56 protein-coding genes, 1 tRNA gene and 1 pseudogene (1 of these 58 running past the window's edge) are annotated in these 55,283 nt (G+C 70.9%); 33 read left to right on the plus strand and 25 right to left on the minus strand.

The annotated features are described in order from the left end of the window. Both VFV67_RS09060 and VFV67_RS09065 read right to left on the minus strand, forming a co-directional pair. Positions 1-566, minus strand: a 566-nt coding sequence (locus tag VFV67_RS09060; protein WP_326468744.1) for a type I glyceraldehyde-3-phosphate dehydrogenase, incomplete at its 3' end; no start/stop codon positions are given. A gap of 5 nt (positions 567-571) precedes the next feature. Beyond that, positions 572-1,591: an Acg family FMN-binding oxidoreductase gene (locus tag VFV67_RS09065; protein WP_326468745.1), complete on the minus strand. Its 1,020-nt coding sequence runs from the start codon at positions 1,589-1,591 to the stop codon at positions 572-574. Between the two features lie 173 nt (positions 1,592-1,764). Here VFV67_RS09065 and VFV67_RS09070 point away from each other — a divergent pair, with 173 nt between their 5' ends. From VFV67_RS09070 to VFV67_RS09080, 3 genes are all read left to right on the plus strand, one after another. Beyond that, positions 1,765-2,031: a DUF1918 domain-containing protein gene (locus VFV67_RS09070; protein ID WP_326468746.1), complete on the plus strand. Its 267-nt coding sequence runs from the start codon at positions 1,765-1,767 to the stop codon at positions 2,029-2,031. A 171-nt stretch (positions 2,032-2,202) separates the two neighbouring features. Then, the gene (locus VFV67_RS09075) at positions 2,203-3,096 is read left to right on the plus strand and encodes a universal stress protein (RefSeq protein WP_326468747.1); all 894 of its coding nucleotides are present in this window, start codon (positions 2,203-2,205) and stop codon (positions 3,094-3,096) included. Further along, positions 3,096-3,278, plus strand: a complete 183-nt coding sequence (locus tag VFV67_RS09080) for a hypothetical protein (protein ID WP_326468749.1) — start codon at positions 3,096-3,098, stop codon at positions 3,276-3,278. The genes VFV67_RS09075 and VFV67_RS09080 overlap by 1 nt, the downstream gene beginning before the upstream one ends. Positions 3,279-3,329: 51 nt before the next feature. Here the strand turns inward: VFV67_RS09080 and VFV67_RS09085 are convergent, their stop codons facing one another. Beyond that, positions 3,330-3,977, minus strand: a complete 648-nt coding sequence (locus VFV67_RS09085) for a response regulator transcription factor (protein ID WP_326468750.1) — start codon at positions 3,975-3,977, stop codon at positions 3,330-3,332. Positions 3,978-4,290: 313 nt separating this feature from the next. On the opposite strand from VFV67_RS09085, the gene VFV67_RS09090 reads away from it, so the two are divergent. The 3 genes from VFV67_RS09090 to VFV67_RS09100 are packed head-to-tail and all read left to right on the plus strand — an operon-like array spanning position 4,291 to position 6,484. Then, positions 4,291-4,695: a universal stress protein gene (locus VFV67_RS09090; protein WP_326468752.1), complete on the plus strand. Its 405-nt coding sequence runs from the start codon at positions 4,291-4,293 to the stop codon at positions 4,693-4,695. Continuing rightward, positions 4,692-5,606: a universal stress protein gene (locus tag VFV67_RS09095; RefSeq protein ID WP_326468753.1), complete on the plus strand. Its 915-nt coding sequence runs from the start codon at positions 4,692-4,694 to the stop codon at positions 5,604-5,606. The genes VFV67_RS09090 and VFV67_RS09095 overlap by 4 nt, the downstream gene beginning before the upstream one ends. After that, positions 5,603-6,484, plus strand: coding sequence for a universal stress protein (locus VFV67_RS09100; protein WP_326468754.1), 882 nt, complete (start codon positions 5,603-5,605; stop codon positions 6,482-6,484). Before VFV67_RS09095 ends, VFV67_RS09100 begins: the two co-directional genes overlap by 4 nt. A 130-nt stretch (positions 6,485-6,614) precedes the next feature. Here the strand turns inward: VFV67_RS09100 and VFV67_RS09105 are convergent, their stop codons facing one another. The 3 genes from VFV67_RS09105 to VFV67_RS36745 all read right to left on the minus strand — a co-directional run bounded on the left by VFV67_RS09105 (position 6,615) and on the right by VFV67_RS36745 (position 7,898). After that, a complete protein-coding gene (locus VFV67_RS09105) occupies positions 6,615-7,175 on the minus strand; it encodes a hypothetical protein (RefSeq protein ID WP_326468756.1) in 561 nt (186 codons plus the stop codon). Between the two features lie 136 nt (positions 7,176-7,311). Continuing rightward, the gene (locus VFV67_RS09110) at positions 7,312-7,704 is read right to left on the minus strand and encodes a hypothetical protein (protein WP_326468757.1); all 393 of its coding nucleotides are present in this window, start codon (positions 7,702-7,704) and stop codon (positions 7,312-7,314) included. After that, on the minus strand, positions 7,674-7,898 hold the full coding sequence (locus VFV67_RS36745) for an ATP-binding cassette domain-containing protein (protein ID WP_414636212.1): 225 nt from the start codon (positions 7,896-7,898) through the stop codon (positions 7,674-7,676). The genes VFV67_RS09110 and VFV67_RS36745 overlap by 31 nt, the downstream gene beginning before the upstream one ends. Before the next feature lie 207 nt (positions 7,899-8,105). Here VFV67_RS36745 and VFV67_RS09120 point away from each other — a divergent pair, with 207 nt between their 5' ends. Together VFV67_RS09120 and VFV67_RS09125 are read left to right on the plus strand one after the other, a co-directional pair. Then, a complete protein-coding gene (locus VFV67_RS09120; RefSeq protein ID WP_326468758.1) occupies positions 8,106-8,276 on the plus strand; it encodes a PLD nuclease N-terminal domain-containing protein in 171 nt (56 codons plus the stop codon). A 99-nt stretch (positions 8,277-8,375) separates the two neighbouring features. After that, positions 8,376-10,085, plus strand: coding sequence for a GAF domain-containing sensor histidine kinase (locus VFV67_RS09125; RefSeq protein ID WP_326468759.1), 1,710 nt, complete (start codon positions 8,376-8,378; stop codon positions 10,083-10,085). A gap of 66 nt (positions 10,086-10,151) precedes the next feature. Here the strand turns inward: VFV67_RS09125 and VFV67_RS09130 are convergent, their stop codons facing one another. Beyond that, positions 10,152-11,261, minus strand: a complete 1,110-nt coding sequence (locus VFV67_RS09130) for a Vms1/Ankzf1 family peptidyl-tRNA hydrolase (protein WP_326468760.1) — start codon at positions 11,259-11,261, stop codon at positions 10,152-10,154. A 187-nt stretch (positions 11,262-11,448) separates the two neighbouring features. Between VFV67_RS09130 and VFV67_RS09135 the strand changes: the two genes are divergently transcribed. The 4 genes from VFV67_RS09135 (at position 11,449) to VFV67_RS09150 (ending at position 14,793) form a co-directional block, all read left to right on the plus strand. Continuing rightward, positions 11,449-11,925: a CoA-binding protein gene (locus VFV67_RS09135; protein ID WP_326468762.1), complete on the plus strand. Its 477-nt coding sequence runs from the start codon at positions 11,449-11,451 to the stop codon at positions 11,923-11,925. 159 nt (positions 11,926-12,084) lie between these two features. After that, entirely contained in the window at positions 12,085-12,723 is a 639-nt protein-coding gene (locus VFV67_RS09140) for a CBS domain-containing protein (protein ID WP_326468763.1), read from the plus strand. A gap of 15 nt (positions 12,724-12,738) precedes the next feature. Continuing rightward, a complete protein-coding gene (locus VFV67_RS09145; protein ID WP_326468764.1) occupies positions 12,739-13,629 on the plus strand; it encodes a universal stress protein in 891 nt (296 codons plus the stop codon). A 123-nt stretch (positions 13,630-13,752) separates the two neighbouring features. Further along, on the plus strand, positions 13,753-14,793 hold the full coding sequence (locus VFV67_RS09150; protein ID WP_326468765.1) for a zinc-dependent alcohol dehydrogenase family protein: 1,041 nt from the start codon (positions 13,753-13,755) through the stop codon (positions 14,791-14,793). 97 nt (positions 14,794-14,890) lie between these two features. On the opposite strand, the gene VFV67_RS09155 is transcribed toward VFV67_RS09150, so the two are convergent. Together VFV67_RS09155 and VFV67_RS09160 are read right to left on the minus strand one after the other, a co-directional pair. After that, positions 14,891-15,658, minus strand: coding sequence for an ABC transporter permease (locus tag VFV67_RS09155; protein WP_326468766.1), 768 nt, complete (start codon positions 15,656-15,658; stop codon positions 14,891-14,893). After that, entirely contained in the window at positions 15,655-16,314 is a 660-nt protein-coding gene (locus VFV67_RS09160; RefSeq protein WP_326468767.1) for a phosphate ABC transporter ATP-binding protein, read from the minus strand. The genes VFV67_RS09155 and VFV67_RS09160 overlap by 4 nt, the downstream gene beginning before the upstream one ends. Before the next feature lie 143 nt (positions 16,315-16,457). Here VFV67_RS09160 and VFV67_RS09165 point away from each other — a divergent pair, with 143 nt between their 5' ends. The 3 genes from VFV67_RS09165 (at position 16,458) to VFV67_RS09175 (ending at position 21,222) form a co-directional block, all read left to right on the plus strand. After that, complete coding sequence (locus tag VFV67_RS09165) at positions 16,458-17,084, plus strand: glyoxalase (RefSeq protein ID WP_326468768.1); 627 nt, start codon at positions 16,458-16,460, stop codon at positions 17,082-17,084. A gap of 365 nt (positions 17,085-17,449) precedes the next feature. Further along, on the plus strand, positions 17,450-19,834 hold the full coding sequence (locus tag VFV67_RS09170; protein WP_326468770.1) for a ricin-type beta-trefoil lectin domain protein: 2,385 nt from the start codon (positions 17,450-17,452) through the stop codon (positions 19,832-19,834). Continuing rightward, positions 19,831-21,222: a glycoside hydrolase family 43 protein gene (locus VFV67_RS09175; RefSeq protein WP_326468772.1), complete on the plus strand. Its 1,392-nt coding sequence runs from the start codon at positions 19,831-19,833 to the stop codon at positions 21,220-21,222. The genes VFV67_RS09170 and VFV67_RS09175 overlap by 4 nt, the downstream gene beginning before the upstream one ends. 5 nt (positions 21,223-21,227) lie before the next feature. Here VFV67_RS09175 and VFV67_RS09180 read toward each other — a convergent pair whose 3' ends face one another. Continuing rightward, on the minus strand, positions 21,228-22,154 hold the full coding sequence (locus VFV67_RS09180) for a methyl-accepting chemotaxis protein (protein ID WP_326468773.1): 927 nt from the start codon (positions 22,152-22,154) through the stop codon (positions 21,228-21,230). A gap of 116 nt (positions 22,155-22,270) precedes the next feature. Here VFV67_RS09180 and VFV67_RS09185 point away from each other — a divergent pair, with 116 nt between their 5' ends. The 4 genes from VFV67_RS09185 (at position 22,271) to VFV67_RS09200 (ending at position 25,976) form a co-directional block, all read left to right on the plus strand. Next, positions 22,271-23,341 (plus strand): hypothetical protein, encoded by a 1,071-nt coding sequence (locus VFV67_RS09185; RefSeq protein ID WP_326468774.1) that lies wholly within the window; start codon positions 22,271-22,273, stop codon positions 23,339-23,341. 472 nt (positions 23,342-23,813) lie between these two features. Next, positions 23,814-24,173 (plus strand): hypothetical protein, encoded by a 360-nt coding sequence (locus tag VFV67_RS09190; protein WP_326468775.1) that lies wholly within the window; start codon positions 23,814-23,816, stop codon positions 24,171-24,173. A 20-nt stretch (positions 24,174-24,193) separates the two neighbouring features. Continuing rightward, a complete protein-coding gene (locus tag VFV67_RS09195; protein ID WP_326468777.1) occupies positions 24,194-25,468 on the plus strand; it encodes an RNA polymerase sigma factor in 1,275 nt (424 codons plus the stop codon). Positions 25,469-25,478: 10 nt separating this feature from the next. Next, entirely contained in the window at positions 25,479-25,976 is a 498-nt protein-coding gene (locus tag VFV67_RS09200; RefSeq protein ID WP_326468778.1) for a GNAT family N-acetyltransferase, read from the plus strand. A 1,113-nt stretch (positions 25,977-27,089) separates the two neighbouring features. Here the strand turns inward: VFV67_RS09200 and VFV67_RS09205 are convergent. Continuing rightward, a complete protein-coding gene (locus VFV67_RS09205; protein ID WP_326468780.1) occupies positions 27,090-28,184 on the minus strand; it encodes a helix-turn-helix transcriptional regulator in 1,095 nt (364 codons plus the stop codon). A 621-nt stretch (positions 28,185-28,805) separates the two neighbouring features. Between VFV67_RS09205 and VFV67_RS09210 the strand changes: the two genes are divergently transcribed. Continuing rightward, the gene (locus VFV67_RS09210; RefSeq protein WP_326468782.1) at positions 28,806-29,306 is read left to right on the plus strand and encodes a hypothetical protein; all 501 of its coding nucleotides are present in this window, start codon (positions 28,806-28,808) and stop codon (positions 29,304-29,306) included. Between the two features lie 10 nt (positions 29,307-29,316). Here the strand turns inward: VFV67_RS09210 and VFV67_RS09215 are convergent, their stop codons facing one another. Further along, positions 29,317-30,426: a hypothetical protein gene (locus tag VFV67_RS09215; RefSeq protein ID WP_326468783.1), complete on the minus strand. Its 1,110-nt coding sequence runs from the start codon at positions 30,424-30,426 to the stop codon at positions 29,317-29,319. 129 nt (positions 30,427-30,555) lie between these two features. On the opposite strand from VFV67_RS09215, the gene VFV67_RS09220 reads away from it, so the two are divergent. Beyond that, complete coding sequence (locus VFV67_RS09220; RefSeq protein ID WP_326468785.1) at positions 30,556-30,729, plus strand: hypothetical protein; 174 nt, start codon at positions 30,556-30,558, stop codon at positions 30,727-30,729. Between the two features lie 82 nt (positions 30,730-30,811). Here the strand turns inward: VFV67_RS09220 and VFV67_RS09225 are convergent, their stop codons facing one another. The 7 genes and pseudogenes from VFV67_RS09225 to VFV67_RS09255 form a co-directional block, all read right to left on the minus strand. Continuing rightward, positions 30,812-31,498 (minus strand): Crp/Fnr family transcriptional regulator, encoded by a 687-nt coding sequence (locus tag VFV67_RS09225; protein ID WP_326468786.1) that lies wholly within the window; start codon positions 31,496-31,498, stop codon positions 30,812-30,814. Positions 31,499-31,694: 196 nt separating this feature from the next. Continuing rightward, positions 31,695-31,980 (minus strand): annotated as a pseudogene (locus VFV67_RS09230) (2OG-Fe(II) oxygenase); the annotation flags it as partial. 27 nt (positions 31,981-32,007) lie between these two features. Continuing rightward, the gene (locus VFV67_RS09235; protein ID WP_326468788.1) at positions 32,008-33,216 is read right to left on the minus strand and encodes an SMP-30/gluconolactonase/LRE family protein; all 1,209 of its coding nucleotides are present in this window, start codon (positions 33,214-33,216) and stop codon (positions 32,008-32,010) included. Between the two features lie 76 nt (positions 33,217-33,292). Then, positions 33,293-33,445, minus strand: a complete 153-nt coding sequence (locus VFV67_RS09240) for a hypothetical protein (RefSeq protein WP_326468789.1) — start codon at positions 33,443-33,445, stop codon at positions 33,293-33,295. A 91-nt stretch (positions 33,446-33,536) separates the two neighbouring features. Beyond that, entirely contained in the window at positions 33,537-34,763 is a 1,227-nt protein-coding gene (locus VFV67_RS09245; protein WP_326468790.1) for an MFS transporter, read from the minus strand. A 64-nt stretch (positions 34,764-34,827) separates the two neighbouring features. Continuing rightward, positions 34,828-36,420 carry an ABC transporter permease gene (locus VFV67_RS09250; protein ID WP_326468791.1) on the minus strand — a complete coding sequence of 531 codons (1,593 nt, stop codon included), beginning with the start codon at positions 36,418-36,420 and terminating at the stop codon, positions 34,828-34,830. Next, on the minus strand, positions 36,417-37,340 hold the full coding sequence (locus VFV67_RS09255) for an ABC transporter ATP-binding protein (RefSeq protein WP_326468792.1): 924 nt from the start codon (positions 37,338-37,340) through the stop codon (positions 36,417-36,419). Before VFV67_RS09255 ends, VFV67_RS09250 begins: the two co-directional genes overlap by 4 nt. A 93-nt stretch (positions 37,341-37,433) precedes the next feature. Here VFV67_RS09255 and VFV67_RS09260 point away from each other — a divergent pair, with 93 nt between their 5' ends. Further along, positions 37,434-37,928, plus strand: coding sequence for a GbsR/MarR family transcriptional regulator (locus VFV67_RS09260; protein ID WP_326468793.1), 495 nt, complete (start codon positions 37,434-37,436; stop codon positions 37,926-37,928). On the opposite strand, the gene VFV67_RS09265 is transcribed toward VFV67_RS09260, so the two are convergent. Further along, positions 37,917-38,372: an SRPBCC family protein gene (locus VFV67_RS09265; protein ID WP_326468795.1), complete on the minus strand. Its 456-nt coding sequence runs from the start codon at positions 38,370-38,372 to the stop codon at positions 37,917-37,919. The genes VFV67_RS09260 and VFV67_RS09265 overlap by 12 nt on opposite strands. 81 nt (positions 38,373-38,453) lie before the next feature. Between VFV67_RS09265 and VFV67_RS09270 the strand changes: the two genes are divergently transcribed. After that, positions 38,454-40,124 (plus strand): DUF885 domain-containing protein, encoded by a 1,671-nt coding sequence (locus VFV67_RS09270; protein ID WP_326468796.1) that lies wholly within the window; start codon positions 38,454-38,456, stop codon positions 40,122-40,124. Here the strand turns inward: VFV67_RS09270 and VFV67_RS09275 are convergent. After that, positions 40,111-41,145 (minus strand): hypothetical protein, encoded by a 1,035-nt coding sequence (locus VFV67_RS09275; protein ID WP_326468797.1) that lies wholly within the window; start codon positions 41,143-41,145, stop codon positions 40,111-40,113. The two genes, VFV67_RS09270 and VFV67_RS09275, sit on opposite strands and share 14 nt — an antisense overlap. A gap of 83 nt (positions 41,146-41,228) precedes the next feature. Between VFV67_RS09275 and VFV67_RS09280 the strand changes: the two genes are divergently transcribed. Next, complete coding sequence (locus VFV67_RS09280) at positions 41,229-41,828, plus strand: putative glycolipid-binding domain-containing protein (protein ID WP_326468798.1); 600 nt, start codon at positions 41,229-41,231, stop codon at positions 41,826-41,828. Between the two features lie 169 nt (positions 41,829-41,997). Here VFV67_RS09280 and VFV67_RS09285 read toward each other — a convergent pair whose 3' ends face one another. Genes VFV67_RS09285 through VFV67_RS09295 form a run of 3 tightly spaced genes read right to left on the minus strand, consistent with a single transcriptional unit; the run spans position 41,998 to position 46,216 of the window. Next, positions 41,998-43,944 (minus strand): hypothetical protein, encoded by a 1,947-nt coding sequence (locus tag VFV67_RS09285; RefSeq protein ID WP_326468800.1) that lies wholly within the window; start codon positions 43,942-43,944, stop codon positions 41,998-42,000. A gap of 8 nt (positions 43,945-43,952) precedes the next feature. Then, on the minus strand, positions 43,953-44,954 hold the full coding sequence (locus VFV67_RS09290) for a prephenate dehydrogenase (protein ID WP_326468803.1): 1,002 nt from the start codon (positions 44,952-44,954) through the stop codon (positions 43,953-43,955). After that, positions 44,951-46,216, minus strand: a complete 1,266-nt coding sequence (locus VFV67_RS09295; RefSeq protein WP_326468805.1) for a M20 family metallopeptidase — start codon at positions 46,214-46,216, stop codon at positions 44,951-44,953. Before VFV67_RS09295 ends, VFV67_RS09290 begins: the two co-directional genes overlap by 4 nt. A 77-nt stretch (positions 46,217-46,293) precedes the next feature. Here VFV67_RS09295 and VFV67_RS09300 point away from each other — a divergent pair, with 77 nt between their 5' ends. From VFV67_RS09300 to VFV67_RS09310, 3 genes are all read left to right on the plus strand, one after another. Continuing rightward, entirely contained in the window at positions 46,294-46,773 is a 480-nt protein-coding gene (locus VFV67_RS09300; protein WP_326468806.1) for a tRNA adenosine deaminase-associated protein, read from the plus strand. Positions 46,774-46,791: 18 nt separating this feature from the next. Beyond that, the gene (locus tag VFV67_RS09305; protein ID WP_326468808.1) at positions 46,792-47,253 is read left to right on the plus strand and encodes a nucleoside deaminase; all 462 of its coding nucleotides are present in this window, start codon (positions 46,792-46,794) and stop codon (positions 47,251-47,253) included. Positions 47,254-47,286: 33 nt separating this feature from the next. Further along, positions 47,287-47,373: transfer RNA gene (locus tag VFV67_RS09310), tRNA-Ser, on the plus strand. A 91-nt stretch (positions 47,374-47,464) separates the two neighbouring features. Here VFV67_RS09310 and VFV67_RS09315 read toward each other — a convergent pair. After that, positions 47,465-48,772, minus strand: coding sequence for a helix-turn-helix transcriptional regulator (locus tag VFV67_RS09315; protein WP_326468857.1), 1,308 nt, complete (start codon positions 48,770-48,772; stop codon positions 47,465-47,467). 401 nt (positions 48,773-49,173) lie between these two features. Here VFV67_RS09315 and VFV67_RS09320 point away from each other — a divergent pair, with 401 nt between their 5' ends. From VFV67_RS09320 to VFV67_RS09345, 6 genes are all read left to right on the plus strand, one after another. Beyond that, complete coding sequence (locus tag VFV67_RS09320; protein WP_326468809.1) at positions 49,174-49,809, plus strand: TIR domain-containing protein; 636 nt, start codon at positions 49,174-49,176, stop codon at positions 49,807-49,809. After that, a complete protein-coding gene (locus tag VFV67_RS09325) occupies positions 49,802-51,967 on the plus strand; it encodes a hypothetical protein (protein WP_326468810.1) in 2,166 nt (721 codons plus the stop codon). Before VFV67_RS09320 ends, VFV67_RS09325 begins: the two co-directional genes overlap by 8 nt. After that, complete coding sequence (locus VFV67_RS09330) at positions 51,964-53,007, plus strand: hypothetical protein (RefSeq protein ID WP_326468811.1); 1,044 nt, start codon at positions 51,964-51,966, stop codon at positions 53,005-53,007. Before VFV67_RS09325 ends, VFV67_RS09330 begins: the two co-directional genes overlap by 4 nt. 13 nt (positions 53,008-53,020) lie before the next feature. Next, complete coding sequence (locus tag VFV67_RS09335; RefSeq protein ID WP_326468812.1) at positions 53,021-54,034, plus strand: protein phosphatase 2C domain-containing protein; 1,014 nt, start codon at positions 53,021-53,023, stop codon at positions 54,032-54,034. A gap of 149 nt (positions 54,035-54,183) precedes the next feature. Then, positions 54,184-55,065, plus strand: a complete 882-nt coding sequence (locus VFV67_RS09340) for a protein kinase domain-containing protein (protein ID WP_326468813.1) — start codon at positions 54,184-54,186, stop codon at positions 55,063-55,065. A gap of 18 nt (positions 55,066-55,083) precedes the next feature. Next, on the plus strand, positions 55,084-55,283 hold the 5' portion of the coding sequence (locus VFV67_RS09345) for a vWA domain-containing protein (protein WP_326468814.1). It continues 508 nt past the right edge of the window; 200 of the gene's 708 nt are visible here — the first part of the coding sequence; its start codon is at positions 55,084-55,086; its stop codon lies off the right edge, out of view.

Consider the following 55,283-nt stretch of genomic DNA (forward strand, 5'->3'; position numbering starts at 1 on the left):
GACTGGTCGTTGGTGTAGCTGTGGATGGTGGTCATCAGGCCCCGCCGGACCCCGAAGGTGCGGTGCAGCACGTCGACCATCGGAGCCAGGCAGTTGGTCGTGCACGAGGCGTTGGACACGATGTGGTGCTGCTCCGGGCGGTAGGTGGTGTCGTTGACGCCGAGCACGATGGTGGCGTCGACGTTCTTGCCCGGCGCGGTGATCACGACTTTCTTGGCGCCCGCGGTCAGGTGTGCCGCGGCGGCGTCGCGGGTGCGGAACCGGCCGGTCGCCTCGATCACGACGTCCACGCCCAGCTCGGCCCAGGGCAGCCGGGCCGGGTCGGGCTCGCGCAACACCCGCACCTCGGTGCCGTCGACGGTGATCGCCGCCGGCGTGGCGGAAACCTCGTGCTGGCGCCAGGTGCCGTAGGTGGAGTCGTAGCGCAACAGATGGGCCAGGGTGTCCGCACCGGTCACGTCGTTGACCGCGACGATGCGCAACCCGTTCTCGGCACGGTCGGTGGCAATGCGGAACACGTCGCGACCGATGCGACCGAACCCGTTGACTCCCACACGAATATCCATGTCCATCACCTTTCGTTCGGCCGGGGTGCCAGGCTGGGCAGGAAGTCGGTGATCTCGTCCACCGGCCGGCGGGGGCTCTGCGGCAGGGGTGCGGCGGCGGTGTGGGCCCAGCCGATGCGCAGGATCAGGTGCGGCACGGCGTCGTTGTCCAGCACGAGTTCCTGGATCAGGGCGCGGGTGTTGGCGACTTCGAGCGGCTGGGACAGCGGGCAGCCGGCCAGGTTCAGGTCGGTCGCGGTGAGCAGGGCGGCGCTGGCGGCTTCGCCGGCGCGCAGCCAGGAGGTCGGGTCGTCGTCGGGGGTGGCCAGCACGAGCAACTCACCGGCGTCGTGCTCGGTGGTGTCCTCGACGGACTCGGTGAGTGTGCCGTTGGGAAAGTCACGCATGCGGGTATCGCCGTGGAACACCGGCCGCGCCAGCGTGCTGGTGGCCGGCACGCCGTCGGCGGCCAGGCGGCTGCGGCCGGTCCAGGTGGCCAACTCGGCGGTGTAGGCCGGGTCATCCTGCTGGATGCTGGCCGCCTGGTTGATCGCGTTCACCAGGTGGTTGCGCAGCCGGACCTCGGTGACCGGGATCAGCAGCGCGCCGAGTCGGCCGGCGCGGCTGATCATCAACTCGAGGTGTCCGGGCGGCACCGGCCAGGAGGAGAAGCTGCGCCGGTCGGTGCGCCGGTGCGGAATCGCCGCCGCGAGCGCGATGTCCTCATCGGACGGCAGGTGCCGGTGCGGCTCGAGCGCGGCGAGGTGGTCCGGGTCGGCCGGGTTGGGAATGCGGTGCACCTCGCTGCTCCAGCCGAGCGCGGCCAGCGCAACGTGCAGGTGGTGCAGGGCGGCGCCGCAGCTGATCAGCAGGTCCCGGCCCTCGGGATCGGTCGCCGGCAGCGCCCGGATCCGGTCGGCCATCAGGTGCACGCTGTGCTCGCCGAGCAGAAAACGCCACGGCTGGGTGTTGTGCACCGACGGTGCGCGCCCGGCCAGCGCGATCGCACCGCGCACGGTCTCGCGGTCTGGTCTGGTGGTGGTCATGACCGCCCCCTTTCGCTTAACCCCACCCTCCATCCGGGCTGGCCGCGACGGCAGAGAAGGAGGGCCCGCGTGGCGGGGACTTCGGTCCCCGTGGGCAGTGCCGTGCGGCACTGCCCGGCCGGCCCGTTCCCGGCCACCATCGAGACAAGAAGGTTCGACACGAGGAGGACGCGATGCGCGCGCAGTCGGGTGACTGGCTGGTCATCGAAGCCGGTGACGAAAGCCGGCACGCCCGCCGCGGCCGGATCGAACAGGTCCGCTCGGCGCAGGGGGCTCCGCCCTACCTGGTGCGCTGGCTGGACACCGGCCGGACAACGCTGGTCTTCCCCGGACCCGATGCCCACGTGCTGACCGCGGTCGAACTGGAGCGCATCGAGGCCACCGTCACCGCGCGCTGCGCCGCCGTGCAGGCCGAGATCGGAGCGAGGTACCGGCGATGAGCACCCCGGCCATGGCCACGACCGAGTGGAACCGGGACCGGCCGGACGAGGTGGCCCGGGTGGCCCGCACCGCTCGCTGTGAACACTCCGATGTGGACAGTTCGCTGGATCGACCCTGCCAAGTCCCTGGATGCCGATTTCCGACCTGATTCGATGGCTAAGGAGCACCCCATGCGTACCCCACCGATCGTCGTCGGCATCGACGGCACAACCGCAGCCCTGCGCGCCGCTGAATGGGCCGCCGCGGAGGCCGTCCGCCGTGACCGGCCATTGCGGCTGGTGCACACCTACGAGATTCCGCTGCGTTTTCCGGCTGGGATCGCCGATCCGGAATCGGTGGCCAACTCCTACCGGGAGCAGGGCTGGCAATGGCTGCACACGGCCGAGGCCGCCGTCGCCGAGGTCGCACCCGGACTGCACCCGGAACTGACGCTGGAGCGCGCCGCGGTGGTGCCCGGGCTGCTGCACGAGTCGGGCTCGGCCGCGATGCTCGTGCTCGGCACCCGGGCGCAGCACGGCCTGACCGGTCTGCTGGTCGGCTCGGTCTCGGTGGCCCTGGCCGGCCGGGCGCACTGCCCGGTCGTCATCGCCCGAGGCCGCACCGAGCACGACGCGGCGCTGGTGGATGGTCCGGTGGTGGTCGGGGTGGACGGCACGCCGGCCGGTGAGGCGGCGTTGGCGTTCGCCTTTGAGTACGCCGCGACCCATGGCCGGGCGCTGCTCGCCGTACATACCTGGGCCGACTCCGTGTTCGAGGCCGCCGTGGCCGGGACCGCGGGGCTGGGCAGCACGCCGTGGCGGGAGCGGGCCGTGGAAACCCTGGCCGAGCGGCTGGCCGGCTGGCAGGAGAAGTACCCGGAGGTGAAGATCGATCGGGACGTCGTCCAGGACCGCCCGGCCCGGGCGTTGCTGCGCTACGCCGGCACTGCCGCGCTGGTTGTGGTCGGCAGCCGGGGCCGGGGCGGGTTCCGGGGCCTGGTTCTGGGTTCCACCGGCCAGCAGTTGATCTTCCATGCGCCGTGTCCGGTGGCCGTGGTGCGCACCGAACCGGAGGAGGAACCGTGATGAAGGCGCGGGATCTGATGAGCCGCCCGGTGATCAGCGTCGGTCCGCACGACACCGTGCGCGAGGCCGTCACCCGGCGCACCGAGCACGGTTCGCTGCCCTGCCGGCAGCCGCCGGCGGTGGAGTGTCACGCCGTGGAACTGCGCCCGGTGACCGGTGCGCAGCGCGGTCGGGACGACTGACCATGCCGCCGCAACCGGGTGGCAGCCGGCTGACCGGCGGGTGGCACCGGGTCAGTCGTGTTGTGGCTTCTTGTGCAACTGGGTGGCCAGCACCGCGACCTGGGTGCGGCGCTGCAGTTCGAGCTTGGCCAGCAGGTGCGAGACGTAGTTCTTGACGGTCTTCTCGGCCAGGCTCATGCGCTGGCCGATCTGCCGGTTGGTCAGTCCCTCGCCGATCAGGTCGAACACCGTGTGTTCCTGCTCGGTCAGCTCGGCCAGCGGATCATGCGCCGCGCGTTCCCGGCGGATCCGGTTCATCAGCGCGGTCGTGGTGCGTGGATCCAGCAGCGAGCCACCGCTGCCGACCGTGCGCAGCGCGTTGAGCAGGTCGCTGCCCAGCACCCGCTTGAGCACGAACCCCGACGCCCCGGCCATGATCGCGTCGAACAGCGCTTCGTCGTCGGCGTAGGAGGTGAGCATCAGGCAGTTCAGCTCCGGCATCGTAGTTCGCAGCTCCCGGCACAGCTCCACCCCGTTGCCGTCGCCCAGCCGCACGTCCAGCACCGCCACATCCACAGGCGTCTGGGGAATGCGGACCAGTGCTTCGGCCACCGAATCCGCCTCGCCGACGAGCTCCAGGTCCGGCTCGAACTCGATCAGATCCGCCAGGCCCCGCCGAACGATCTCGTGATCGTCCACCAGAAACACCCGCACCATCACCAACACCTCCAGCGTCGATGTTAGGGCCGAGTCACCTCGCCGGACACGCACCAGCGGCCCTGTTGGTCAGGGCCCAAGGTCCCGGCCGCCGCGGTTCGACCGTCGGCATCGTCACCGCCGCCGGGCGGCGGGGGACAGGGTGGCCGAGTGGCCGGCCACCCACCCCCAGCAGATGGCGACCCTGCTGCGCCGACCCGTCGAGGCACTGCGCGAGACGACCAAAGTCCCGGCCGGATAGGGCCTCGCGCCGCTCGCGGCCGGCCGCCGCCGGGACGAGAGTGGACCGCGAAGCCGTGAAGCGAAGGAGAGGGCCATGACCGACGAGCGCACCCGCCGCCCGATCGTGGTCGGCGTGGACGGATCCGCCCTGGCCCAGACCGCCCTGCGCTGGGCCAGCGCCGAGGCGGCGCGCCGCGGCCGGCCGTTGACCGTGGTCGCGACCAAGCCGGGCCACGGCGTGGCCGTGCCGAGCCAGAATGTCCATATCAGACACCTCACGGTGACCCCCGCGCCGGATCGCGCCGTGATCGACGCGACCGACGGCGCGGCGATGCTGGTCATCGGCAGCCCCGGCGCCGGCCGGACGGCCCGGTCGCGACTCGACCCGGCCGCCGCCTACTGCGCCCGGCACGCCCGGTGTCCGGTGGTGATCGTGCCGGTGCCGCGCCGGCCGGGCGGGGTCGCCCGCGCCGAGGCCGCCCTGGCGGTTACCCGATGAGCAGGCCGGCGATTGTCGTCGGTGTCGACGGATCGCTCTCCGCGCTGCACGCGACCCGCTGGGCCGCACGGGAAGCCGGGCTGCGCGGGTTGCCGCTGCGGGTGGTGCACGCCTGCCCACCGCTGGCCATCCAGCATCCGACCACCCTGGCGGGTCAGCAGGCCTACCTGGCGGCGTTGCGGGACCAGGGCGGCCACTGGGGGCGCGAGGCCGCCGCCGAGGCGCGCGGCGTCGCACCCGAGATCGAAATCGGCACCGTGTCCCGGGTGGGCGGCGCGCACGAGGTACTCATCGAGGAGTCGCGCGGGGCAGCGCTGGTGGTGCTCGGAACCCGGGGCTCCGGTGGGTTCGACGAGCTCGCGGTCGGGTCGGTGGCGCTGGCCCTTGCCGAGCACGGCACCTGCCCGGTGGTGGTGGTGCGCGGCCGCACCCCGGCCGACGCGCCACCCGATGCCGGGCCGGTGCTGGTCGGCGTGGACGGCTCGCCCGCCAGCGTGGCCGCCGTCGGGTTCGCCTTCCAGGCCGCGTCGGTGCGCGGGGCCGAGCTGATCGCCGTGCACACCTGGACGGAGGTGTCCTTCGACGGGGCGTGGACGGCGTTGCCGCTGGACGCCGACCCCGAGGAGGTGGCCGAGCGGGAGCGCCGGGTGCTCGCCGAGGCGTTGGCCGGCTGGACGGACAAGCACCCCGACGTCGCCGTCACACGGCTGGTGCGGCGGGACCGCCCGGTCCGCGCGCTGCTGGCCGAGGCGGAACGGGTTGGCGCGCAACTGATCGTGGTCGGCTCGCGCGGGCACGGCGAAGCCATGACCGGCATGGGCATGGGCTCGACCAGCCGCGCCCTGCTCTACCACGCCGAATGCCCGGTCGCGGTGGCGCGCCCGGACCCGGATCGGAAGGAAAATCCATGAACAACATGCCGATCGTGGTCGGGGTGGACGGCTCGGATGCGAGCCTGGCCGCGGTGCGGTGGGCCACCGCACAGGCGTTACGGCACGGCCTCCGGCTGTGCCTGGTGTACGCCGACAACCCGCCGCCGTCCTACGGCCCGGTCACCGCCGATCCGCTGGCCATGGACCAGCACCGCCGCGACACCGTGAACGAGCTGGTGCGCGCGGCGGCCGCCGAGGTGCCGTCCGAGGTGCCGTGCGAGACCGAGATCGTCTCCGGCCCGGCCGTGCCGGTACTGCGCGCGGCCAGCGAGCGGGCGGTACTGCTGGTGTGCGGATCCAGTGGTCTGGGGGCGATCTCCGGGCTGCTGGCCGGTTCGGTGACCGTGGCGCTGGCCGGGCACGGCACATGCCCGCTGGTCGTGGTGCGCGGCGAGCCCGAGCAGCCGGACGCGCCGGTAGCGGTCGGCGTGGACGGCTCACCGGCCAGCGACGCCGCGATCGGACTCGCGTTCGAGCAGGCCGCCCAACGCGGTGGCGACCTCATCGCCGTGCACGCCTGGACCGACACCGTGTTCCCGGTTGGCGCCTATCGCGACGCCTATCTCGCGGTCGACTGGGAGCTGCTGGACCAGCAGGCCCACGAGCTGCTGACCGAACGGTTGGCCGGCTGGGCCGACAAGTATCCGCAGGTCACCGTGCGCCGTGTGGTGGCCCGCGACCGGCCGGCCCACGCCCTGCTCGACGCCGCCAAAGGCGCGGGACTGATCGTTGTCGGCAGCCGGGGCCGGGGCGGTTTCGCCGGCCTGCTGCTGGGCTCGGTCAGCCAGGCGATGATCCACCACGCGCCCTGCCCGGTGATGATCGCCCGACCGGCGGCGGTGCGGGAACCCACGTAGCAGTCGTGTTTCTGGTCGGGAACCGGGCATACAGGGTGAAGAAGCCGGTGGATGTCGGCGTCGTCGCCGATATGTCCGGTGTGGACAGCACGGTCCTGCAGGTCACCGTTCCGGTGCACGCACCGACCTTTCACCCGGTCCGGATGAGGGACGACGCCGCCCGGGAGTCCGCTTCGGAGTGCGGGGTGGTCTGGCGGCTCCACCTGGTCCACTCATCGGAGATCGACCGGCCGTCCAGCACGTCGCGCCCCCGCGTGTCGAGGGTGGCAGCCCAGTGGTAGTCCGTCGGCAGCAGGTAAGGGCTGGACTGGGTGCCGGTGAAGTGGAGGACGTTGCCGAGAGCCGGACAGCTCCACTCACCCTGGGCCGACCAGCCGAGCAGGCCGCCGTAGTCGCTGCGCGCCTCGAAGCGGCGGTCCGTGTCGGTGAGCACGAATCCCAGGACCGCGAGGATTCGCCCGCAGCCGTGGATCTCCACCAGCCACTGGCCGGACAGGATGGTGATCAGCCCGCCCCGGGGCGATGTCGTCCGCGGTGCCGGCAGGGGAGCGGGGTCCGCCAGGCCGGTTCGCCCGGTTCCCTGACACTGCCGGCAGTCGTGCACCTCGGCACCGCACATCGCGGCGAGTTGGCCGGTGATCCCGCCGGGTGCCACCCGGCCGATGCCGCCGCAGAACTCGCATCTGGCCATGACGTCCTCCCTGTGCTCGCGGCTTCAGTAGGCCACGGCCCGGTGCGCGGCGACAGGGACCAAGGGCACGGCCGAGCGGGACGTCCGGCCGAGGTTCATGCGGTGAGCCGGCGTCCCAACCGGACACTGGCTATGGTCAGCAGCGCCAGGGCGAAGGTGCCGAGTACGGCCAGGTGGGTGGCGATCTGGGGGATGCCGCCGCCGCGGGAGAGGATTTCGGTCCAGCCGTCGATGGCCCAGGCGTGTGGGGTGATGTGGCCGATGGTCCGCATCGGTAGGGCACGATCTCCAGTGGCCACATGGCGCCGCCGAGCATGCCGGCGGCGATGCCGATGGCGCCGGCCTGTTCGGGGGTCCGGGACAGGGTGCCGGCCAGGATTCCGGTGCCGGTGCCGACCAGGGCCCACACGGTGATGAGCGCGGCGGCGGCGCTGGCGAGGAGGGGGATGGTGACCGTGCCGCCGGCGCGCAGCGTGGTGTCCAGGCCGGCGGGAACGATCACGACCGCGTCCAGTTCGTTGCGGCGCAACGCGGTTCCATGCGGATCACGGTCGTCTTGCCGGCGCCGTTGGGACCCAGCAGCCCGTAGGTCTCGCCCGGCGCGATGCGCAGGCTCACGCCGGCCACCGCGATCCGGTCACCGAACCGCCGGGTCAACCCGACGCATTCCAGCACCGGACCGGTCGCCTCCGGTATGGCCGCGGCCACCTCAACCTGGGTCACGGGATCCACCGCCTCAGCTCGGTCAGGTTCGTTCAGTCCGTCACGGCCCGGCCGGGCCCACCAGGGACCTTGGACATGGCGCGGCCGTGCGTCGGGCTCTACTGAGGCTGAGGTGCCGGCGGCATGGTCGGGGGTGAGGAGGTGTGCACGATGGGTGGAACTCGGCGTTGGAGGGATCTTTCGCCAGGGCAGCGGCGCGGTTTCGTCGTGGCGAGCGTGGTGCAGGTCGGGCTGGCCGCGGTGGCCTGGGTCGATCTGGCCCGGCGCCCGGCCGAGCGGGTGCGGGGGCGCAAACCGTTGTGGGCGGTGGCGATCGCGGTGAACTTCGTCGGGCCGGTCGCCTACCTGTGCTGTGGCCGGGTCAAGCAGCGGCCGTGACGACCACCGGTGAGCCTGGTGTGTTCTTTGCGCTGGGCCGGTCGCGTGTCAGAGTATGTGCGGTGGACGGCCCACCCCCGGGACCAGTGGTGAGGCGGGATGGTGGAGCAGAGGCCGACGGCGACCGGTGTGTCGCTGGCCGGGCTTCGGTTGGACGAGTTGCTCGGCGAGGTGCAGGAGCGGCTCGCTGAGATCGCCCAGACCCGGGACCGGATGCAGGGTCTGCTGGATTCGGTGCTCGCGGTCGGCTCCGGGCTGGAGTTGGCGGGCACCCTGCAGCGGATCATCCAGACCGCGGTCGAGCTGGTCGACGCCCGGTACGGCGCGTTGGGGGTGCTGGGCGTCGGCGGCGGCCTGTCGAAGTTCGTCCATGTCGGTATCGATGAGGAGACCCGGGCCCAGATGGGGCATCTGCCCGAGGGCAAGGGCCTGCTCGGGGAGTTGATCGAGCGTCCGCAGCCGATCCGGGTGCCGGATCTGGCCGAGCATCCCGCGTCGGTCGGGTTCCCGCCGAATCATCCGCCGATGCGCAGCTTCGTCGGGGTTCCGGTGCGGGTGCGCGACGCGGTGTTCGGCAACCTCTACCTCACCGAGAAGCAGGGCGGTGGTGAGTTCACCGCCGACGATGAGGTGGTGCTGCGGGCGCTGGCGGCCGCGGCCGGGGTCGCGGTGGAGAACGCCCGGTTGTTCGAGGAGTCCCGGATGCGGGAGCGGTGGCAGCAGGCCTCCGCTGAGATCAACACGTTGCTGCTCGGCGGCGGGTCCGGGGACGACGCCATGCGGCTGATCGTCCAGCGGGCGCTTGAGCTGTCCGCATCGGATTGTGCGCTCATCCTGCTGCTGGCCGAGTCGGACCGGTTGGTGGTCGCCGCCGCGGCCGGTGAGCACGGCGAGCGGTTGATCGGCGCGGGCATCGCGGCGAGTGAACCGGTGGTCGCCGAGGTGGTAGCGACCCGCGCGGCCAACCTGGTCGCCGATCTGAGCCACGCGCTGCCGGACGGTCTGGACATCGCCGCCGCGGAGTACGGTCCGGCGCTGGTCGTGCCGCTGGGCACCGCCGAGCGGGTCGGTGGGGTGCTGCTGGCGTTGCGCGGCAAGGGCGGCGCGCCGTTCGAACCGGACCGGGTGCCGTTGCTGGGCTCGTTCGCCGATCAGGCCGCGTTGGCCCTGGAGCTGGCCGACAAACAGCGCACCCAGCAGCAACTGGGCCTGTTGGCCGATCGGGACCGGATCGCCGGGGATCTGCACGATCATGTGATCCAGCGGTTGTTCGCGACCGGGATGCGGCTGCAGGGCGGTCTGCGGCGGGTCACCGACCCGGAGGTCCGCCGCCGGGTGATCACCTCGGTGCAGGAGCTCGACCAGACCGTCCAGGAGATCCGCACCTCGATCTTCGACCTGCACACCAGCGGGGACGACAGCGGCACCAGTCTGCGCCGGCGGATGCTGGACACCGTGGCCGACCTGTCCGCCGACACCCCGGTGTCCCCGTCGATCCGCATCGACGGTGCGGTGGACACCCTGGTCGCCGGCCAGGACGTGGCCGAGCACGCGCTGGCCGTGCTGCGCGAAGCGGTCAGCAACGCGCTACGGCACGCCCAGGCCAGCGAGGTCGTCGTCACCATCGAAGCCGGCGACGACCTGATCATCGACGTCGCCGACAACGGCATCGGCATCCCGACCGGCATCGCCCGCAGCGGCCTGCTCGGCATCGAGCGCCGCGCCGCCAAATGCGCCGGCACCCTCGCCGTCGGACCCGGCCTCGGCGGCGGCGGTACCCGGCTGACCTGGCGGGTACCACTGACCTGACCCCGGGCCGACCCCGCAACCACACGCTCCGCCGACCGGCCCGTCGACGCGGTGCGACCCAGTCGATCAGCGGAACCGGCACAACGCGCCGATGCCCTCGGCGGGCGCACCCGCGGCGCCGGGGTCGAGCAGGTGCACCTGTGCTCCGGTGCGCAGCGCGGCGCGGATCGCCACGTCCGGCAGCGGCCCACGGTCGCACTGGGCCCAGGACGGCGGCGGGGTCTGGGTGCCGGGCAGGAGTTGCGCGGGTTGGGCGCCGAACCAGGCGGTTCGGGAGTCATCCTGGCCGGGTTCGACCAGGAGTTCCGCGACCCGGCCCTGGGCCAGGGCTTCCAGGGTGGCCAGCGCACCGTCCACGGCCAGCCCGTGCGGTGCGCGTTGTTCGGCGAAGCGGGACAGCAGTTCCCCGGTCCACTGCGCGGCGGCGGAACGGGCGACCTCGGCCACCGTTTCGGCTCGGTGGGGTTGGGAGCCGTCCGGGCTGCGGCCGCCCGTGATGTGCCGGATGGTGACCTCGGTACGGACCCAGGCCGGCAGCCGCTCCTCGAGCAGTTGCACGGCGCGGACATCGCCGGAGATCACCAGCAGCCGGGCGCCGCTGTCGCGCAGCGCCCGTTCGCAGGCCCCAGCGACGGCGCCGGCGTTGTGTCGCCAGGAGTCCTCGGCGCGGTGCTGGTAGCGGGACTGGGCCCGGCCTCCGGGCGCGTTGCGCTCGATCTCGTCGTCCGGTCCGTACACGGAGGTGATCCGTGGCGGCTGGCCGCCACCGGCACCGGTGTGGATGTCCGCCCCGGTGCGGTCGGTGACCACCAACACGTGGGCCGGCCGGTCCCGCAACCACGTCAGGATCGGGGCGAGCCGGGCCACCGGAGTCCAGTCGGCCCGGTCCGGTCCGGCCAGGCCGGGCGCGTGCAGCACGACCGGCTCGGCCGTCGCGGTGGCGAACACCGCCAGCCCTTCGGCCGGTGCCGCCGGCACAGCCCGTTCGACCGCGGCCACGATGTCATCGCCGGCACCGGCCCGCAGCAGGCGCCCGTTCAACGCATGCCATCGCGCGGGCCAGTCATCGTCGACGGGCCCCACGGATGCCAGGTAGACCGAGGCGACACCGGAGCCGGCCGGCACGAGATCGGTGATGATGCGCTCGTCCGCCGGGAAGATCATTCTGGTTGACATCGTGCTCCTCTCCTCGTTGCCTCATCTTCGGCCGTGACCGGGTCCGTCCTGCACCGTCGTAGGCCCTGGCCGCGTGGGGCCTTTGGTCGGTGAAGCCGGGAACCTGCGTCCCGGCCGAAAGCACCCAACGGCTCTGGGGCGGCGCCGGACCACGCGTGATCGTGGTCGTGCCGGATGAGGAGGAGTCATGCGAAAGATCACCGAGGCGGCCACGGAGTTCCTTGCCAGCAAACGGATCGCGGTGACCGGAGTGTCGCGTGACCCACAGGGCCACGGCGGCAACATCGTCTACCAGCGGTTGCGTGAGCGCGGGTACCAGGTCTTCGCGGTCAACCCGAACGCCGATCAGGTCGAGGGCGATACCTGTTACCACGACCTGAAGTCCGTCCCCGGCGGCGTCGACGCCGTGGTCATCGGCACCCGCCCGGACACCGCGGAAGCCACCATGCGCGAGTGCGCCGAACTCGGCATCACCCGGGTGTGGATGCACCGCTCGTTCGGCACCGGCAGCGTCTCAGCGGCCGCCACCGACTACGGCCGGGCACACGGCATCACCGTGATCGACGGCGGTTGCCCCCTGATGTTCGCACCCACGTCCGACCCCGGGCACCGGATCATGCGCCGGATCTGTGCGCTCACCGGCGCCGTGCCCAGCAGGGTCTGACGGCTGGCAAGGGACGCAAACCATGACCGGTCGATCGCCGGCGCATGCCAGTGGGTTGAGGGTCGAAGGTCCCGACCGGTTGGGGTCGCGGGTCGGTGTTCGGGGTGCGGTGGGTCGATCAGAGTGGAGCTGAAAGGTTCGATCGAGAGAGGACACACGATGACCACCCAGCTCACCACGAAAACCGTGGCGTCGGTGATGTCCCGTGATCCGGTCACGGTCGCCGTGCACACGCACTACAAGGATGTGCTCGAGTTGCTCGTCGCGCGGGATGTGGGCGCGGCGGCGGTGGTCAGTGCGACCGGCCGGGTGCTCGGGGTGGTGTCCGAGGCCGACCTGCTGCGCACCGGTCGCAAGTCACGAAACTGGCGGCGGCGCAGCCGGGACGTGTCCCGGCGGACCGCGGGGGAGCTGATGGCCACGCCCGCCCTGACCGTGCGCTCGGATGCACCGCTGGCGGTGGCCGCCAAGGTGTTGGCCGAGTCGGGCAAGCGGCAGCTGTTCGTCGTCGATGACGGGCGGCTGGTCGGCATGCTCGCCCGGCGGGCCGTGCTGGAACTGTTCCTGCGGCCGGACAAGGAGATCTGCGCCGAGATCGAGCACGACATCTTCACCGGACCGGCCGACGTGCCGGAACCGACGGTGCGGGTCAGCGTCGAGCACGGCGTGGTGCAGCTGACCGGTTGGCTGCCGTGGCGCGCCGACATCGACAGCGCGGTCGCCCGGGTGGCCTATGTTCCCGGCGTGATCGGGGTCCGGGACCGACTCATCGCCGCCTACGACGACCGACGCCACTGATGGGCAGGGACCGGGATGAGCATCAATGACAAGCTCCGGCCGGTCGTGGTCGCGGTCGACGGGTCGGACTCGGCGGTGCGGGCCGCCCGGTGGGCCGCGGCCGAGGCGCGGCGGCGCGGCCGGGTGCTGCGGGTCGTGCATGCCGACGAGTGGCCACTGCCGACCTACGGACCGGTGTTCGTGAAACCGAAACTGCTCCAGGCCGCGGTGCAGACCGCCGCGGCAACCGTGCTGCGCGACGCCGCGGCCGCCGTCGGCGAAGCGGAGCCGCAGGTGCGGTGCGAGACCCAGGCGTTGTCCGGTCCCGCCGTCGCCGTACTGCGCGAGGTGAGCCGGCACGCCGCGCTGCTGGTGCTCGGCTCGCGCGGCCTCGGCGGGTTCACCGGCCTGCTGGTCGGTTCGGTCGCGGTGGCGCTGGCCGCACACGGCTACTGCCCCGTTGTGGTGGTGCGCGGGGCTGAACCCGCCGCCGACGGGCCGGTCGTGGTCGGGGTCGACGGATCCCCGACCAGCGAGGCGGCGCTCGCACTGGCCTTCGACGAGGCGGCCGCGCGGGGCGTCGACCTGGTCGCCGTGCACGCCTGGAGCGACCTGGTCTACCCGCTCTACGCCGGTGCCTACCTGCCCGACATCGACTGGCGGCCGATCGAGGAGCAGGCCACCGAACTACTGGCCGAGCGGTTGGCCGGCTGGTCGGAGAAGTACCCGCAGGTACGCGTCCGGCGCCTGGTCGAACGCGACCGCCCGGCCAACGCCCTGCTCACCGCGGCCCAGCCCGCCCAACTGCTCGTGGTGGGCAGCCGCGGCCGCGGCGGCTTCGCCGGGCTGACCCTGGGTTCGGTCAGCCAGGCGATGATCCACCACGCCCCCTGCCCGGTCCTGGTGGCCCGTCCCGACGCGAGCTGACCGGTCATTCGGTGCGAGGTCGGATCGCGGTCGGAAGTCCCGCGGTGTGGGGACCTCGGACTCCTGTTTCCCGGCGCTGCACGCACCAGCCTGAATGTGCTGGCAAATCTGTTGGGAGGCACCATGAAGGCACTGGTTTACGACGGCCCCGGTCAGCGGGTCTGGCGCGATGTTCCGCAACCGTCGCTGCGGGAGCCGACCGATGCGGTCGTGCGGGTCGACGCGGTCACCATCTGCGGGACCGATCTGCACATCCTCAAGGGAGATGTGCCGACCGTCCAATCGGGACGAATTCTCGGTCACGAAGCCGTGGGCACCATTGTCGAGGTCGGCGCCGCGGTGACCACGGTCAGGCCGGGCGACCGGGTGCTGGTGTCCTGCATCAGCGCGTGTGGCCGGTGCCGGTACTGCCGGGTCGCGGCCTATGGCCAGTGCCTCGGCGGCGGTGGCTGGATCCTGGGTCACCTCATCGACGGCACGCAGGCCGAGTACGTCCGCGTGCCCTTCGCCGACACCTCGACTCATCACCTGCCGGACGCGGTGAGCAGCGAGGCCGCGCTGATGCTGGCCGACATCCTGCCGACGTCCTATGAGGTCGGTGTCCGCAACGGCAACGTGGCACCCGGCGACACGGTGGTCGTCGTCGGCGCCGGACCGATCGGCCTGGCCGCGATCTCCACCGCACAGCTCTACAGCCCGAGTCAGATCATCGCGATCGACCTGGCCCAGTCCCGGTTGGACGCCGCCAAGCAGTTCGGCGCCGACGTCACCATCGGCGCCGGTCAGGACGCCGCTGAGGTGGTCGGTGAGTTGACCGGTGGGCTCGGCGCGGACGTCGCGATCGAGGCCGTCGGGGTGCCCGAAACGTTCGAGCTGTGCGCCAAGCTGGTTCGCGCCGGCGGGCACGTGGCCAACGTCGGCGTGCACGGCAAGCCCGCCACGCTGCACCTGGAGGACCTCTGGATCCGCAACGTCACCATCACCACCGGTCTGGTCGACACCTCCAGCACACCCACCCTGCTCCGGATGCTCGCCGCCGGCCGGCTGGACACCACCCGGTTCATCACCCACCGGTTCGCCCTCGCCGAAATGGAAGCGGCATATCAGGCGTTCTCCCATCCCAACGACACCGGCGCGCTCAAGGTCGTCCTGGCCCGGCCGTGACCCGGCATCGCGCCGACCACTCGTGCGGGCACGACCCAACCGGTCGTGCCCGCACCCCTTGCGCCGGTCGATCGGGGCCGCAGCGGACAGTCCGGCGTCATTTCCCGGGCCGGGGGAGGGACACGAGGCGGTGGTCGGTGGTGAAGACGCGGTGGACGAGTCCGAGTGTGACCACGACGGTGGTGGTGGCCACCGAGCCCAGAATCAGGAACATCACCACCGCTTGGACGAGCACGGCCTGCATGGGCGGTACGCCGGCGAGGATCAGTCCGGTCATGGCGCCGGGCAGGAACACCAGTCCGGTCGCCTTGGTGGTCTCGATCTGCGGCGAGAGCGCCGAGCGCAGCGCCGTCCGCACATACGGGACGGCGGCCGTGCGGGACGGGTGGCCCAGTGCGAGCCGGGCCTCGACCTCGTCGCGCTTGTCCCGTAGCTCCTCGACCAGGCGGCGGGCGGCGAGCACGGTGGCGGTCATCGAGTTGCCGACGATCATTCCGGCGATCGGCACGAGCGTGCGGGCCTGCAAGGGGAAGACGTCGAGTCCGAAGAGGATGCCGAGGGCGATCAGCGAGGCGGCGGCGAACGCGGCGACGGTCAGCGGCATGATCCTCGGCACCTCGGGTGCGCGGCGGCGGGCCACGTCCCCGGCGTAACCGATCATGGCCAGCACCCACAGCCAGGCCCACACCAGCGACCGGCCCGGCTCGATGATCAGCGTCAGCGCCGCGCCGACCAGCAGGAGTTGGGTCAGCGCCCGGGCCGCCGACCACAACACCTGACGTTCCAGGCCGAGCCGCTGCCACAGCGAGATCACCGCTGCGACCGCCACGAGCGACATGGAGGTGGCCAACCCGCCGAGGCTCATCCCTCGACCTCCTCGGTGGTCGGCTCGACCGCGCGGCCGTGCTCGATGCGCAGCACCCGGTCGGCGATCCGCCGTACCTGCGCCGGGTCGTGGCTGACCCACAGCGCGGCGATTCCCCGCGCGGCGAGTGCTCGCACGGTGCGCTCCAGGATCCCGGCCGCGGCCCGGTCCAGCGCCGAGGTCGGTTCGTCCAGCAGCAGCACCTCGGGCCGGGTCACCAGCGTGCGCGCCACGCAGACCCGTTGCGCCTCACCGCCGGACAGTTCGGTGGCGTCGCGATCCAGCCAGGAGCCGTCCAACGCGGCCTGCTCGAGCGCGTCGACCAGTTGGGCGGCGCCCGCGTCCGGAGCGGCGATGAGCAGGTTTTCCCTTACGGTGCCGGGAAACGGGGTGGGCCGCTGGAAGACCATGCCCACGGTTCTGCGCAGCCGCAACGGATCCAGCCCGGCCACGTCGTGCCCGCGGAACAGCACCCGTCCCGAGGTCGGGATCTCCAGCCGGTTGCACAGGCGCAGCAGGGTGGTCTTTCCCGACCCGGATGGACCGAACAGCACGGTCACGCCGATACCCGGCACCTCCCCCGAGAAGCCATCCAGGGCGCGGACCCCGCCGCGGTCGACGACGACCCGATCGAAGGTGAACCCCTCTGGTGCCACCTTTCCAGCGTGCCGGAACCGGTCGTGGTCCACCAAGCGGCTTCCGACCCGGGCGGGCATGGACCTTCGGTCCTGGCGTCGTCCGGTGAACTGGTCAGGAATGAAGAAGCGCTGGTTGCCGGGCCGCGCCTAGCGTTGCTGGCATGACTTCCATCGACACCATCACCCTCGAAGTATCCGACCCCGCGGCCGCCGAACGCTTCTACACCGCCGCCTTCGGCTTGGACGGCCGGCTGCGGCTGCGGGGCTCGCAGGAACCGACCACCGGTTTCCGCGGGTTCACCCTGTCCCTGCTGGTGTCCCAGCCAGCCGATGTCAACGCCTTGATCGACGCCGCCCTTGACGCCGGGGCGACGGTGCGGAAGCCCGTTGCGAAGTCGCTGTGGGGTTACGGCGGCGTCGTGCAGGCCCCGGATGGAGCGATCTGGAAGGTCGCGACCTCGGCGAAGAAGGACGCCGGGCCTGCCACCCGGCGGGTCGACGACATCGTGCTCCTGCTGGGAGTCGCCGATGTGGCCGCGAGCAAACGGTTCTACCTGGACCGGGGCCTCACCGTGGCGAAGAGCTTCGGCCGCATGTACGTCGAGTTCGCGACCGGGCCGAACCAGCTCAAGCTGGCGCTGTACCGCCGCCGGGCACTGGCCAAGGACGCCGGTGTTTCGCCGGACGGCACGGGATCGCATCGGATCGCCGTCGGCGGCGCTGCCGAGCCGTTCACGGACCCGGACGGGTTCACCTGGGAAACCACCGCAATCACAGCCACGCCCTGATGTGCCGCCACCGCGCGGATAAGGCAGCAGAGGTCGAACGGGACGTACTCGCGAAGATCGTCGAACTGTCCGACTCCGATCGGGTCATGGCCGAGCGCGTGCACGCCGTCGTCACCGCCCACGAGAAGTTCACGGGGCGGTGCGCGACGCTCGGCTTCAGCGACCAGGCGAAGGTGGATGAGGGGGTCGAGGTATGAGTCACCGCCCGGCGTCCCTGTCGTAGGACCCATAAGCCAGGGAGATGGGGGTCATGGTGGGGATGGCGGGCTGGGGGTCAGCCGATCGGCGGTGTTGGGGGTGGCGTTTGGGGGGTTAGGTTGGCTGGGTGGTCGAACTGTGTTCGAAATGTCGAACATGGAGGGGATATGGGTCGGCGGCGTGTGGGGGTTGTTGTTGGGGTTGTCGGGGTGCTGGTGGTGGGGGGAGTTGTGGGGGTGCCCGGGGCCGGGGCGGTGACGAATGTGACTATCAATGGGGGTGGGGCTGGGCGGGTGTTCGATGGGGTCGGGGCGGTGAGTGGGGGTGGGGGTAACAGTCGGCTGCTGATCGATTATCCGGAGCCGCAGCGGGGGCAGATTTTGGATTATCTGTTCCGGCCGAACTTCGGTGCGGCGATGCAGCTGCTCAAGGTGGAGATCGGGGGGGATACGTACTCGACGAGTGGGGCGGAGCCCAGTCATCAGCATTCGGCTGCGGACCTGAACTGCGACCGGGGGTATGAGTGGTGGTTGATGGGGGAGGCGAAGGCGCGCAATCCGGGGATCAGGCTGGCGGGGTTGTCGTGGGGGGCGCCGGGGTGGATCGGGAACGGGAACTTCTGGTCCACCGACATGATCAATTATTTGGTGGCCTGGTTGCGGTGTGCGCGGGACGTGCACGGGCTCACGATCGACTATCTCGGGGGGTGGAACGAGCGGGGGCGGGATCTCAACTGGTACGTCAACTTGAACAATGCTTTGGACGCCAACGGGTTTGGCAACGTCAGGATTGTCGCGTCGGACGACTCGTCGGGGTGGTCGGTGGCGGACGACGCGGTGGGGAACGCGGCGTTTCGGAACGCGGTGGATGTGCTCGGGGTGCACTACGTGTGCGGGTACCGGAGCGCGCAGACCAACTGTCCGAGTTCGGCCAATGCGGTAGGTACCGGGAAGACGTTGTGGGCCAGTGAGAACGGCTCGGACGACTACAACGCGGGGGCGGCGGCGCTGGCTCGGGGGATCAACCGGGGTTATGTCGACGGGCGGATGACGGCTTACATCAACTGGCCGGTGATCGCGGCGGTGTATCCGAACCTGCCGTTCCCCACGATGGGGGTGGCGCTCGCGCCGCAGCCGTGGTCGGGGCACTACTCGGTGGGGCGGAATGCCTGGGTCATGGCGCACACCAGCCAGTTCACCGCGCCCGGATGGCGTTACCTGGACCAGGCCAGTGGGTTCCTGAGCAACAACCGGAACATCGGCAGCTATGTGACGCTGCGGTCGAGCACCGGGAACCAGTGGAGCACGGTGGTCGAGACCACCGGGGCCACCGCGCCGGAGCAGTTCACGTTCACGGTCACCGGGGGGCTGGCCGGTGGTGCGGTGCGAGTGTGGTCGACGAACCTGAACTCCAGCAACCCCAACGAGTACCTGGTGCGCGGACCGGACCTCGCGCCGTCCGGCTCGACCTACACCATCAACCTGCAGCCCGGGCGGCTCTACACGCTGACCACCACGACCGGGGGCGGCAAGGGCACGGCGAGCGGCCCGGCCCAGGCCTCGTTCGCCTTGCCGTACAACGACAACTACGACGGGTACGCCCTCGGGCGCGAGGCGCGGTACCTCGCCGACCTGCAGGGCTCCTTCGAGGTGAGCAACTGCGCCGCCGGGCGGACCGGACGCTGTGTACGGCAGATGGCGCCGCGGGCGCCGATCACCTGGGCGCCGCTGTCCGACGCCTACACCCTGCTCGGCGACGTCAACTGGGCCACCTACACGGTCAGCACCGACGTCCTGCTGGAGTCGGCCGGGTTCGTCGAACTGCTCGGCCGGGTCGGCACGCAGACCGCGTTCAACCCGCCAGGGCTCAACGCCTACCGGCTGCGGGTCAGCAACACCGGGGCCTGGTCCATCCGGCGCACCAACACCTCGGCCCAGGTGACCACCCTGGCCAGCGGCACGGTCGCGGCGCTGGGCACCAACACCTGGCACACCATCGCGTTGGCGTTCAACGGAAACACCATCAGCGCACGGATCGACGGCAGCACGGTCGGCACGGTCACCGACGGCACGTTCCCGTTCGGGCAGGTCGGGTTCGCCTCCGGGTGGAACTACCACGCCCAGTTCGACAACCTCGCGATCACCGGCCAGACCCCGCCGCCGAACATCGCCGGGCCGCTGCGCAACGTCGCGGCCAACCGCTGCCTCGACGTGAGTGGCGGCAGCCAGGCCAACGGCGCCCAGGTGATCATCTGGGACTGCAACGGAAACTCCAACCAGCGGTGGACCCAGACCGCGGCCGCCGACCTGCGCGTCTTCGACAGCAAGTGCCTCGACGTGCTCAACCAGGCCGTCACGCCGGGTTCCCCGGTCAGCATCTGGGACTGCAACGGCGGGGACAACCAGAAGTGGACATCGACGTCGGGTGGGGCGTTGGTCGGGCGGCAGTCCAACCTGTGTCTCGCGCCGAGCGGTGCGGGTTCGGCGGCCGGGACGCCGTTGGTCATCGCCAGTTGCACCGGTGCGGCGAGCCAGCAATGGAGTAGGTCATGATGCCGAAGCGGCGTGGCGTGCTTGCCGGACTTCTGAGCGTGGCGTTGGGGTTGACCGGCGCCGTCGCGCTGTCACCGGTGGCGCACGCGCAGAGCTTCGCCGGCTATGTCATGGCCTACTTCACCGAGTCACCGCAACGCACCGCCAACAACTACGGCCTGCACCTCGCGGTCAGCACCGACTCGCTCAACTGGACGCCGTTGAACCAGAACAACCCGGTGACCACCCCGACCCAGGGCACCCTCGGCCTGCGCGACCCGTACATCCTGCGCAAGCAGACCGGCGGGTTCGTGATCCTGGCGACCGACCTCAACGGCACCGACTTCAGCCAGAACAACCAGTTCATCCACGCCTGGGACTCGACCGATCTGCGCAGCTTCACCGGCTACCGGCGGCTGCGGATGCACACGATGACCACGCACACCTGGGCCCCGGAGGCGTTCTTCGACCCGGCGCGCGGCCAGTACGGCATCATCTACTCGGCGTTCAACGGTGTCCGGGACGTCATCATGGTCAACTACACCACGGACTTCGTCACGGTCAGCGCGCCGCAGGTCTACTTCGATCCCGGGTTCAACGTGTTGGACGCCACCATGCACAGCAACGGCGGCACGAACTACCTGTACTACAAGAACCTCAACGACGGCACGATCCGCGGCGCCCGGTCGAACTCGCTGAACCCGGGCAGCTTCAACTCCGGCACCTACACCAGCGCGATCGGCGGCCAGGGCACCGAGGCGCCCATCGTGGTCAAGACGACCAACGCCAACCAGTGGTACCTGTGGGTCGACTCGTTCAGCCCGGTGAACGGCAAGTTCAACGCCTTCCAGTCCGGCAATGTCAACAACAACGCCTGGACCGCGATGAACCGGCGGGACTACAACCATCCGCTGAACTCGAAGCACGCCACGATCCAGCCGATCACGGCGACCGAGCTGAACAATCTCCTCGCCAGGTGGGGAACACCCGCCTGGAACCGGCTCAAGTCCTACAACTTCCCGGACCGCTACGTGCGGCACGCCGACTTCGTTGCCAGGGTCGACGTCTACCCGTTCGACCCGTTCCCCGACCAGCAGTGGCGGATGGTGCCCGGGCTGTCCGATCCGGCCGGGGTGTCGTTCCAGTCGGTGAACTTCCCGGACCGGTTCCTGCGGCACGCCAACTTCGCGCTGCGGATCGATCCCAACGACAACACGGCCGCGTTCCGGGCCGACGCCACGTTCTTCGCGGCGGCCGGGTGGGCGGATCCGAACTGGACCTCGTTCCGCTCGGCCAACAACCCGACCCGGTACCTCCGGCACATCAACAACGTGCTGCGGATCGACCCGATCTCCGCCGGGTCATCCACTGTGGACAGACAGGACGCGACGTTCCGCGTGCTGTCCTGACCGCGTCAGCCGTTGCGCACCTCGACGACGAACCGGGTGACCTGCGAACGGAGCATGTCGGCCAGCTGGGACAAGCCGGTCAGGTCGTTCTCCTCGTCCGCACCCGGGGCACCCTCGATCGCGATGGCGATTCCGGCGGTCATCTGATCCATCTGCCGGATGCTGCTGGTGATGTTGTCCAGCACCGAGATGACCTCGGCCGAGGCCTGCTGCACCATGGCCACCCGGTCGTTGATCGCGTCGGCCGAGCGGCTGGCCTCGTCGGCGAGGGTCTTCACCTCGCTGGCGACCACGCTGAAGCCGCGACCGGCCTCACCGGCCCTGGCCGCCTCGATGGTGGCGTTCAGCGCGAGCAGTCGGGTCTGGGCGGCCACCTGGGTGACCATCTGGACGGCCTGCTTGATCTCGTCCGAAGCGGAGCCGAGCGTGGTGACGGTCTGGGTGGCCCGGCCGGACTCCTCGACGGCGTTGCTGGCGAACGAGGCCAGTCCGGCGGCCGAGGCACCGATCTCCGTGGCGGCGGTCGCGACCTGCTCGGAGACCGACAGGACGGCGGTCTCCATGTCGTCGGCCAGCGTGGCGCGGGAGGACTGCGCGGCGGCGACCTCGTCGGTGGCCTCGCGCACCGCCGACCGCGCCTGGGCGATCTTGCGTGCGGCGTCGGCGAACGCGCCGGTCTGGCCGCCCTGGGTGAACGGGCACTGGCCCTGGAGGTCCTCGGGGGCGATCAGCGCGTCGACCGCACCGTTGACGAACATGTCGGTGATGTCGAGCAGGCGGTTGAGCTGCGCCCGCGCCTCCGCAACGACCGGGTCGTCGGAGATCTCCGGCAGGCGGGCGGCCAGGTCGCCGTCGGCCGCGCGCGCACAGGCGGCGGCGAAGATCTCCAGCATGGCCGGATCGAGACCGGCCTGCCGCTGCGGAGCCTTCATCAGTGGACTTCCTCTCGCGATCGTCATAGGTCGGCCATACAGATCGGTCGCCACCCGGGGTCCCTGAGCGCGGCCGGATGTGTCGGCCGCCACCATCGGTCGGTTAGCGTGGTGTGGTGCGTGACGGTGTGCCGCGGACCGGGGTCGGGCGAACCAGGGCCTATCTCGGGCGGTGCCGGGTCGAGGACGTCTGGCGGTGCCGGGAGCGGTTCGGCGGTGTGACCCTGCAGGGCATGGTCGGGCTGCGGATCGCGCGGGCCCTGGACCGGGCCGGTGAGCTGCACGGGGTGGATCTCGACCCGGCGGTGTACCGCAACCGGCCGGTGCCGGCGGCCACCGCGCAGCTGACCCTGCCGGGGCTGGACTGTGCTCCGTTCGACTGGGTGGCGGCGCAGGCCGAGCTGGGGTTGCCGGTGGTGCGCACGGCCGGGGCCAGGATCCGGGTGGGCCGGGTGGACGAGCTGCGTGCGGAGCTGGCCCGGTCGTACCCGGTGGCGGTGTCCGTGGTGCTCGCCCTGGACGCCGGCTGGCTGGGCCGGCGGCACATCGACGCCCTCGAGGAGGCGCTGCGGGCGGCGGACCGGGACGTGTCGTTGCTGTTCGCGGCCGCGTACAACCCACTGGACACGGTGGTGAAGATCGAGTCGTTCCGGCGGCTGCTGCGCTGGGCGGCCGGCGCGCACCGCGACATCGAGCTGCTGCGCACCGATCTGACCGCCTTGCCCGCGGTGATCGAGGGCGCCACGGTGGCCGCGATCGGGTTCAGCACCTCGACCAGGCACCTCGGCATCCCGTTCGGTCCCCGGCAGCGGGAGGCGTTCAACCGACGCAGGCGCAGCCCGCTGGTTTTCGTGCCGCGACTGCTTCATTGGCAACGTGCCAATGTTCTCGGCGCACTCGCCGCCTGGGACGGCGCGGGCGTCACTTATTGCGAGTGTCCGGTGTGCGCCCGGGCCGGGCATGACCTGCTCCGATTCGACACCATTCCGGCCGAACTCGAGCACGAGGTTCGCGATCATGACGAGCACGCGCTGGCCATGGTCATCGATCAGATCATGGCCGCGACGGACCCGGCCGCGGAACTGAAGTTCCGGCGCACCAACGCGGTGCAGCGCGGCCGTTCCATCGCCGCGGCACTGGATGTCGGACTGGACTCGCCGCCGGCCTGGCTGGACGGCTGGAACTGACGATCATCCTGTGGCGCAGGGAATCCCGGTGCACCGTGGGGAGCGCGGTCTACGGTGGGTGATCATCGGTGGTGACGTTCGGTCGCGAATCCGGGGAGCCGGACGGCCGCTTCGTGGCGCCCTGTGATCGTGCGGTCCAGACCATTGACGCAGGTCACCCTATCGGGTGAACGTCAGGTTTCGAATCAACTTCACGTATGTCCGGCCGTGGATTACCTGTCATTGATCTGACCGAACGTGTAGAACCGCTCGGCGACGGATACGCTCCGTTCACCGCTAGATCAGCGAGTCACAGAGAGGTTACGAGTCCGATCGGACATGATGTAGCACTCAAGCGGCGGGAATCCACTCCGGACTCCGACGCACGGCGCGGCTCCCTGCTGGCACAGGGAGCCGCGTGGTTGTTCCGACCCCCCTAGATGATCAAGGAAGAGCAAGAACGTTGGCCAGTGTAGAACCAGAGACGAGGCCCTTGCCAGACGCAAACGCGTCCGGCGAGCGGGCCGTCCGGCGGCTCGTGCACCTGAAGGTGTTCGCCGAACCGGTCGAGCCCGACTACCCACCGGTGCACATCCCCAGACGTCCGGCCCACCGCGAGGACGGATCCTGGCCGCGACTGCTGGCCACCAGGGACGGCTGGCTCTGGCTGGCCGAGCGCACCGTCGGCGGGCTGGCCGCCACCCTGCGCCGGGCGTTCCTGATCATGGTCGGCTTCCTTGCAAGCATCGTGCTGATCGGCCTGGTGTTCGGGTTCACCGCCGTGCTACTCGGCCTGCTGGTCGGCGTCGGGCTGCTGCTGGTGCGGGCAACCGTATTGCTTCCGCGGCGGTGAAGCTGTTCTGATGGGACGCCGTGACGGCGTCCGAGGCAGTGCGCACCATCGAAGCGGTCTGGCGGATCGAGTCGGCTAGGGTCATCGCCGGTCTGGTCCGGATGGTGCGGGACATCGGCCTCGCCGAGGAACTGGCCCAGGACGCCCTGGTCGCGGCGCTGGAGCAGTGGCCGGACGAGGGCATCCCGCGCAATCCCGGCGCCTGGCTGATGACCACGGCCAAACGCCGGGCGATCGACCAGTTGCGCCGCAGGGAGACCCTCGGCCGCAAGCTCGCCGAGCTCGGACACGAGCTGGAGCTGACCGGTCCGGGGACCCGGCCCGACTTCGACGCCGCCGTCGAGGACACCATCGGCGACGACATGCTGCGGCTGATCTTCGTCGCCTGCCACCCGGTGCTGTCCACCGAGGCGCGGGTCGCGCTCACCCTGCGGCTGCTCGGCGGACTGACCACGGACGAGATCGCCCGGGCCTTCCTGGTCCCGGAATCGACCGTGGCGCAACGCATCGTGCGGGCCAAGAAGGCCATCGCCAAGGCCGGGGTCGCGTTCGAGGTTCCCGAGGGCGCGGAGCGGCAGGACCGGCTGTCGTCCGTGCTCGAGGTGATCTACCTGGTGTTCAACGAGGGTTACTCGGCGACCGCGGGCGACGACTGGCTCCGGCCGGCGCTGTGCGCGGACGCGCTGCGCCTCGGCCGGGTCCTGGCCGGGCTGGCGCCGGCCGAGCCGGAGGTGCACGGGCTGGTCGCGCTGATGGAGATCCAGGCGTCCCGCTCGGCGGCCCGCACCGGCCCGGGCGGCGAGCCGATCCTGCTGCTGGACCAGGACCGGTCCCGCTGGGACCGGCTGCTGATCAACCGGGGCCTGGCCGCACTCGACCGGGCGGAGCGGCTGGCCGGTCGGCCCGGCCCGTACACCCTGCAGGCCGCCATCGCCGCCTGCCACGCCCGGGCGCTGTCCGCCGATGAGACCGACTGGGCGCGGATCGCCGGGCTGTACGACGCGCTGGCGGCGCTCGTCCCGTCGCCGGTGGTCGAGCTCAACCGCGCGGTCGCCGTCGGCATGGCGCACGGTCCGGCCGCCGGCCTCGAGCTCGTCGACACCCTCACCACCGACCCCGCGCTCAAGTCCTACCATCTGCTGCCCAGCGTGCGCGGCGATCTGCTGGCCAGGCTCGGCCGGAACGCCGAGGCCCGCACCGAGTTCGAACGCGCCGCCGCGCTGACCCGCAACGAACGCGAGCGAACCCTGTTGCTGGACCGCGCAAACTCTTGTGCCCAGGCGGTTTCTCCCTAACGTGGAAGGTATGAACGAGCTGGAGATCCGGCCAGCGCGCGTGGCCGACCTCGAGTTGTTGACGCAGGCGTTCGGCCAGGGTTACTTCTTCGCCGAACGGTTCGCCGGCCAACAGGAATGCCGTGGGGTGCTGTTCACCGCATGGAAACGTGGCTGCCCGCGGGGCGATGTGTACCTGCGACTGGAGCCCGCCGAAGAACCGGAGATCAGGCTGCGCCTGCCCGGCGTCCCGTTCCTGACCCACCTCGAGGTGCTGGCCGGCCACCGGAACCGGGGGATCGGCACGAAGCTGATCAGGGCGGGCGAGCGGTACCTGCGCGACCTAGGCCACCGCAGGGTCGGGCTCGCGGTCGAGCTGACCAACCTCGACGCGGCCCGGCTCTACCGCCGCCTCGGCTACAGCGCTTGGGGCTTCGGTCCGGTGGTCTGCTACGACCTCCCCGACGGCGACCGGGCGGTGCGGCTGGCGCAACGCTGCGACGTTCTGGTGAAGCGCATTCGCGGCTAGCTGAAGGCAGCGGGTCGAGCCACGCTTCAGCTCGGCACGCAGCTCACCGGGATCGATCCCCTGCTCGACGAACGCGTCGACGTGCCGGCGCCAGCGGGTGCGGTCGGCCCGCCAGGCCCGCAGGTAGCGGACGCACAGCGCCGGGTCGATCAGCTTGCGCCGGCCGCTTGCGGCCCGCAGCGCCGCGATCACCCGGCGCTTGTCCGACTCGTCCCGGCCCATCCCGGGCACCCGGGCGATCAGCTCGTCGATGAACCGCTGCCGGTTGCGCAGAAAGGACTCCCAGTACTCGGCATCGGCGTCCCGGACCCGGCGGCCGTTGTCCAGCAGCCAGAAGATTCCCTCGGCCAGGCAGTCACCGAACTCCTCGGACCGGGCCCGCTGCTCGTTGAACGGGTCGTACGGCCGCTGCTTGGCCTCGCCGGTGACCGCGGTGGGTCGCAGCGCAACGTCGTCAAGCAGGAAGAACCAGTCCTCGTTGTAGATCTTGGGGAAGAACGACCGGAGCAGCGCGGGGCCGGCGGCCAGTGCACCGCCGCCGACGAAGCTGTCCTGGTATCCGCCGGTCGCCCGGTTGGCGTGGCAGACCACGGAGTTGTCCGGGAAGCCCTCGATCGACAGGCCGGCCGCGTCGAACCGGTCCAGCAGTTGCACGGCGTCGGTCAGGTCGTGCGGGCGCGGGATCTCGATGTCGTCGTCGAGGAACACGATCCGCCGCCACCCCAGCACGTTGGCCAGCAGCAGCCCGAAGTTGCGCTTGAAGCTGGTGTCCGTCCGCCGGGGAAACGGGGTGCCGCGCAGGATCGACGTGGTCTGGAACTCCGGCAACAGGCCGCGGGCCTGCCGATCGGTGTCGATCGCGATCAGGTCGGTGCCCATCGGCCTGATCAGGTCGGTCACCGCCGAGGCGGTGGACCACTTGCTGCACAGGGTGACCAGCGTGGCGCCCAGCTCCGCGGCGATCCGGGCGGCGGGTCGCAGGTTGGCCGGGTTGCGGGCGGTCGGGACGATGATCGCGTCCAGCGTCGCGCAGCTCTGCGGAACGTAATCCGCCGCATCGAGCAGGTGCCGGTGTGACGGGTGGTGATGCGGGGAGTGCGTGCGACCGTCCAATCATGCCTCCGGTGGCCACGCGTGCAGTCGAAGGTGCTCCTGGGTCCAGTCCGGGGTGACGACCTGGCCATTCGCGATGAGCACGCGGAACAGGATGCTGAAGTCTTCCTGGTTGGCGAACCGCGCATTGATGTAGCGCTCGTTGCGGTCGCGGAACCGGACATCGGTCAGTGCGCGAACCGCGCCGAACGTCCCGCGCTGGTACATCCCGTTGCAGATGGTGACCGTCCGCTTGACGTTGAACGGGCTCACGCCGTGGTAGAAGTGGGCGACATCCTCGATCAGGATCGCCCGCGTGCCTTCACTGAGCAACTTCGGGCGGTACACCTGCCGGTTCGATCCGTCCAGGACCTCGAAGTAGCCGATACCGGACGACGATTCCAGGTCCCGGCCCTCCTGGCGCAGCGGCAGCTCCAGCCGGCTGAGCACGTCCGCGGTGGCCGGGTTCCAGTCGACGCCACCGAGCAGCACCAGGTGCGAGGTGTAGTCGTCCGGGGTGAGGTCGGGGGCGGCCCGGACGAAGACGTGGCTGTTCGGGTTGACCGACCTGATGTGGCCGTAGACCTCGAGCAGCGCGTCGAGATCCGAGTACCGGTAGCTCTCGACGTGGTCGGGGCTGTCCGAATCGGTGTAGGGCAGGGCCTGCCGGAGATGTTCGGGAAGCTCGGAGCTGACGATGGTGATCGCGTGCGTGTCGGGAAACCGCCACAGGCCGCCGGTCGGTACCTCGGCCGGTCCCGTATTCGCGTGGTTGTCCGCGGCCAGCGCGGCGTTCCGCAGTTCGGTCAGCTCCTCGAGCAGCTCGCGCCGCCGGGTCCGTTCCGGTGCGGTCAACCGGGTCATCTCGATCAGCCGATACGGTCGTTGGGAGACGGATCGCTCGGTGGCGAAGAACGTCGCATACGATTCGAGCCGCTCCTCCGGCGGGATAGCCGGCTTGTTGGGGTTCTCCCAGGCCGAGATCAGCGGCGGGCTGACGTCCAGTGCGTTACCCAGCTCGCGCTGGGTGACGGCCCGGCCCGGCCAGCCGTGCTGGCGCAGCGACCGGAGCCGGTCGGCGAGAACCCGGACCGGGTCGAACGACGACTGCTGCACGGCGCCGTCTCCTTAACTTCAGTGATGCGCTGAAGTTGGTTGGGTTCAGCTTAGGCCTGTGAGCTGCAGAATGGGGCTAGCGCTGGTCGAACCTAACTTAAGTGAAACATGTGAATCCGCTCAACGCCATGCATCTGTCCACTATCTGACCAGGTATCGGTTGGTCAGGCCATCTTGTCTGACCAGGTGACAGAGCTTACGCTACCCCCATAGAAACTTCACAAGTACCTTCACTTACTTCACTGAAGTTCAGCACTCCCCGGACGAGACCCTCTGGATCGTCGCTGCTCACGGCTACACCCCCGAGTCGTTTTGAGAGTCGAAGGTGAGGACAAGATCATGATCCGGTCAACCGTACGCACCCTGGGCCCACCGTTGTCCCCGTCTCAGCGCCCCGGCAAGAGCCGCGCTGGGACGGTCGGCGAGCAATGAGCTCCCGGCAGGGTCGCCATGAACACCCTGCAGCCCATCCTCCCATTGCACCGCACGATGGTCGCGGTTGACATTGAGGGCTCGACGAGGAGGACCAACACCGCTCGGGCGCGCCTGCGCCGGGCTATGTACGACTTGCTGCACCGGTCTCTGGAGCTGAGTGGGATCGGTGACCGGCATTACGACCCGATGCTCGACCGCGGAGACGGTGCCATCCTGGCCATCCACCCGGTCGACCACGTGCCCAAGACGTTGCTGCTGACCAGGTTCGTCCCGGTGCTGTGCGCCCTGCTCGCCAAGCACAACGAGGCCGCGCCGGAGCACGGGTATCGGTTCCGGCTTCGGGTCGCCCTGCACGCTGGGGAGATCCACTACGACAGCCGCGGGCTGTTCGGTGAGGACATCGACATCACCTGCCGGCTGGTGGATGCCCCGGAGTTGAAGGAGAAACTCCGGCTGACCGTCGCCCCGCTGGCCCTGGCCGTGTCCGAGGGCCTGTACCGCTCGGTGATCCGGCACGGCTACGACGGCATCGACGAGACCGCGTTCGAGCCCCTGGTGCGGTTGGACATCGGCGGCCGGCGGCAATGCGGCTGGGTCTACGTGCCCGGAGACGTCGCACCGGTGATCGAGGCCCTCCCCCGCCGGGAGGACGAGGGCGTTCGGCACCCCGAGCCGCTCGGCGAATGAACCGGCCGGTTCAGTACCCGTCGCCCGAGTCCGAGGACCACCGGATTCCGTAGGCCCGACCGGGGGTCAATTGCCGAAAGATGGCGCGCACCTCGCCGGCGACGTTGGACCAGAGGGTTTCGCCTGCGGGGGTGGGATCGTCCACGTCCCGCTGGAATGCGTCGGACAGCCGCCAGATGCGCTCCGGGAGCTTGTCGAGGTCGAACCGGACACGCAGTTCGAACAGGTCGGTCCGGTGTTTGGGTACGCACACGAAATGCGGCTGCATGTGTCCATTTGGGACGCGGTAGCGCAGGGCGAAGTCGTATCGTTGCTCGCGTCGAAGCTCGTCGGGCAGGGCGAGGACCAAACCGAATCTGTCCTTCGATTCGAGTGTTTTCTTGATCAGAGTACCGCCATAGAAGACGTCGATGGTCAGCTCCTCGACGTGGACCTGCTCGCACTTTTCCGGGCCCGCGGTCAGGGTCATGGCGAGATCGAGCTCGGTCAGATGATCACGTTCGGCGACCACCCTGCGGAGTTCGAATACCTCCGGTACGGGTTGGTCGAGCGCCAATGAGATCTTCAGCTCGTCGGTGTGCCATCCGGTCGCCGAAACTTCCGCCGGACCGGTGCCGGTGCCGCCGATCAGGCTGGCTGCCAGTTCGGCGATTCGGTCGATTCCCTCGTCGATCCGGCGCCGCGCGGTGCGGTCGTCGCGGTGAATGCGTTCCGCGGCCCACCGGACGCGATCCTGATAGAACGGCAGCCGGGCGTCCCGATCGATTCCGAACGCGGCCATCAGGGTGACCCGCAGGTCCTCGGGTAAGCCGCTGGCCAGGCTCTCCAGCCGGTCGGCCACCTTGCGCCGGATCTCGGCCGGCCCGTCGCCGTCGACCACCCCACACACTTCCCGCAGCGCCGGGCCCACGCGGTCGCTGATCTGCCCCACGTAGAGACCGCGACCTTTACGGAGAGTCCGCAATTCGGTGACGAGTTTGGCGAAAAGTCCCTCCATTGGTCCTCCGGTCCAGACCTGATTCGGCGCCGCACGCGCGCCGAGTGTACGGGGCGCGGGCGACCGTCCCCTCGCCACGCCGCGCGAGTTCAACGGCACGTGATCATGCCACTTCCGGATCATGCCAGACCGCGCGGATCTCGAGTGAGCCAAACGACACACAGCGTGGGTGTCGTTTGACATCGCACCCACCGCCGGAACAAAAGATCATCTCAATAGGGGACCGGGGAGCGAAATCGAAGGAGCGATTCGATGAAGGTGATCTTCACGTTTTCAGCGGCCCTTCGGTTGGCCTTCTGGCTGTTCCTACTGGGCGTGGTCCTCGGTTTGGCCCTGCGCGTTCCGGCCGCCGGAGAACCACAGCAACCCGTCGATCCAGGCCCATCGTCGGTCGACGCCCGGGTGCTGCCCGCGCCGGCCTACTAGTCGGGGAGGGAGGTGCGCCGTGCAGATCCACGCGTGATGCCGGTGCCGGCCGGCCGGAGCGAATCCGGCCGGCCGATTCCCGTCATTCCGAACGGGCGAGCGCCTCGAGCACGTCCGGCTGGACGATCACGATCCGCCGCCGGTGCGTGCTCACCACCCGCCGTTCCCGGAGCACCGCGAGGGACCTGGCGACGGTGCGCCGGGACGCGCCGATCCGGTTGGCGATGTCCTGCTGCGACAACGGCATCCGCAGGGTCAGGCCGTCCCGCTCGACCACGCCGTGCTGCCGGGCGAGCCGCAGCAGGAACACGGCCACCCGCTGGGCCACGTCCAGCGCCGCGAAGTCGACCCGCGCGTTCTCCGCCTCGCGCAGCCGTTCGGCCAGCTGCCGGATCACCGCGAACGCGATATTGGGCCGGGTGCGCACGCTGTCCCGCAGCTGCGCGCTGGTCAGCTGCATCGCGACCACCGGTTCCAGGGTCTGCACCGTGCTGACCCGCGGCCCGACGTGCAGGGCCGCCTGGTCGCCGACCACGTCCCCGGGGCCGCGCAGCGCGACCAGGATCTCGTGCCCGTTGGCCGTGCTGGAGAACACCCGCACCCACCCGGACATCAGCACCAGGGCGTGATCGGTCGGATCGCCCTGCCGGAGCAGGACCTCCCCGACGCCGAACGTGCGCCGAACCCCCAGACCGAGCAGAAAATCCCGGTCGGTTGCCTCCAGGTAGGCCAGCAAAGACCCCGCGACCGGGGAATCGTCAACCGCCACAGTGGTCAAGTATCGGGCCCATGCGCCGAGAAGTCCGTCCCTGCCGACCACAGGAACGGACTTCCCGGCGGTAATCCCCCAGCACCTCCCGACCCTCGGGTAGTCGGTGGGCGTCGGCGTCCCCTCCGCGAGCTTCGCGGCAAAGCCGTGCTGGCGCAAGAGCATCGGCAGGACAAAAAGCGTGTGGACGCGGTACTCAGGCGGCGTCGTGGAACACCAGACCGAGCGTGTGCCGGATACCGGAACGCACGAGGCTCACCTCGTGCCGGACCGGTGCGGCGGACCACCCCCTGGCCGAGCGCACCGGCCGGTCCCGGGTGGTGAAGATCAGCCCGTGGCCCTGCGGCAGCAGGGCCACGCGACTGGGCCCGGGGCCGTTGTTCCACCGACAGGAACTCCCCGCCGGTGTGGTCCACGCCGGGTTCGTCCAGGCCGATCACCACCTGCAGCGGGAGCACCAGATCGCCGTACAGGTCGCGGTGCCCCGCTGGCGGGAATCGGCCGTGCGGTCAGCTCACCGGCAGCGGCAGACCGGGCACCGGAAGCCGGGCGTCCAGGCAGGAGATCTTCGCCCGCACCGCTCCGGTCGGGCTCGCCTCGCCCGCGGAGTTCGGGAAGTTGTCCCGCCGCGCACCGTCCGAGTGCGTCACGCACAGCCGGTTTCCGGTCAGGAACGGGCTGGTCGGGAACTCCATCGGCCCGGTGTTGCGCAGCCGGGTGCCGGCGTCCGGCGCGTTGCGGAACACCTCGACGGCCTGCCCGTGCGGGGTGACCACGACGATCGCGTTGCGTTCGTTGGCGGTGGTCCAGATGTTGCCGGCCCGGTCGAGCGCGATGCCGTCGGCGCCGTCCAGGTACGGGTGCACGACCAGGATGTTGGTCAGGCACAACGTGTTCGGGGTGAACGTGGTGTCGCACCCGGTCGGGCTGCGCAGCGCGCCGCGCCGGTCGAAGGTGACCCGCCAGATCGCGCCGCGGGCCGTGTCGGCGACCAACAGCGTCCCGTCCCGGGTGAACGCCAGACCGTTGGCCACCAGGTGCTGCGAGCCGGCGGTGTCCGCCGCGGCGCGCCCGTTGTCGGTGATCGTGACCTGCCCGGGCGGCAGTCCGCGCACGTCCCGGCCGACGCCGCCGACCCCGTTCGCCACGTTGACGTCGCTGACCATCGGCTGCACCCGGAACACCTCGGTGGGCACGCCGTCGGACCCGACCCGCCACACCCGGCCCTGGCCGGTGCCGCCGTCGGACACCCACAGCGCGCCGGCGCGGTCGAACGCCAGACCGTTGGAGCCGGGCACGCCGGCGGCGAACACGGTCGAGGTGGGCGGGTTGGCCGCGTCCGGGGTGAACACGTGCACCCGGCCGCTGTCGGCCACGTACAGCCGGCCGCGGGCGTCGAACGCGATGCCGGCCGGGTTGCACGGCGCCGGGATGTTGCCGACCACCACCGGGTCGCCACCGGAGCTGGAGATCCGCCAGACCGGGCAGAACGGGTCGCCGCCGCGCGCCGCCGAGTACAGGTTGCCGGACCGGTCGCCGGTCAGCCCCTCGACGGCGAGCGGTGCCGGGAAGACCGTGGTGAACGTGGCGGCACGGCCGAGCGAGGCGAGCGCGGCGGGTTCGGCGCCGGGTTCCGCGGGCGCGGTTCCGACGGCGTCCCCGGTCATGAGCACCGATCCGGCGACGATGGCCGTGGCGAGCGTGGCGAGGAGTTTCATCCGGTTTCTCCCTGCATGCGCTGGTTCGAAATGTCCGAATGTTGCCTAGCGGATACGCACGGTGCAAGACAACGGTTCAGCGCTTCGGGTGATCTACCGGGCTGTTCTGACGTTCCGTGATGGCCCGCTCCTCGGCCAGGATCCGGTCCAACAGCGCCGCCGCGCGCCGCAGCCGCCAGATCAACAACAGCGTGACGGCCACAGCGAGGCTGATCCAGAATGCCATCATCGCGTTACTCGGTCCTGCCCCAGAGGATCCTTGTCAATGCACGGTAGCCCTTTCGGGCTAGTTCTGAGAACACCCACTCAGGTGGTTGTGGTTATCGCACGTTCCGATCGGGGAGGGACTCCCGGGCGAACAGCCACACCACCGCCGCCGCCAGGTACAGCGCCCCGGTCAGGCCGAACGCGGCGGCGTAGGAGAACCGGTCGACCAGCAGTCCGGCGGCCAGCGGGCCGATCACCGCACCCACGTCCATGGTCATCTGCGACACGGCAAGCACCTGACCGCCGCGGGCCCGCGAGCCGATCACGTCCGCGATCGCGGCCTGCTGCGGCGGGCTGAGCAGGCCGGTGCCCAGTCCGGCGACCACGGTCGCGACCGCGAACACCGGCACCGTGTCGGCCAGGCCGACCCAGATCGTGCCGGCACCGGCCAGCACCAGACCGGCGAGCACAAGCGGCTTGCGCCCCCAGTGGTCGGACAGCCGGCCGGACAGCGGCAGCATCGCCACGTTGGCGGCGGCGAACACGGCGAACGCGGTGCCGGCGAAGGCCTCCTCGCGGTGCAGCACCTCGATCACGAACAGCGGGGTGAGCGCCACCCGGACGCCGAACGCGGTCCACCCGTTGGCGAAGCCGGACGCCAGCGCGGCCAGGTAGGTGCGGTCCCGCAGCGCCACGCCGAGCCGGGCGACCGGGACGTCGGCGGAGTCGTCGGCGGCCAGCAGGGTGGAGCGCCGCAGGAAGAACCACACGATCGCGCCGGCCACCAACAGCGTCGCGGCGTACACCACGAACGGCGCCCGCAGCGAGATCGCGATCAGCCCGCCGCCGATCAGCGGGCCGGTCAGGTTGCCGAGCAGGAAGCCGGTGCCCCACAGCCCGGAGGCCCGGCCGCGCAACGGCGCCGGGGTCACCCGGATCAGCAGGCCGAACGCGGACACCGTGAACATGGTCGAGCCGATGCCGGACAGCGTGCGCAGCACGAGCAGGTGCCAGTAGGCCGTGGCCAGGGCACAGGCGCCGGTGGTCACCGCCACGATGAGCAGGCCGGCGAGGTAGACCCGCCGCTCGCCCAGCATGGTCACCAGCCGGCCGCTGGCCGGCGCGAAGGCCAGCCGGGCGAAGGCGAAGCTGCTGATCACGATGGACGCGGCGGTGACGCTCACGTCGAAGCCGCGGGCGAAGGTCGGCAGCGCCGGCGCCACCAGGGCGAACCCGACGGCGATCACGAAGTTCGCCGCGACGATCACCCAGACCTCGCGCGGCAGCCGCTTCGCGGGCGTGCCGGGACGCGTCGGCTCCACCCCGGTCGTCGCGCTCACGCTGGCGTCAACCCCGGTGGGTGCCCGCCGCATTCCTGCGGGCACCCACGGGTCGAGCAGATGTTCAGCCGATGTCCCTGCGGCGCAGGCCGGCGAACCCGGCCGCGACGCCGGCCACCGTGACCAGCGCCAGCCACACCAGCGGGACCGCGCTGAACTCGGTGCCGGGCAACTTCGGCGTGTGCGTGAACGGCGAGACGTCCATCACCCACTGGTCCAGCCCGACGATCGGACCGATCAGGCCGATCAGCACGAACGCCGACAGCGCCGCCCAGCCGGCCACGCTGTACTGCGGTACCAGGCCGAACGCGGCGAACGCGATGCCGGTGAGCACGCACGCGGCCGGCAGTTGGGCCAGTGCCGCGCCGAACACCCGGCCGAACTGGTCCAGGTCGGTGGTCGCCCCGTAGGACAGACCGGCGGCCAGACCCGCGGTCAGCAGCAGCGCGGCCGACCCGCCGAGGGCGATGCCGAGGTGACTGAGCGCCCACCGGGTCCGGCTGACCGACGTGGCCAGCACCGGCTCGGCGCGCAGCGCGGTCTCCTCGGCCCGCAACCGCAGCGCGGCCTGGATCCCGAACGCGGCGACGATCATCGCCAGGAAGCCCATCTCGGTGGCCATGAACGCGTCGGTGAGACCCTGCTGGCCGCCCAGCTTGGTGATCATCTCCCGGGCCTGCTCGCTGTCCGCGAGGCTGCCGACGTTGGCCGCGATTCCGCCGAACACCAACCCGGCGACCACGAACCCGACCGTCCAGCCGAGCAGCGCGCCGCGCTGCAATCGCCAGGCCAGCGCCAGCGGGCTGGCCAGCCCGGCCGCGCCGCGCGCCGGTCCGGGCCGGTCGGGCAGCAGCCCCGCGCCCATGTCCCGCCGGGCCACCAGGGCGAACGCCCCGGCGGAGCACGCCAGCGCGAACAGCAGCGGGATCAGCAGTACCCACCACCGGTCGCCGGCGAACGGCCGGACCTGCGCGGTCCAGCCGAGCGGGGACAGCCAGGAGAACCAGGACGGGCCGCCGTCGCCGGTCGAGTCGCCGATCGCGCGGATCAGGTAGGCCGCGCCGAGCACCGCCGTCGCGATCCCGGTCGCGGTCCGGGCGCCGCTGGTCAGCTGGGCGGCCACGGCGGCCACCGCGGCGAACACGATCCCGGTCGCGGCCCAGGCCAGCCCGAAGGCGAACGCGCCGGACGCCGGCAGGCCGGGGCTCATCAGCCCGAGCGCGCTCAGCACGCCGAGCACCAGGCTGGCTCCGAACGAGACGATCAGTGCGGCGGTGAGCGGGGCGTACCGGCCGACCACGGTCGAGCCGATCAGCTCCAGCCGGCCGGTCTCCTCCTCCGCTCTGGTGTGCCGGACGGTGACGATGATCGTCAGCACGGCCACCATCGCGGCGCCGAGCGCGATCAGCTTGTACAGGCTGATCGCGCCGAGCGAGGTCGGGTCGAAGATCCACCCGTACAGCGCCAGCAGCGACGGGTTGGCGTTCGAGCCGGTGGCCAGCGCCACCCGGGACTCGACCGTCGGGTAGAGCCCGACCGAGGCCGCCGCCGAGCTGTACGCGAACGCGGCGAACACCAGGATCCACGCCGGCAGCAGGATCCGGTCCCGGCGCAGCGCCAGCCGCACCAGCGACCAGGTTCCGATGAACGCGGTCATGACGAGATCACCGCCGGGCGGCCGGTTTCCTTGGCCAGGTCGTCGGAGTAGTGCCGGAGGAACAGCTCCTCGAGCGTGGGCGGCTGGCTGGTCAGGCTGCGCACGCCGACCTGGGTGAGCAGGCGCAGCACCTGGTCGAGGTCCTTGGTGTCCACGTCGAACCGCACCCGGGTGCCCTCGACCTGCAGGTCGTGCACGCCGGGCAGGTTGCTCAGGCCGTCCGGCGAGGCGGCCAGCTCGGCGGTGATCGCGGTGCGGGTCAGGTGGCGCAGCTCGGCCAGCGTGCCGGTCTCCACCGTGCGGCCCTGCCGGATGATGCTCACCCGGTCGCACAGCGCCTCCACCTCGGCCAGGATGTGGCTGGACAGCAGCACGGTGCGCCCGGCGCGGCGTTCCTCGTTGATGCAGTCCTGGAACACCGACTCCATCAACGGGTCCAGCCCGGAGGTCGGCTCGTCCAGGACCAGCAGCTCGACGTTGGACGCGAGCGCGGCGACCAGGGCCACCTTCTGCTTGTTCCCCTTGGAGTAGGCGCGGCCCTTCTTGGTCGGGTCGAGGTCGAACCGGTCGAGCAGGTCGGTCCGGCGCTGCTCGTCGAGCCCGCCGCGCAGCCGGCCGAGCAGGTCGATCACCTCGCCGCCGGTCAGGGTCGGCCACAGTGACACGTCGCCGGGCACGTAGGCCAGCCTGCGGTGCAGGGTGACGGTGTCCCGCCACGGGTCGCCGCCGAGCAGCCGGGCCTCGCCGGCGTCGGCCCGCAACAGGCCGAGCAGGATCCGGATCGTGGTCGACTTGCCGGAACCGTTGGGTCCGAGGAACCCGTGTACTTCCCCCTGGTGCACCGTCAGGTCGAGACCGTCGAGCGCGCGCGTCCGGCCGAACGTCTTGACCAGGCCGGACACGGAGATTGCGGTTGTCATGGCACCGAAGCTACACTCATTTCACAAAGTTGTGAAGTTAGGAAAACATGTGAAGGCTCGGGCACCGTCCGGCCGGATGGCGAAGGTGGGAAGGTGACCGAACACCCCAGCGGAGCCCGCGACGACCCGGCCGTGGCCCGGTTCGTCGAACGGCTCGCGCTCGTCCTGACCGACGCCGGCATACCGCGGATGCCGTCCCGGGTGTTCGCCCTCCTGCTGGCCACCGAGAGCGGCAAGGCCACCGCGAGCGAGCTGTGCGAGGCGCTGCACGTGAGCCCGGCGGCCATCTCCGGCGCCGTGCGCTATCTGGACCATGTCGGGCTGATCGTCAAGGCGCGCGATCCCGGTGAGCGCCGCGATCACTACGAGGTGACCGACGACCTGTGGTATGAGGCGTTCGCCAACCGGGACAAGCTCATGCAGGGCTGGATCGACGCGCTGTCCGAGGGCATGACCGCGGTCGGTCCGGCCACCCACGCCGGCCGCCGGCTCGGCCAGACCCAGCGGTTCATCGAGTTCCTGCTCAAGGAGATGGTCACGATGCGGGAGCGCTGGCGGGCCCAGGAGCAGGACGGCTCACCGGGCTGAGCCGCGCTCGGCGAACCGCACCAACCGCCTGGCCAGCAGCACGATCATCAGGCGCAGCGCCGCCCGCGCCACCGGACCGGATCCGCGCACCAGCTCGGTGAAGCTGCCTCGCCACACCAGATCGGTGCCGCCGTCCGGGCGCGGGGTCAGCTCCAGCTCACCCCGGTAGTCCCGCACCGGCATCCGGCTCCGCATGACATAGGCGTGCCGGCGGTCCGGCTCGTAGGTCACCGTCTCCTCCCGCACCAGTAACGGGCGCAGGCCGAGGGCGCGCACCGCGCCGATCCCGGCGGGTGCCGGATCGCCCTGACGCTCCCAGAACGAATGCGGGATCAGCGCCCACCGCGACCACTGGCTGCCGTCCGCCTCCAACGCGAACAGGGTGGCCGGGGCGGCGCTGCTGCGCGCGGTGACCTCGAAGGTGAACCGCCGGGGTTCTGGCATCTGGTACCTCCGCTTGGCATGGGGTGCCGGGGATTCTGCCGCCCTAGGTTGGAGTTGGTCACCCGAGCTGAGGGGAATTTCATGCCGAACGAGGTTGCCGCGCTCGCCGACGAGATGCTCGACATCGTGTTCCGTGCCCAGCCGCTGGACGCCACCCTCTACGGCCTGTCCGGCTACGACGACCTGTTGCCGACCGTGTCCGAAGAGGCCGAAGCCGCCCTGCGGGCCCGCGCCGTGAGCGTGGCCGAGCGGGCCGCCGCCATCGAGGACGCCACGCTCTCCGACGAGGACGCGGTGACAAGGGCCGTGGTGGAGCAGCAGGCCCGGGCCCAGGTCGACCGGCTGGACGTCCGGCTGGTCGAGTACACGATCGCCGGCTGGTTCATCAGCCCGGCGGCCGAACTGCTCGCCCTGCTTCCGGTGTTCCCGCTGTCGGACGCCGACCGGGCCGCCGCGTACGTCGCCCGCCTTGCCGCCATTCCCGGTTACCTCGCCGCCGTCACCGAGCGGCACCGGGTCGGCATCGCGGCCGGCCGCCGCCCGGTCCGACGGCTGGTCCGGTCCGCGATCACGCTGATCGACCGGTACCTGTCCGGTGCGGACGCCGACCCGCTGCTGCGCGAGCCGATCGCCGATCCCGGCCTGGCCGCCCAGCGCGAGCGGGTGATCGCCGACACGGTCCGGCCGGCCTTCGCCGCCTACCGCGACGCGCTGGCCGGCGAGATCATCGCGCACGGCCGGCCGGACGAGCGGCCCGGAGCGTGCTGGCTGCCCGACGGCGAGGACACCTACGCCCGACTGTCCACAATGTTCACGACGACCAACCGCACGCCGGAGGAGCTGCACCGGACCGGGCTCGAGGTGATGGCCGCCCTGACCGACGAGTACGCCGAGATCGGGCAGCGGGTGTTCGGGATCAGCGACCGCCAGCAGATCTTCCACCGGATGACCACCGATCCGGCCCTGCGCTGGACCGGGCCGGACGAGCTGCTCGGCACGGCCATGCGGACCGTCGAGCGCGCCGAGCGGGCCGCGCCCAGCTGGTTCGGCCGGCTGCCCAGCCAGCCGTGCACGGTCGAGCCGGTGCCCGCCGTCGAGGCGCCAAGCGTCGCCGCCGCCTACTACCGCAACCCGTCGCTGGACGGCACCCGGCCCGGGATCTACTACGCCAACACCGACCGGGCGCAGCAGCGCGACCGGTTCACCGCCGAGGTCATCGCGTTCCACGAAGCCGTGCCCGGGCACCACTTCCAGCACACCATCGCCCAGGAACTGGCCCACCTGCCGATGCTGCGCCGGGTCATCCTGATCACCCCCTACACCGAGGGCTGGGGCCTCTACACCGAACGCCTTGCCGACGAGATGGGGCTGTACTCCACCGATCTGGACCGGTTGGGCATGCTGGCCATGGACTCGCTGCGCGCCGGGCGCCTCGTGGTGGACACCGGCCTGCACGCCAAGGGCTGGACCCGCGCGCAGGCCGTGGCCTACCTGCGGGACAACACGCCCCTGTCGGACCTGGAGATCGGCAACGAGGTGGACCGCTACGTCGGCTACATCGGGCAGGCGCTGGCCTACATGGTCGGCCGGCTGGAGATCCAGCGGGTGCGCGCCCGGGCCGAACAGGCGCTGGGGCCGGCGTTCGACATCCGCGCGTTCCACGACATGGTGCTGGCCGACGGATCGCTGCCGCTGACCGTGCTGGACGACGTGGTGGCCAGGTGGACCGCCGGGCGGCTCACCCCAGCTTGAGCGTCGTCAGGATCTCCTCGGCCAGCGGGTCGGGCAGTCCTGGCGGGGATGCCGGACCACCGGCCAGATCGTTCACCACGACCAGCATCCGGACCGCGGCGAGCTTGCCGCCCTCCTCGATCCCGACGCCGACGATGGCCACCTCGCCCGAGGTCGCCTCGCACTCGGCGTTGTTCGGCGTGACCGTCAGCTTGATCGTCATGGTGGCCGCGTCCTTCCCGTCCACCGTGGTGGGTTTCGGCTGCGGCGTGTCCAGCTTCGGGTTGCGGTAGTACTCGTTGGCGAACGAGGTGGCGAAGTCGGTGACCGTCTTGTTCACGTCCAGCTCGGCGCCGCTCTTGCTGGACACCTCACCGGCGGCGGAGAAACCGCGGAAGTAGTTGCTGCCGCCGCAGTCGTAGGAGCCGAACAGGGCGCGCTGGTGGAAGTCCACCCCGAGGCCGCTCGGCTGGGACCGGCCGTCCGGCTTCCAGTCCTCCGGAACCTGGTAGCTGGCCCCGCCGGGCAGCGGGATCGCCACCCAGCCGTCCTTGGCGTCCGGCGCGCGGGTGGCCGGCGGCAACCGGCGGGACGACCCCGGCGCGCTCCGGGAGGTGGCCGGCGGCCGGCTGGACGAGGTCTGCCCGCCTGCGGTCGGCGACGGGTCGTCGGAGCCGCGGTTCATCAGCACGATGGTCACCACGGTGCCGACCGCCGCCACGATCGCGACCACGCTGACGATGATCGGCCAGCGGTTGCGCTTGGGCGGCTCGGGCGGGCCGAATCCGGTCTGGTAGGCCGGATACGCCTGGGTCTGCGGGCCGTACGGGTTGCCGCCGTAGGGATCCACGCCGCCGTACTGCTGCTGTCCGTAGGGATCCGTGCCGCCGTACTGCTGTTGTGCGTAGGGATCCGCGCCGTACTGACCGCCGCCGTACTGTCCGGGTGTGCCGCCGCCGTACTGGCCGCCGTAGGGGTCCGGCTGCTGGGGATTCCAGCCACCGCCGTGGCCGCCGCCCTCGTTGCCCTGCCATCCAGTCACGAGCCGAACCATAACTTGCCGGGCCCCGGCCACGGGCGGGTTTCACCTGAGCACATCGCGCCGGGCCTGGGTAGGTTGGGCCCATGTCGCAACAGCCCCGGCGGCCCGTGCTGCTCACCTGGCAGCGGGTCCAGTGGCCCAGCCTCGAGTCGGTTCGGCTGCTGTACTCCGGCGGCCGGCTGCGGGCGTCCGGCCGGATCGTGGCCGCGGCCAACGCCGCCACCGGGGTCGAGGCGTTCAACGCCTCGTTCAGCGCCGCGGTCGAGCGGGCCGAGGAGGCCGGCCGGCTGCTGCTGCGCACCACCACCGCCGACGAGGAGCGCCAGGTGTCGGTCAGCCGTACCGAGGACGGCGTCTGGCTGATCGATCACGGCACCGGCACCGCACAGCGCAACGCCTTCGACGGCGCGATCGACGTGGACGTGGCCGGCGCGGTCACCTTCAACGCGCTGCCGGTCCGGCGGCTCGGGCTGCACCGCGAACCCGGCGAGCACGAGTTGCCGGTGCTCTGGGTGTCCCTGCCCGACCTGTCGGTGCGGCTCGTCCGGCAGACCTACCGCACCGTGTCGATCACGCCGGACGGCGCCGTGATCAACTACTCGGACGGCGAACTGGCCACCGACCTGACCGTCGACCGGGACGGCATGGTGGTCGAGTTCCCCGGCCGCGCACGCCGTATCTAGGTGGACCGCCTCTAGTCCGCATCTAGTCCGCCTCTCCGGATTTGACTGCTGTCGTTGCGTTCCAGCCAGAGGTGCGGTTGGCGGATTGAATGTGGCTGGGTTGCGTCACGGTCCCCTGAGGTTGCGTTGGTCGGTCCAAGGCCTTGCACGATGATCCACTGGACACGTCCTAAGGCAGGACGAAGCCGATGTAGGACACGGCGAAGGCGGTGGCCGGATCGGTGCCGACGGCCAGCACCTGGATCGTGTGGCTGCCGGCGGCCAACCGGCTCGTGTCGATCGCGATGCGCCACCGGCCGCCGATCCCCGGACCGTCGGCGGCGGTGGGAATTCCGGCCAGCGGCGTGCGGTCCAGGCTGATCTCGATGCCGGCCAGCCCGGCCACCGCCCCGGACCGCTGCTGTGCCCCGGCCGCGTCCGTGGTCACCTCGACCACCAGCCGGCCGCGGGGCGCGTCCCGGGTCACCGGGATCGGCGTCCCGCCGCCGTCGAGCAGCACGGCGTCCGGCTCGGCCAGCACCGGCCGGGGCCGGGGCAGCGGGCGGTTGCCGGCGCGGTCCGGCGGCGCCGGCCGGTCCTCGCCGGTCAGCTCCAGCTCCGCGGACAGCACCTGGGTGGCCAGCCCGTCCTCCTCGACCGCCGAGTGCACCGCCACGGCCACTGCGCCGGTGCTCTGGTCGAGTATCAGGGCCTCGCCCGGCAGGTCGGCGACCACCGGCAGCCGCACGCCGGGCCGCATCGGCTGGCCGGGCACCGCCGGCCGGGCCGGGTACCGGTTGCCGCCGACGTCGACGCTGAACTGATCGCCGATCTGTGGCTGTTCCCGTTGCGGGACAAGGGTGATCCGCAACTGTCCACTATGGACTTCGGAGATCGTCCTGCCGGACCCGGTGGTCCGGACCGGCCGGTCCGGACCGATGGCCACCCGCTCGAAGTCGATCCGCGGTGGCGGCACGTGTGCGGGAGTCGCGGTCGGCGCCCCGCTGAACCCGATCAGGTCGACCGCGACCCGCGGGGCGCCCCGGCCGCCGGCCAGCCCGACCAGCGCGGTGGCCTCGGTGAAGGTGGGCACCACGTCCCCGCCGCCGACCACCTCGCCGTCCCGCAGCACCCGCACGCCGTCGGTGCGCAGCACCACCTCCCAGCGCACCGAAAGGCCGATCCGAGGCGCCGGTAGCGGCCGCACGGCCACCGGCCGGCCGAGCACCGGCGTGCCGGGCGGGACCAGCACCCGCACCACGGTCGCCGCGGGTTGCCCCAGGATCGCCACCCGGATCGTGCCCGGTGGCAGCGAGTCGTCCACCGTGGCCCGGCCCGGCGCCGCGACCGGCGCGCCGTCCGGCTGCCGTCCGATCAGGTCCACCGGGCCGGGCACCAGGTCCAGGGTGAGCTCGCCGGCCTGGCCGGGCCGGTCGGTCTGCACGACGAACCGGCCAAGCTCGCCGTCCGGCGCCGCCGCGGGCTGGCGCAGCCGCAACGGCGTGCGGGACCGCAGCGCCACCGCCTCGTCGCTGTCCCCGCACCCGCCGACGAGCACCATCCGGTGGGCGTCTTCGCCGTCGCCCCGGGCCGCCCGGGTGCAGTCGCCGACGCCGACCAGGCGCCAGCGCGCCGGATCCGGCCCGGAGCGGTCATTGAACCGGTCGACGAAGGTGTACGGCGTCAGGTCCGCCAGACCCTGCGCCGGGGTGCCAAGACCGCGGACCGGATCCGAGCGCTGGCCGAACTCGTCCACCGCGCGCACCTCGATGCCGTACCGGGTGCCGTTGTCCAGCCCGTCCAGCTGGATGACCGGCTCGGCCACCAGCCGGGTCCGGTCCGGCCGGCCGTCCGGGCCCCAGCGCACCTCGTAGCCGGCGGCGGCGGCCGGCTCGGCCCAGCCGGCCACCAGCCGGTGCGAGCCGGCCCGGATGTCCAGCCCCCGCGGGGGTTTCGGCCGGGCGCCGCGGCTCGGGACGATCACCGACGGGGCGGCGAACGCCCGCACCGTGGTCTGCTGGCCGGGTGGCCGCGGGCGTTGCCCGGGCTCCGGGTCGCGCAGCACGAACACGGCGGTACCGATCAGGACCAGAGCGGCGCCGGCCACGGAGATCTTGCGCAGCCGGCGCCGGTCCACGCCTTACGTTAGGTCCCCGGTGTGGCCATGGGGAAGGGCAGTTCGGCCAGTGCCATGTCGGCCTGGAATCCGGTGATCCACCCGCCCCGCCGGCCCACCGCCGCCAACTCCTCGTGCACCCGCGGCCCGGTCAGGTCCACCTTCGTCGGGATCCGCTCGCCGGTGCGATGTGCCTGCAGCGCGGCCCGGCCGGCGTTGCCGCTGGTCACCGTGGCCCGCAGTGATCCGGTCGAGGCCAGCGCGCCGCGCGCCACGCCCAGCCGGCCGAGCGCGTCGTCGACGGCGGCCAGCAGCGGGTTCAGGTTGCCCTCGCACATCGCCAGCACCAGCTCGGCCCGCGAGCCGGCCACCCGGGTGCCATCGGCGAACGAGCCGGCGGCCAGGGTCAGCGCCAAGGGCCCGCCGTCGGCGCCGGTCGCGGCCAGCACGGCGGCCAGCACGTGCGGCAGGTGCGAGATCCGGGCCACCGCGGCGTCGTGCTCGGCGGCCGTGGCCGGCACCACCCGCGCGCCGCCGTCCAGGGCCAGCTCGGCCACCTCCCGCCAAACGGCCAGATCGGTGTCCGGTTCCACGGTGACAGCCCAGGATGCGCCGTCGAACAGGGTCGCCGACCCGGCCGGCCAGCCGGACACCGCCGCTCCGGCCATCGGATGCCCGCCGGCGTACCGGGTCCGGGGCAGCATCCGCCGGACCGCGGCCAGCACCGGCGCCTTCACGCTGACCACGTCGGTGAGCATGCAGTCCGGAGCCAACTCGGCCACCCGGCGCAGCACGCCGTCCACCGCCGGCAGCGGCACGGCGACCACCACGAGCGCGCCGGCGGCACCCGCCCTGACCAACGCCTCATCCACTGTGGACTCGACGGTGAAGCCGTCGGCGCGGGCCGCCTCGACGTCGGCTTCGGCCGCCGTCGCACCCCAGACCTCCCGGCCGGCGGCGCCGGCCGCGCGCAGCACCGAACCGCCGATCAACCCCAACCCGATCACGCACACCGGCCGCACGGCGGTCATCCTGCCCGGACCGGTTCGCGCAGTGCGTCAAGGGCGAACGCGGCGTAGGTGGCCACGCCGCCGGCGAACGCGGACTCGTCGAAGTGCACCCGGTTGGAGTGGTTCGGCGCGGCCTGCGCCGGTTCGGTGTCCGGCGGGCAGGCGCCGAGGAACGCCAGCGCGCCGGGAACCCGTTGCAGCACGTAGGAGAAGTCCTCGGCGGCCATCACCGGGTTGGTCAGCGCCGCCCCGTTGCTCGCGCCGAGCACCGAGCCGGCCAGGCCGAGCACGCGGTCGGCCACCCCGTCGTCGTTGATCGTCGGCGGGTAGCCCTCGGTGATCTTCACGGTCACCCGGCAGCCGTGCGCCGCGCCGATGTGCTCGCACAACCGGGTGATCTCGGTGTGCAGCAGCGCGCGGGTGTCCTGGCTCATGGTCCGCACCGTGCCCTCCAACTCGGCGGACTCCGGGATGACGTTGGTCGTGGTGCCGGCGGTGATCCGGGCGACGGTCAGCACCGCGGGGTCGAACGCGTTGATCCGCCTGGTCACCATCGTGTGCAGGGCACCGACCATGGCGGCGGCGGCCGGCACCGGGTCCAGCGCGTCCTCCGGCAGCGCACCGTGTCCGCCCCGGCCGGTGACCCGGACCAGGAACGAGTCGGCCGCTGCCATGATCGGGCCCGGCCGGGTGCACACCACGCCGGACGGCGCGGTGGACGTGATGTGCAGGGCGAACGCCCGCTCGACGGGTTGCCCGGCGGCGTCCAGCACGCCTTCGTCGATCATGTACCGGGCGCCGTGGTGGCCCTCCTCGCCCGGCTGGAACATGAAGACGACACGCCCGGCAAGCGCGTCCCGGCGGGTGTGCAGCAGCCGGGCGGCGGAGACCAGCATCGCGGTGTGCGTGTCGTGTCCGCAGGCGTGCATCGAGCCGGCCACCTCGGAGGTGAACGAGAGCCCGCTGTCCTCCTGGAGCGGCAGCGCGTCCATGTCGCCGCGCAGCAGCACGGTGGGGCCGGGCTGCCCGCTGTCCAGTACCGCGACCACGGAGCTGCACGCCGTGCCGGTGCTGATCCGCAGGTCAAGGCCCTCCAGCGCGTGCAGCACGGCGGCCTGGGAGTGGGGCAGGTCCAGACCCAGCTCGGGGTTCTTGTGCAGCAGCCGGCGGAGTGCGACGGTCCGTGGCTGGAGTGCTCGAGCCGCCTCGAGCAGACCGGTGAACCGGGGATCGGACACCAACTCGGCCGGGGGAGTGGAGCGGTCGCCCGCGATCACCTTCATGCTCCTGATCCTGACACGAACGGGCCGAGATGGACGGGTGCTTCCTGCGGGCAGGCGTGGGGGAATACCGTGTGGGCATGGCGGAGCAGGAGCCCGTGTCGGGCTTCGCGGTTGCGGTCGTCCGGGAGGACGGCAAATGGCGGTGTTCGCCCCTGGACAGCACGGCGCTGCGCGAGCTGGACGCGGCGATCACCGAGCTGCGGAAGATCCGGTCCACCGGGGCGGTGTTCGGCCTGCTCGCCGTGGACGACGAGTTCTTCCTGCTGCTGCGCCCCGCCCCCGGCGGCGTGTCCCTGCTGCTGTCCGACGCCGCCGCCGCCCTTGACTACGACATCGCCGCCGACGCCCTGGACCTGCTGCGCGTCGACCCCCCGGAAGACGACGACGAGGTCTGGCCGGAAGGCTCCCTGGACATCCTCGCCGACCTCGGTCTCCCCGCCCCCGAGATGCAGGTCATCATCGACGAGGTCGACCTCTATCCGGACGAGCAACTCCAGATGGTCGCCCAACGCTGCGGCTTCGACGAGGAGTTCAGCAAACTCCTCGACACGTTCTGACCCGTGCCTTCGGTTCCCGTGCCCCCACACTCAGACGAAGCCCTGATCCGCGCCGCGATCACCGTCGCCCGCCGCGCCCCCGCCACCGGCGACATCCCCATCGGCGCCATCGTCCTCGCCCCCGACGGCACGGAGCTGGCCTCCGCCTGCAACGCCCGCGAAGCCCTCGGCGACCCCACCGCCCACGCCGAACTCCTGGCCCTCCGCGCCGCGGCTACCCGTCTCGGCGACGGCTGGCGCCTCACCGGTTGCACCCTCGCGGTCACCGTCGAACCCTGCACCATGTGCGCAGGCGCCCTGGTCCTCGCCCGCATCTCCCGCCTGGTCTTCGGTGCCTGGGAACCCCGCACCGGCGCCGTAGGCTCACTCTGGGACGTGGTCCGCGACCGCCGCCTCACCCACCGCCCCGAAGTCATCCCCGGCATCCTCGCCCCCGACTGCGCCGCCCTCCTCGACGACTTCTTCACCCACCACCGCTAACCCCGCACCCCCCACTCCGGTATCGTCCCCCCCGGTAGCGTGTCCGAGCGGCCGAAGGAGCGCGCCTCGAAAGCGCGTGAGGGTTCACGCCCTCCGTGGGTTCAAATCCCACCGCTACCGCTCTCACCAGCCGATACGCCGGGCAGGTCGCGGATGACCCGCCCGGCGTTCGTCCACTCGTCTCAGTTCCAGCGCTCGATGTGCCGGACGATCAACCGCGATACAGGGCGGTGGCGAGCAGGGGTTCGACGGCGCGGACCGAGGGGTGGGAGTTCCAGCGGCGCAGGGTGGTGGCGAGCCGGCGGACGTCGGCGAGGATCGTGGCGGACCCGATCGCTCTGGCCTGCCGGATCATCGGGGTGGCCAGCGTGCAGGCGTGATCGACCTCGCCGGCGCAGGCATGCGCGAGTGCCTGGCGGATGCCGAAGCGGGTCCTGGCCCGCACCGCGGTTACCGGAATACCGGCCACGGCGCGATCGAGGATGCTTGCGGCCTGGCCGGGCCGGCCGAGGTCATGCAGACACCAGCCGGTGACCACCGACACTGTGTCCGTGACGTGCGAGCTGCCGATGGTCGGGCCGGCCGGCTCGGCTTCGCCGGCGGACCGCAGATGCCCGGCGGCGCGGTCGATTGCGCGAAGGCACGCGTCGTAGTCGCCGGCCAAGGCGTGCCCCTGTGCCTCCCGTTGGGCCGCGAGTCCGAGGATTCGCGGCGGCGTACCGGGGGCGGATTGCGCCTTTCGGGCCAGACCGACAGTGGCGGCCGCGTCGCCCTGGTACAGGGTGATCGAGGCGCGCCGGACGAGGGCGTAGGTCGCGGTCGCGTGATCGCCCACCTCGGTCGCGATCCGGACCGCCTGGCTGATCCACCAGGCCGCGGTGGCGTCGTCGCCCGCCTCCTGCGCCATCCAGCCGGCGTACTCGGCGGTCCGGGCGGACAGCGTCGCCACGGCCCGGGTGTCGGATCCCGTGGTGTCCCTGGCCAGCACCCGTAATGCCTGTGCCTGGCCGACGACGATCGGAAGGACCGTGCAGGAGGGAACGATCTGACCCAGCCCGCGCGCGGTGTCGAGCAGTTGCCGATGGTGCCGCAGGCGCCCGTCGCCGCCATCGGTGCCACCGCCGGCCGGGTACGGCGGGAACCCGGTCACCACACGGGGCACGGCCAACAGTGCCGCGCTTCCGGTGAGGAGTTCGCGCCGTCCGAAGGGGACGAATGAACCGCCGCCGTCCGGTGCCATCGTCATCGTCCAGACCTCATCGCTCTCGTTGGGTTGATCCGGATCGGACTGTCCCGGCGGAGCAATGGCGGGAACGAGGGCGGTCAATGCTCCGGCCGCATCGAGTTCGGCGTCGCAGCGACGGGCGAACTCCGCCGACGGAGTCTGTTTGCCGGTCTCGATCCGGCTCACGTGGCCCTTGCTGTAGAAGAGCCGGCGAGCAAACTCACTGAGGGACAGACCTTTCGCGGTGCGCATCGTGCGCAGGCGGGGTCCGAAGGCCTCCGTGGTGGGCACCATCGACACGTCACCCCTCCTCGTGTGCCACGACCGTCGAACCGGCTGCTGGTCAACCATTGTGGTGCGACCGGCAGAGGTCGTGGGACTGTTTCCCGTTCGATCATGAACAAGGAAACGGTAAACGAATCATCGGCGCAAGCAGCCGGTCAACCTAGCACATCTGCAAATCGAACTACCAGGGGACCACCCTTTCCCGGGTGGCCAACTTCTGTCCGCTCCTTGTCCGATCTCGTCGGAAAAAGGACAGGTCTGACAAGGAAACGGGAAACACTCCCCCTTACCGTCGGGTAGCACTTGTCAGGACCCAAGAGGGCCTGCAAACTACGCACCGTCAACACCGGTTCCCCCGGGTGGCGTAGTACGCAACCCCGCTCGTAGCAACGTGCGAGGAGTCAAGCACCGTGCCGCAGATATTTCTCAGCTATCGCGTGTCCGACGAACCGTACGGCGCCGCCATGCTCGATCACATGCTGTCTGAGCGGTTCGGCTCTGCCGCGGTGTTTCTGGCATCGAAGTCGATCCCTCTGGGTTCGTTGTGGGAACGGCACATGTTCGAGGCCGTGGCCAACTCGGTCGCGATGCTGGTCATCATGGGTGACCGCTGGCTGAGCGCGGCCGACAAGAACGGGAAACGCCGACTCGATGACCCGACAGATTTCGTACGTCGGGAGATCCTGGCAGGGTTAGAGTTGGAGAAACAGGTCATTCCGACCCGGTTTGGGGTTGCCCGACTGGAGGCGGCGGACCTGCCGGCCGAACTGCGCCCGCTTGCCGACCGCCAGGATATCGAGGTGCGATTCCGGAGTGCGGGAATCGACATCGAACGGCTGGCCGGCAAGCTCCGAGAACTGATTCCCGCGCTTCGTGACCGACCCGTTCCGGAAACCGAAACGGCAGCGGGCAAATTCGCCGTAAACGCCAGGGAGGTCGGCCACGTGGTGCAGGGTGATGCGGTCACCATCACCGGTGACATGCACGCCGGCCCGCGGTACTACTTCCATCGGTCCACGGACGACGGAGCCGACACGCGTGAGTGACGAGAAACCTGCCGAGCAACCGAAACCCGCCGACGAAACCCCGCCGGACAAACCGCGGGCCGCCGAAGAATCGCCGGCGGACGCGGGGGATGCCAAGCCGCCCTCCCGGGACGAGGCGCTGCACCGGCTGCGCGGAGACGGGGCGGAGCTCGACAACCTCCGGTTCAACAAGATCATCGCGGAAGGGCTCGGCCATGTCGAAGATGTGGCCAACATCAACATCTTCCAGGGTGCGTTCACCGTGGAGGGTGACTTCACCGCGGGTGGCACGCACAGCCGGCCAGCCAGAAGGCTGGCCGCCAAGACCAGGCTCGAGCCCAAGCAGCTCGAGGAACGCCTCGCCTACTACGTGCCTCCGGTCGGCTTCAAGACCGGTGTGGACATTCTTTACGAGGGCAACCTCGCCATCTTCTCCGGCCCGGCGAGGACCGGCCGGGAGAGCCGCGCGCTGGCGACGGTGGTGGAGGCGCTGCGGCGCTGCGGGCTGACCGGCGACGTTCTTCGGCTGGACGGCAACGTGCTGGGCAACATGTCCTGGCGGGTGCCCCAACGACACTGCGGGCTGATCGTGCTCGACCGCCCGCACGGGCAGGGCCGGTTCGCGGCGGAGTCCATCGACGACGACTGGTTGTCCCGGGCCGGTGACCAGTTACGGGAACACGGCAGCTTTCTGGTCGTGATCACCGGACCGGTCGGCGGATCGCTGGCCACCGCGGCGCTGCGGACCGAGTTCGTCCTCGAGGACATGGAACTTCCGCCGCCAATGGAGATCGTGCGCGCCAGGGTGGCGGGCGAGCTGCCGCTGCTGGCCGAGGACGAGGTCGAACGGCAGCTCAGCGAGACGCAACTCGGCGCGATTTTCGAGGAGCGCGACGATCCCGCCTTCGCCACCCGCGCCGCGATGGTGACGGTGGAGGCCCTGCGCACCGGGGCCGATCTGGATGCGGCCATCGTCCGGCTACGCGATCCCGAAGACCAGGTCCGCGAGTGGCTCGGCGCGGATCCGGATGCGGCCGAGGTCGCCTGGGTGCTGGCCACCGCGGCGCTGGAGGGGTCCAGCTATCTCAACGTCGCTGACGCCGCCGTCGGTCTGTGCCGCGAACTCGGCGCCGGACCGGCCGGTATGGGCCTGCGTTACTTCCGCCGGCTGCTGGCCGAACGGAGCTGGATCGAGCATGCCGCCCAGCCGGACGGTTCGGCAGCCGTCCGGTTTCGGCACGACAAGCTCCGGCATGTTGTTCTGGCGCTGTCCTGGTTCGAGCTCGACGGCGCCCGCTCCAAGATTCTCCAGTGGTTGACCGGGCTGGCCGATCACCCCGATGTCGAGGTGCGGGCCCGGGCGGCCGGAGCGGCGGGAATCCTGGCCATGAGGGACTTCGAGCACAGCCTGCATCGCTATCTGGTGCCGTGGGGGAGCTCTCGCTCAGTGCAGCTGCGGCAGAGCGCGGCACAGGGCATGAACGTGGTGGGCAGCGTCGAAGCGAACGCGGATACCGTGTGGGAACAGTTGGAACAGTGGGCCGAGATGGTCCGCTTCGACATCAGGGAGCGCAACCTTCCGGCCACCGCGGGACTGGCCGCGGGCGGTCCCCTTGGCGTGGCCGATCCGCGGCGCGCCTTGCGCGTGCTCCGCACGCTGGTGTGCGACGGGGACTGGGGACTGTTGGAGCCGGCCGCGTTCAGCACCCATCTGCTGCTCGAGGCCGGATGCGTGCACCAGGTGCTGGACGCGTTGATGGAGTGGACCGAGGCCGCGGTGACCGAGGAGCCCGTGGTGAAGGCCCTCACCATGTTCGCCTTCGCCGCGCGCGAACCGGGTTCGGCGGAAACGGCCGCGTCCGACCGGCCGGTGCTGATGCTGTCGGCCTGGGAGCATCGTGAGCAACTGCCCGAACTGTGGGGCCGCGCCCTGTCCTGTGAACCGGTCCGCTCGCTGGCCATGGACGCGTTGCGGGCCTGGGTGCGGGTGGCCGACGCCGATCGGTCCGTGCACGGCGTAGTCCTGGATCTGCTCGCCGGCATCGCTGACCGCGGGGATCAGGACTACGGGCGACTGTGCTACGCGCTGCGCGAATGGGCCGTCGATCCGGACGAGCCGTCGGACGCGGCTGCTGCCTTCTACCGGGAAATCAGGGAAGCGGGAGAACTGACGGCATGACACAGACGTACAACCCAATCCTGGACACGGCGGAGCTGCCCCGGGTGCGCATCGGTGCGCCGCTGCGTTCGCCGGCCATGGGCACCGCGCTGGTTCTGGAACCGGCGATCGGCGACCCGCTGGTGATCTGGTCCGGCCAACGGGTGCCGGAGGCCAGACTCGGCAACTACCGTCGAATGTCTGTTGTGGACGTCTCCAATCACGGGTTGTCCTTCGACGTGACCGCGCCCAGCGCGGACCCGGCGTTTCCGTTTACCGTCGCCGTCTCTCTCTGCTGTCAGATCGCGGATCCGGCGGCCATCGTGCGCGACGGCATTCAGGACATGACCGCCGCGTTGCGCCAGTCGCTGACCAGAATCGTGCGGGACGAGGCCGCGCGTTTCGACGTGCTCAACCCGGCCGGACCCGAGGCGGCCATCATGGCGAAGCTCAACGATGCCTATCCGGTGTCCGCGGTGCGGCTCAGCGGGTTCGCCGTCACGGTGGAGGCGGTCGACACGGCCGAGATCATCACCGCCAAGCGGGAGCTGCGGGTCCAGGAGATGCGCCGCGACGCGATGCGTCCGGTGGCCAGCGCCGGCCGGGATGAGATGCTGGCGCATGTCATGGCGCTCACCGGAGGTGATCCGACACCGCTGCTCGATCGGGAGCAGGAGTCCAGGGACCGCAGCACCCAGGCCAGCCTGGATGCGCTACGCGTGCTGATGGGCTCCAGCAAGGAGTTGGAGGAGTTCAACGCCTCCCGGGTCAGCGAGCAGGCCATGAGCGCGTTCTTCCCCGGGGGAGAGCCCCTGATCGGGTCGAGCCGGGGCGGTATCCGCGACCGGTTGGACCGCAAGATCCGTGGCGCGATCGACAGCGGTCGAGTGGTCGAGGAGAACGTGGCCGTACAGGGTGAGGCCGGCGACCAGAACAAGCCGGGCCAGAACAAGCCCATGCGAGCGGAAGATCCCGGCAAGGCGGTCAAGGACGAGCCGGACGAGGCCAATGGCCGGCGAGTGAGCCGGGTTCGCGGCACGCGGCCCGCCGATCAACGGTGACGGTGGCGCGCTCATGGACATTCAGCCCCGGGCCCGGGGTCGAGCCCAACTCTGGTACCACAGCGAGGAGAACTTCGGCGCCCTCGCGGTGTGGACCGAGCGGAATCCGGGCCACGGCGAGGATGCCGACCCGCTCGTCCTTTTCCGGCGGTCCTCCGGTCGCGGGCTGATCGCGGTCTTCGACGGTGTCGGCGGGGCGGGCCGGTCCGTCGCCGGGCGGACCTCCGCCGGCGTCGACCGTACGCAGGCGTGGGTCGCGTCGCGCCGGGTTCGCGCGCTGACCGAGGAGTGGTTCGTCGGCAATTCCACGGCAACCATCCTTCGCGAGCACATCGCCGGCCGGCTGGCGCACGAGGACGACGGGCGCGGCCGGGTTCGCGGGAGCATGCACCGGGAGTTCCCCACCACCCTGGCCGGGCTCGAGTTCCGGATGACCGGTGCCGAAGTCTCGTGGGACGTGCTGTGGGCGGGCGACTCGCGCTGCTACGTGGCAGAACCGGAGCTGGGACTGCAGCAGCTCAGCCGGGATGACACCCAGTCCGCCGATGCACTGGAACTGCTCGTCCAGGATCCGCCGATGACCAACATGGTGAGCGCGGATCGGAGGTTCGAGCTCAACCACTGGCGGGGCCGGGCGCCATTGCCGTGCCTGCTGATCGGCGCCACCGATGGGTTCTTCGGGTATCTCGACGCGCCGGCGCTGTTCGAGCACCTGTTGTGGAAGACCCTGCTGTCCGCACAAGACATCATGCACTGGAGCGCGTTGCTGGCGGAACGGGTGAGCGGGTACACCGGCGACGACGCCTCGCTCGCGATCGTCGCGCTGGGCTTCCCGCACTTCAACGACCTGCGCGTGCACTTTCGGGAGCGTGCCGAGCGGGTCGACGCCGAGCACGCGGTCCCGCTCGCCCTGGTTCGGCCGGACGACCGCGCCGGACTGATCACGGCCCGGGAGCACTCCTGGCGTCGCTACCGCGGGGACTACGAGCGCCGGCTGCGTGGCTGCGCCGAGGGAGCGCCGGTGTGAGGAAGGGTGAGACCGTAAACGGGTACCTCATCGTCAGCAAGCCCACCAATGCCAACGCCGGCAAGTGTGTCTGGGCGTTCGCCGAGAAGGACGGCCAGGAGTACTTCGTCAAGGAGTTCCTTGATCCCAAGCTGCCCAGGTCGGGTTCGATGGGTTCGGACGAGGACAAACGGCGCCGACAGGAAGAGTGCGACCAGTTCGAGCAGCGACACCGAAAAGTCCTGCAGTTGCTGCGCCCGGACGACCTGCACGCCGGAAACCTGGTGTTGACCCTGGACTTCTTCGCGCACGGTACCCGGTTCTACAAGGTGACCAGGCGGATCGATGCGGAGCATGTTGCGCCGCACCGGCTGCCGGCGCAGCAGCAGGTCGTGTTGCTGCGCACCCTCGTCGACAGCCTGCGGTTGCTGCACGAGCAGGACATCGTGCACGGCGATCTCAAGCCAGACAACGTGTTGTTGCGACGTCCGAAGGGTAGCGACCTGTACTCGGCGAAGCTGATCGATTTCGACGATGCCTATCCGGCGAAACAGCCACCGCCGCGCGACATCATCGGCGGCGACCCGCTTTACGGTGCGCCCGAGTGGCTACGTTACCTGCGCGGCGAGACGGCGGTGTCGGCCGCGGACCTGACCCAGGCCGTGGACATGTTCGCATTCGGACTGTTGGTGCACACCTACCTGTTCGGCGCGCCGCCCGCCCACGCTCCGTACGACTGCCCGGCCGCTGCGGTCATCGACGGAGTTCCGTTGGTCTGGGACCGACGGCTCGGCGGCCCCCTGCGCGAGCTGCTGGGCTCCCTCACCCGGCCGGAGCCGGGCGCTCGGCCCGACGTCACCAGGACAGCCGAGATTCTCGACGGCGAAGACGTCATCAGCAGTGTGATGGCCAAGCGCGACCCGAAACCGGGGGCGAAGACCAGCCGGGTGCGGGTGAACGTAGATCGAGCCGGCAAGCCGGCGCCGATCGTGAAATCACAGAGCCGCTTGCGTATCAACGTGAACGGCCGCCGATTCCCGACCACCGGATGAGAGGACGGGCCACCCCGGATGACCCAGACACAGCACATCCGTCCGAGCCTGAGCTATGCCGTCGACATCGTCCTGTGCATCGACGCCACCGGCAGCATGGGTCCGACGCTCGCCAACGTGAAGCACAGCGCGCTGTCCTTCCCGAACCACCTCGCCCAGGAGATGTCGCGCAAGGGTCGCGGAATCAGCCGGCTGCGGTTGAAGGTGATCGCCTTCCG

It is taken from the genome of Actinophytocola sp. (assembly GCF_035762905.1).
GTDB lineage: Bacteria > Actinomycetota > Actinomycetes > Mycobacteriales > Pseudonocardiaceae > DASYTH01.

What these genes read in the sequence shown, in the direction of transcription:
- VFV67_RS09065 (WP_326468745.1), bottom strand. Translation starts at nt 1,591, where the DNA reads ATGACCACCACCAGACCAGACCGCGAGACCGTGCGCGGTGCGATCGCG.
- VFV67_RS09070 (WP_326468746.1), top strand. Translation starts at nt 1,765, where the DNA reads ATGCGCGCGCAGTCGGGTGACTGGCTGGTCATCGAAGCCGGTGACGAA.
- VFV67_RS09075 (WP_326468747.1), top strand. Translation starts at nt 2,203, where the DNA reads ATGCGTACCCCACCGATCGTCGTCGGCATCGACGGCACAACCGCAGCC.
- VFV67_RS09080 (WP_326468749.1), top strand. Translation starts at nt 3,096, where the DNA reads ATGAAGGCGCGGGATCTGATGAGCCGCCCGGTGATCAGCGTCGGTCCG.
- VFV67_RS09090 (WP_326468752.1), top strand. Translation starts at nt 4,291, where the DNA reads ATGACCGACGAGCGCACCCGCCGCCCGATCGTGGTCGGCGTGGACGGA.
- VFV67_RS09095 (WP_326468753.1), top strand. Translation starts at nt 4,692, where the DNA reads ATGAGCAGGCCGGCGATTGTCGTCGGTGTCGACGGATCGCTCTCCGCG.
- VFV67_RS09100 (WP_326468754.1), top strand. Translation starts at nt 5,603, where the DNA reads ATGAACAACATGCCGATCGTGGTCGGGGTGGACGGCTCGGATGCGAGC.
- VFV67_RS09105 (WP_326468756.1), bottom strand. Translation starts at nt 7,175, where the DNA reads ATGGCCAGATGCGAGTTCTGCGGCGGCATCGGCCGGGTGGCACCCGGC.
- VFV67_RS09125 (WP_326468759.1), top strand. Translation starts at nt 8,376, where the DNA reads ATGGTGGAGCAGAGGCCGACGGCGACCGGTGTGTCGCTGGCCGGGCTT.
- VFV67_RS09130 (WP_326468760.1), bottom strand. Translation starts at nt 11,261, where the DNA reads ATGTCAACCAGAATGATCTTCCCGGCGGACGAGCGCATCATCACCGAT.
- VFV67_RS09135 (WP_326468762.1), top strand. Translation starts at nt 11,449, where the DNA reads ATGCGAAAGATCACCGAGGCGGCCACGGAGTTCCTTGCCAGCAAACGG.
- VFV67_RS09140 (WP_326468763.1), top strand. Translation starts at nt 12,085, where the DNA reads ATGACCACCCAGCTCACCACGAAAACCGTGGCGTCGGTGATGTCCCGT.
- VFV67_RS09145 (WP_326468764.1), top strand. Translation starts at nt 12,739, where the DNA reads ATGAGCATCAATGACAAGCTCCGGCCGGTCGTGGTCGCGGTCGACGGG.
- VFV67_RS09150 (WP_326468765.1), top strand. Translation starts at nt 13,753, where the DNA reads ATGAAGGCACTGGTTTACGACGGCCCCGGTCAGCGGGTCTGGCGCGAT.
- VFV67_RS09155 (WP_326468766.1), bottom strand. Translation starts at nt 15,658, where the DNA reads ATGAGCCTCGGCGGGTTGGCCACCTCCATGTCGCTCGTGGCGGTCGCA.
- VFV67_RS09165 (WP_326468768.1), top strand. Translation starts at nt 16,458, where the DNA reads ATGACTTCCATCGACACCATCACCCTCGAAGTATCCGACCCCGCGGCC.
- VFV67_RS09170 (WP_326468770.1), top strand. Translation starts at nt 17,450, where the DNA reads ATGGGTCGGCGGCGTGTGGGGGTTGTTGTTGGGGTTGTCGGGGTGCTG.
- VFV67_RS09175 (WP_326468772.1), top strand. Translation starts at nt 19,831, where the DNA reads ATGATGCCGAAGCGGCGTGGCGTGCTTGCCGGACTTCTGAGCGTGGCG.
- VFV67_RS09180 (WP_326468773.1), bottom strand. Translation starts at nt 22,154, where the DNA reads ATGAAGGCTCCGCAGCGGCAGGCCGGTCTCGATCCGGCCATGCTGGAG.
- VFV67_RS09200 (WP_326468778.1), top strand. Translation starts at nt 25,479, where the DNA reads ATGAACGAGCTGGAGATCCGGCCAGCGCGCGTGGCCGACCTCGAGTTG.
- VFV67_RS09210 (WP_326468782.1), top strand. Translation starts at nt 28,806, where the DNA reads ATGCTCGACCGCGGAGACGGTGCCATCCTGGCCATCCACCCGGTCGAC.
- VFV67_RS09215 (WP_326468783.1), bottom strand. Translation starts at nt 30,426, where the DNA reads ATGATCCGGAAGTGGCATGATCACGTGCCGTTGAACTCGCGCGGCGTG.
- VFV67_RS09220 (WP_326468785.1), top strand. Translation starts at nt 30,556, where the DNA reads ATGAAGGTGATCTTCACGTTTTCAGCGGCCCTTCGGTTGGCCTTCTGG.
- VFV67_RS09235 (WP_326468788.1), bottom strand. Translation starts at nt 33,216, where the DNA reads ATGAAACTCCTCGCCACGCTCGCCACGGCCATCGTCGCCGGATCGGTG.
- VFV67_RS09240 (WP_326468789.1), bottom strand. Translation starts at nt 33,445, where the DNA reads ATGATGGCATTCTGGATCAGCCTCGCTGTGGCCGTCACGCTGTTGTTG.
- VFV67_RS09250 (WP_326468791.1), bottom strand. Translation starts at nt 36,420, where the DNA reads ATGACCGCGTTCATCGGAACCTGGTCGCTGGTGCGGCTGGCGCTGCGC.
- VFV67_RS09255 (WP_326468792.1), bottom strand. Translation starts at nt 37,340, where the DNA reads ATGACAACCGCAATCTCCGTGTCCGGCCTGGTCAAGACGTTCGGCCGG.
- VFV67_RS09265 (WP_326468795.1), bottom strand. Translation starts at nt 38,372, where the DNA reads ATGCCAGAACCCCGGCGGTTCACCTTCGAGGTCACCGCGCGCAGCAGC.
- VFV67_RS09270 (WP_326468796.1), top strand. Translation starts at nt 38,454, where the DNA reads ATGCCGAACGAGGTTGCCGCGCTCGCCGACGAGATGCTCGACATCGTG.
- VFV67_RS09280 (WP_326468798.1), top strand. Translation starts at nt 41,229, where the DNA reads ATGTCGCAACAGCCCCGGCGGCCCGTGCTGCTCACCTGGCAGCGGGTC.
- VFV67_RS09290 (WP_326468803.1), bottom strand. Translation starts at nt 44,954, where the DNA reads ATGACCGCCGTGCGGCCGGTGTGCGTGATCGGGTTGGGGTTGATCGGC.
- VFV67_RS09295 (WP_326468805.1), bottom strand. Translation starts at nt 46,216, where the DNA reads ATGAAGGTGATCGCGGGCGACCGCTCCACTCCCCCGGCCGAGTTGGTG.
- VFV67_RS09300 (WP_326468806.1), top strand. Translation starts at nt 46,294, where the DNA reads ATGGCGGAGCAGGAGCCCGTGTCGGGCTTCGCGGTTGCGGTCGTCCGG.
- VFV67_RS09315 (WP_326468857.1), bottom strand. Translation starts at nt 48,772, where the DNA reads ATGGTGCCCACCACGGAGGCCTTCGGACCCCGCCTGCGCACGATGCGC.
- VFV67_RS09330 (WP_326468811.1), top strand. Translation starts at nt 51,964, where the DNA reads ATGACACAGACGTACAACCCAATCCTGGACACGGCGGAGCTGCCCCGG.
- VFV67_RS09335 (WP_326468812.1), top strand. Translation starts at nt 53,021, where the DNA reads ATGGACATTCAGCCCCGGGCCCGGGGTCGAGCCCAACTCTGGTACCAC.
- VFV67_RS09340 (WP_326468813.1), top strand. Translation starts at nt 54,184, where the DNA reads ATGGGTTCGGACGAGGACAAACGGCGCCGACAGGAAGAGTGCGACCAG.